Origin of the sequence: Paenibacillus kribbensis, from assembly GCF_001705305.1 — a bacterium.
Lineage (GTDB): Bacteria > Bacillota > Bacilli > Paenibacillales > Paenibacillaceae > Paenibacillus > Paenibacillus kribbensis_B.
Genome location: NZ_MCBP01000009.1, coordinates 1 through 57671, shown reverse-complemented (window position 1 = coordinate 57671; position 57671 = coordinate 1). Strand labels below are relative to the sequence as shown.

General features: G+C 44.3%; 51 protein-coding genes and 2 pseudogenes (1 of these 53 running past the window's edge). 14 read left to right on the top strand and 39 right to left on the bottom strand.

All coding sequences use genetic code 11. From position 1 onward, the window contains the following. Positions 1-152, top strand: partial view of a winged helix-turn-helix transcriptional regulator gene (locus BAZ21_RS16775; RefSeq protein WP_068503102.1) — the end only. 169 nt of this gene lie to the left of the window's left edge; only the last 152 of its 321 coding nucleotides appear in the window; its start codon lies beyond the left edge, outside the window; it ends in the stop codon at positions 150-152. Positions 153-266: 114 nt separating this feature from the next. Here BAZ21_RS16775 and BAZ21_RS16770 read toward each other — a convergent pair whose 3' ends face one another. After that, positions 267-653: a winged helix-turn-helix transcriptional regulator gene (locus BAZ21_RS16770; protein ID WP_068503099.1), complete on the bottom strand. Its 387-nt coding sequence runs from the start codon at positions 651-653 to the stop codon at positions 267-269. A gap of 148 nt (positions 654-801) precedes the next feature. On the opposite strand from BAZ21_RS16770, the gene BAZ21_RS16765 reads away from it, so the two are divergent. Further along, a complete protein-coding gene (locus BAZ21_RS16765) occupies positions 802-1320 on the top strand; it encodes a DJ-1/PfpI family protein (RefSeq protein ID WP_068503094.1) in 519 nt (172 codons plus the stop codon). Between the two features lie 185 nt (positions 1321-1505). After that, positions 1506-2207, top strand: coding sequence for a YoaK family protein (locus tag BAZ21_RS16760; RefSeq protein WP_068503091.1), 702 nt, complete (start codon positions 1506-1508; stop codon positions 2205-2207). Between the two features lie 7 nt (positions 2208-2214). On the opposite strand, the gene BAZ21_RS16755 is transcribed toward BAZ21_RS16760, so the two are convergent. Continuing rightward, entirely contained in the window at positions 2215-3390 is a 1176-nt protein-coding gene (locus tag BAZ21_RS16755) for an alanyl-tRNA editing protein (RefSeq protein ID WP_068503087.1), read from the bottom strand. A 241-nt stretch (positions 3391-3631) separates the two neighbouring features. Between BAZ21_RS16755 and BAZ21_RS16750 the strand changes: the two genes are divergently transcribed. From BAZ21_RS16750 to BAZ21_RS16740, 4 genes are all read left to right on the top strand, one after another. Further along, positions 3632-4165, top strand: coding sequence for a MarR family winged helix-turn-helix transcriptional regulator (locus BAZ21_RS16750; protein WP_068503084.1), 534 nt, complete (start codon positions 3632-3634; stop codon positions 4163-4165). A 136-nt stretch (positions 4166-4301) separates the two neighbouring features. After that, positions 4302-4733 carry a biotin/lipoyl-binding protein gene (locus tag BAZ21_RS29735; protein WP_256021493.1) on the top strand — a complete coding sequence of 144 codons (432 nt, stop codon included), beginning with the start codon at positions 4302-4304 and terminating at the stop codon, positions 4731-4733. Continuing rightward, positions 4678-5604 carry an HlyD family secretion protein gene (locus BAZ21_RS16745; RefSeq protein ID WP_256021491.1) on the top strand — a complete coding sequence of 309 codons (927 nt, stop codon included), beginning with the start codon at positions 4678-4680 and terminating at the stop codon, positions 5602-5604. Before BAZ21_RS29735 ends, BAZ21_RS16745 begins: the two co-directional genes overlap by 56 nt. Beyond that, positions 5588-6841, top strand: a complete 1254-nt coding sequence (locus BAZ21_RS16740; protein ID WP_068503080.1) for an ABC transporter permease — start codon at positions 5588-5590, stop codon at positions 6839-6841. The genes BAZ21_RS16745 and BAZ21_RS16740 overlap by 17 nt, the downstream gene beginning before the upstream one ends. Before the next feature lie 94 nt (positions 6842-6935). Here BAZ21_RS16740 and BAZ21_RS16735 read toward each other — a convergent pair whose 3' ends face one another. Further along, positions 6936-7496, bottom strand: coding sequence for an NAD(P)H oxidoreductase (locus BAZ21_RS16735; RefSeq protein ID WP_068503078.1), 561 nt, complete (start codon positions 7494-7496; stop codon positions 6936-6938). A gap of 161 nt (positions 7497-7657) precedes the next feature. On the opposite strand from BAZ21_RS16735, the gene BAZ21_RS16730 reads away from it, so the two are divergent. Then, positions 7658-8044: a winged helix-turn-helix transcriptional regulator gene (locus BAZ21_RS16730; RefSeq protein WP_068503073.1), complete on the top strand. Its 387-nt coding sequence runs from the start codon at positions 7658-7660 to the stop codon at positions 8042-8044. Between the two features lie 34 nt (positions 8045-8078). Here the strand turns inward: BAZ21_RS16730 and BAZ21_RS16725 are convergent, their stop codons facing one another. Continuing rightward, a complete protein-coding gene (locus BAZ21_RS16725) occupies positions 8079-9665 on the bottom strand; it encodes an alkaline phosphatase family protein (RefSeq protein ID WP_068503070.1) in 1587 nt (528 codons plus the stop codon). 275 nt (positions 9666-9940) lie between these two features. On the opposite strand from BAZ21_RS16725, the gene BAZ21_RS16720 reads away from it, so the two are divergent. Then, the gene (locus BAZ21_RS16720; RefSeq protein WP_068503067.1) at positions 9941-10714 is read left to right on the top strand and encodes an alpha/beta fold hydrolase; all 774 of its coding nucleotides are present in this window, start codon (positions 9941-9943) and stop codon (positions 10712-10714) included. 226 nt (positions 10715-10940) lie between these two features. Continuing rightward, a complete protein-coding gene (locus tag BAZ21_RS16715) occupies positions 10941-12167 on the top strand; it encodes a sugar efflux transporter (RefSeq protein WP_068503064.1) in 1227 nt (408 codons plus the stop codon). Positions 12168-12345: 178 nt separating this feature from the next. Here the strand turns inward: BAZ21_RS16715 and BAZ21_RS16710 are convergent, their stop codons facing one another. After that, complete coding sequence (locus tag BAZ21_RS16710; protein ID WP_068503061.1) at positions 12346-15714, bottom strand: pectinesterase family protein; 3369 nt, start codon at positions 15712-15714, stop codon at positions 12346-12348. A gap of 229 nt (positions 15715-15943) precedes the next feature. On the opposite strand from BAZ21_RS16710, the gene BAZ21_RS16705 reads away from it, so the two are divergent. Further along, complete coding sequence (locus BAZ21_RS16705; protein ID WP_068503058.1) at positions 15944-16783, top strand: helix-turn-helix transcriptional regulator; 840 nt, start codon at positions 15944-15946, stop codon at positions 16781-16783. A 207-nt stretch (positions 16784-16990) separates the two neighbouring features. On the opposite strand, the gene BAZ21_RS16700 is transcribed toward BAZ21_RS16705, so the two are convergent. From BAZ21_RS16700 to BAZ21_RS16630, 16 genes are all read right to left on the bottom strand, one after another. Continuing rightward, positions 16991-18028, bottom strand: coding sequence for a threonine aldolase family protein (locus tag BAZ21_RS16700; protein ID WP_068503055.1), 1038 nt, complete (start codon positions 18026-18028; stop codon positions 16991-16993). Continuing rightward, positions 18015-18473, bottom strand: coding sequence for a MarR family winged helix-turn-helix transcriptional regulator (locus BAZ21_RS16695; protein WP_068503052.1), 459 nt, complete (start codon positions 18471-18473; stop codon positions 18015-18017). Before BAZ21_RS16695 ends, BAZ21_RS16700 begins: the two co-directional genes overlap by 14 nt. Before the next feature lie 200 nt (positions 18474-18673). Next, the gene (gene arsC / locus BAZ21_RS16690; RefSeq protein ID WP_068503049.1) at positions 18674-19093 is read right to left on the bottom strand and encodes an arsenate reductase (thioredoxin); all 420 of its coding nucleotides are present in this window, start codon (positions 19091-19093) and stop codon (positions 18674-18676) included. Positions 19094-19118: 25 nt separating this feature from the next. Further along, positions 19119-20408 (bottom strand): arsenic transporter, encoded by a 1290-nt coding sequence (locus BAZ21_RS16685; protein WP_068503045.1) that lies wholly within the window; start codon positions 20406-20408, stop codon positions 19119-19121. A gap of 85 nt (positions 20409-20493) precedes the next feature. Then, on the bottom strand, positions 20494-20844 hold the full coding sequence (locus BAZ21_RS16680) for an ArsR/SmtB family transcription factor (protein ID WP_068503043.1): 351 nt from the start codon (positions 20842-20844) through the stop codon (positions 20494-20496). Positions 20845-21016: 172 nt separating this feature from the next. Continuing rightward, a complete protein-coding gene (locus BAZ21_RS16675; protein ID WP_068503040.1) occupies positions 21017-21478 on the bottom strand; it encodes a hypothetical protein in 462 nt (153 codons plus the stop codon). Next, positions 21471-23495: a S9 family peptidase gene (locus BAZ21_RS16670; RefSeq protein WP_068503038.1), complete on the bottom strand. Its 2025-nt coding sequence runs from the start codon at positions 23493-23495 to the stop codon at positions 21471-21473. The genes BAZ21_RS16675 and BAZ21_RS16670 overlap by 8 nt, the downstream gene beginning before the upstream one ends. 57 nt (positions 23496-23552) lie before the next feature. Further along, positions 23553-24557: an ABC transporter ATP-binding protein gene (locus BAZ21_RS16665; RefSeq protein ID WP_068503036.1), complete on the bottom strand. Its 1005-nt coding sequence runs from the start codon at positions 24555-24557 to the stop codon at positions 23553-23555. After that, the gene (locus tag BAZ21_RS16660; protein WP_068503033.1) at positions 24554-25531 is read right to left on the bottom strand and encodes an ABC transporter ATP-binding protein; all 978 of its coding nucleotides are present in this window, start codon (positions 25529-25531) and stop codon (positions 24554-24556) included. Before BAZ21_RS16660 ends, BAZ21_RS16665 begins: the two co-directional genes overlap by 4 nt. Before the next feature lie 19 nt (positions 25532-25550). After that, positions 25551-26480, bottom strand: a complete 930-nt coding sequence (locus tag BAZ21_RS16655; RefSeq protein WP_068503030.1) for an ABC transporter permease — start codon at positions 26478-26480, stop codon at positions 25551-25553. A 17-nt stretch (positions 26481-26497) separates the two neighbouring features. Further along, the gene (locus tag BAZ21_RS16650) at positions 26498-27415 is read right to left on the bottom strand and encodes an ABC transporter permease (RefSeq protein ID WP_068503028.1); all 918 of its coding nucleotides are present in this window, start codon (positions 27413-27415) and stop codon (positions 26498-26500) included. 84 nt (positions 27416-27499) lie between these two features. Beyond that, positions 27500-29053, bottom strand: a complete 1554-nt coding sequence (locus BAZ21_RS16645; protein ID WP_068503025.1) for an ABC transporter substrate-binding protein — start codon at positions 29051-29053, stop codon at positions 27500-27502. 65 nt (positions 29054-29118) lie between these two features. Continuing rightward, complete coding sequence (locus BAZ21_RS16640; RefSeq protein ID WP_068503021.1) at positions 29119-30318, bottom strand: M20 metallopeptidase family protein; 1200 nt, start codon at positions 30316-30318, stop codon at positions 29119-29121. A 44-nt stretch (positions 30319-30362) separates the two neighbouring features. Continuing rightward, positions 30363-31088, bottom strand: coding sequence for a FadR/GntR family transcriptional regulator (locus BAZ21_RS16635; RefSeq protein WP_068503017.1), 726 nt, complete (start codon positions 31086-31088; stop codon positions 30363-30365). A gap of 173 nt (positions 31089-31261) precedes the next feature. Further along, a complete protein-coding gene (locus BAZ21_RS29050) occupies positions 31262-31432 on the bottom strand; it encodes a hypothetical protein (RefSeq protein WP_007432293.1) in 171 nt (56 codons plus the stop codon). 19 nt (positions 31433-31451) lie between these two features. After that, positions 31452-31646: a small acid-soluble spore protein H gene (locus BAZ21_RS16630; protein WP_007432294.1), complete on the bottom strand. Its 195-nt coding sequence runs from the start codon at positions 31644-31646 to the stop codon at positions 31452-31454. Positions 31647-31880: 234 nt separating this feature from the next. Here BAZ21_RS16630 and BAZ21_RS16625 point away from each other — a divergent pair, with 234 nt between their 5' ends. Continuing rightward, complete coding sequence (locus BAZ21_RS16625; RefSeq protein WP_068503014.1) at positions 31881-33059, top strand: macrolide family glycosyltransferase; 1179 nt, start codon at positions 31881-31883, stop codon at positions 33057-33059. 153 nt (positions 33060-33212) lie between these two features. On the opposite strand, the gene BAZ21_RS16620 is transcribed toward BAZ21_RS16625, so the two are convergent. The 11 genes from BAZ21_RS16620 to BAZ21_RS29040 form a co-directional block, all read right to left on the bottom strand. After that, positions 33213-34622: a glycoside hydrolase family 1 protein gene (locus tag BAZ21_RS16620; protein ID WP_084011728.1), complete on the bottom strand. Its 1410-nt coding sequence runs from the start codon at positions 34620-34622 to the stop codon at positions 33213-33215. 41 nt (positions 34623-34663) lie between these two features. Further along, on the bottom strand, positions 34664-36577 hold the full coding sequence (locus BAZ21_RS16615; RefSeq protein ID WP_068503011.1) for a beta-glucoside-specific PTS transporter subunit IIABC: 1914 nt from the start codon (positions 36575-36577) through the stop codon (positions 34664-34666). Between the two features lie 209 nt (positions 36578-36786). Further along, the gene (gene licT, locus BAZ21_RS16610; RefSeq protein ID WP_068503008.1) at positions 36787-37638 is read right to left on the bottom strand and encodes a BglG family transcription antiterminator LicT; all 852 of its coding nucleotides are present in this window, start codon (positions 37636-37638) and stop codon (positions 36787-36789) included. 407 nt (positions 37639-38045) lie between these two features. Next, on the bottom strand, positions 38046-38888 hold the full coding sequence (locus BAZ21_RS16605) for a Sir2 family NAD-dependent protein deacetylase (protein ID WP_068503006.1): 843 nt from the start codon (positions 38886-38888) through the stop codon (positions 38046-38048). Positions 38889-39037: 149 nt separating this feature from the next. After that, a complete protein-coding gene (locus BAZ21_RS16600) occupies positions 39038-39979 on the bottom strand; it encodes a protein-ADP-ribose hydrolase (protein ID WP_084011724.1) in 942 nt (313 codons plus the stop codon). Between the two features lie 142 nt (positions 39980-40121). Continuing rightward, complete coding sequence (locus tag BAZ21_RS16595) at positions 40122-41633, bottom strand: ABC transporter permease/substrate-binding protein (RefSeq protein ID WP_068503003.1); 1512 nt, start codon at positions 41631-41633, stop codon at positions 40122-40124. After that, on the bottom strand, positions 41630-42583 hold the full coding sequence (locus tag BAZ21_RS16590; protein WP_068503001.1) for an ABC transporter ATP-binding protein: 954 nt from the start codon (positions 42581-42583) through the stop codon (positions 41630-41632). The genes BAZ21_RS16595 and BAZ21_RS16590 overlap by 4 nt, the downstream gene beginning before the upstream one ends. After that, a complete protein-coding gene (locus BAZ21_RS16585; protein WP_068502998.1) occupies positions 42580-43443 on the bottom strand; it encodes an SDR family oxidoreductase in 864 nt (287 codons plus the stop codon). Before BAZ21_RS16585 ends, BAZ21_RS16590 begins: the two co-directional genes overlap by 4 nt. Positions 43444-43455: 12 nt before the next feature. Beyond that, the gene (locus BAZ21_RS29045; RefSeq protein ID WP_176718161.1) at positions 43456-43737 is read right to left on the bottom strand and encodes a hypothetical protein; all 282 of its coding nucleotides are present in this window, start codon (positions 43735-43737) and stop codon (positions 43456-43458) included. A 7-nt stretch (positions 43738-43744) separates the two neighbouring features. Continuing rightward, positions 43745-44866, bottom strand: coding sequence for a nuclear transport factor 2 family protein (locus BAZ21_RS28010; RefSeq protein WP_256021464.1), 1122 nt, complete (start codon positions 44864-44866; stop codon positions 43745-43747). 130 nt (positions 44867-44996) lie between these two features. Continuing rightward, positions 44997-45137 carry a hypothetical protein gene (locus tag BAZ21_RS29040; RefSeq protein WP_176718160.1) on the bottom strand — a complete coding sequence of 47 codons (141 nt, stop codon included), beginning with the start codon at positions 45135-45137 and terminating at the stop codon, positions 44997-44999. A 396-nt stretch (positions 45138-45533) separates the two neighbouring features. Here BAZ21_RS29040 and BAZ21_RS16575 point away from each other — a divergent pair, with 396 nt between their 5' ends. Next, positions 45534-45974: an Rrf2 family transcriptional regulator gene (locus BAZ21_RS16575; protein ID WP_068502995.1), complete on the top strand. Its 441-nt coding sequence runs from the start codon at positions 45534-45536 to the stop codon at positions 45972-45974. A 12-nt stretch (positions 45975-45986) separates the two neighbouring features. Here the strand turns inward: BAZ21_RS16575 and BAZ21_RS29730 are convergent. From BAZ21_RS29730 to BAZ21_RS16560, 3 genes and pseudogenes are all read right to left on the bottom strand, one after another. Beyond that, a pseudogene (locus tag BAZ21_RS29730) lies at positions 45987-46349 on the bottom strand (transposase); the annotation flags it as partial. 243 nt (positions 46350-46592) lie between these two features. Then, positions 46593-48005, bottom strand: a complete 1413-nt coding sequence (locus BAZ21_RS16565) for a glycoside hydrolase family 1 protein (protein ID WP_068502991.1) — start codon at positions 48003-48005, stop codon at positions 46593-46595. A gap of 27 nt (positions 48006-48032) precedes the next feature. Beyond that, entirely contained in the window at positions 48033-49898 is a 1866-nt protein-coding gene (locus BAZ21_RS16560) for a glucose PTS transporter subunit IIA (protein ID WP_068502988.1), read from the bottom strand. A gap of 471 nt (positions 49899-50369) precedes the next feature. Between BAZ21_RS16560 and BAZ21_RS16555 the strand changes: the two genes are divergently transcribed. Then, positions 50370-51278: a LysR family transcriptional regulator gene (locus tag BAZ21_RS16555; RefSeq protein WP_068502985.1), complete on the top strand. Its 909-nt coding sequence runs from the start codon at positions 50370-50372 to the stop codon at positions 51276-51278. 633 nt (positions 51279-51911) lie between these two features. Here the strand turns inward: BAZ21_RS16555 and BAZ21_RS29035 are convergent. The 4 genes and pseudogenes from BAZ21_RS29035 to BAZ21_RS16535 form a co-directional block, all read right to left on the bottom strand. Continuing rightward, positions 51912-52184, bottom strand: a complete 273-nt coding sequence (locus tag BAZ21_RS29035) for a hypothetical protein (RefSeq protein WP_053326165.1) — start codon at positions 52182-52184, stop codon at positions 51912-51914. Between the two features lie 80 nt (positions 52185-52264). Further along, positions 52265-53137, bottom strand: coding sequence for a hypothetical protein (locus tag BAZ21_RS16545; RefSeq protein WP_141694988.1), 873 nt, complete (start codon positions 53135-53137; stop codon positions 52265-52267). 498 nt (positions 53138-53635) lie between these two features. Continuing rightward, a pseudogene (locus BAZ21_RS16540) lies at positions 53636-54474 on the bottom strand (IS4 family transposase). Between the two features lie 580 nt (positions 54475-55054). Continuing rightward, the coding region (locus BAZ21_RS16535; RefSeq protein ID WP_141694985.1) for a condensation domain-containing protein at positions 55055-57671 on the bottom strand (2617 nt) is incomplete at its 5' end.

The following is a 57671-nucleotide window of genomic DNA, read 5'->3' as shown; positions in this document are numbered from 1 at the left end:
AGCTTGAGGAAGAAGGAATCATACAACGTATGGTTTATCCTGAGAAGCCGGTTCGGATCGAATACTCCCTTACGGATAAAGGACGCGATTTAGCTCCATTGTTTGACCATATCGGTACTTGGGCTACCCGCTGGATTGAAGTTATGCCATGATAAATAACACGATCTGCTAACATGCCAAAGAACGCCTTTGCCCGGGTACAATTCGTACTCATCACGCAAGGCGTTCTATTTCTTTATAAGACGTAGTAAGTGGAAATGTTCCACTTATATATCGCTGCCGCGCCCCATTTCCTCGCGGATGGCTTGCACCCGTTTTTTCCCCCAGTCATACATCATTTCTACAATCGGTAAAATCGTCATCCCCAGTTCGGTCATCGAATACTCCACCTTTGGCGGCACCTCTGGATAAACTTCCCGATGTACAATACCGTCCTCCATCAGCTCGCGCAGCTGGTTGGTCAGCACTTTATGAGACAGCTTCGGAAACAGCCTTTGCAGGTCGCTAAAGCGGTGTGGCCCTTCCACACCCAAATGCCACAAAATAACAACCTTCCACTTTCCGCTTAACACCGACAGCGTCAATTCCTTTTCGCAATTATAGTCTCCGTTGACGATCTTCTCCCGTATTTCTTCTCTTAGTGTATCAGACATATATCGATTAACTCCTTCTAATTCATCATGTTCCTACAGCCCAATAGTAACCTGCAGGTAACCTCCGTACTTGAAAGTGCATTCTTCACAGCCTGACGAAGCCATCCTACAATAATAGTATCATTTTACATTCAAGGAGGAATGAAGTATGAGTAAAAAAGCTCTTTTTATTATACCCCCGGAGCGCTTTAATGAGGATGAATTGTTTAAACCCAAGGAAGCGCTGGAGCAAGCAGGCGTTACGGTGACGCTGGCTAGCACAAAAACAGGTGAAATCATCGGTGACTACAACGGCAAAGCGACTGCTGAGCTTATTTTCTCAGACGCGATCCTTGCGGAATATGATGTAGTATCTGTGATCGGTGGATCAGGAACGAATGACTATCTGTGGAATAACGCAGATCTCCAAGTCCTGCTAAAACAAACTCATGAGCAAAAGATTCTGTTGTCCGGTATCTGCGCGGGTTCCGTAGCTGTGGCCCAAACTGGACTGCTCTCCGGCAGAACGGCTGCGTGCTATCCGGTGGACGTACAGAAAGATCAACTCCAATCGCATCAAGCCGAATATGTGGCTCAGCATGTCGTTGCGCATAGCGACATTATTACAGCCGATGGCCCGGATGGCGCTCAGGCGTTTGGCGAAGCTCTCGTTCAAGCCCTGCAATAAATCACAGCCGAAGCTCCCGGCAGTTGTCCCTAAGCTAGCAATACAAAAAAGCCGCTTCACGCTCTCGCCTTAGTGAAGCGGTTTCTTTGTGCCGATTTCGTGCCGATGTGTCCAAATGAATTGTCGTATCTGGATTGGCGTGCTAAGTTAGAGAAATCGACGTTTTAGCATAGGAGGCTTCTGCCGTGATTATGAAGGGCAAAATCCATTTACATCAGGTAACGTCCGAATCGCTACGACTGGGCGCCTTACTTTCATTAGTAGGGGGCTTTTTGGACACATATACCTTTGTCGGAAGAGACGGCGTATTTGCCAATGCACAGACAGGCAATATCGTACTGCTGGCTGTCAAAATCATTCAGGGACACTGGGTTCAGGCGTTAGTCTATATCCCGCCCCTGATCGCCTTTTCGCTGGGTGTTTTTGTTGCTGAAGGGATTAAACGAAAATCGACCCATCGCCTGACTCCAGACTGGACTCGCGCTATTCTTTTACTGGAAATTGCAATTTTCTTCATCGTAGGACTCATCCCGCAGGGGGTTCCCAATACCGTGGTGGTGGTGATCGTCTCGTTCGTCGCTTCTGTCCAAATGACATCCTTCCGCAAGCTCATTGATGTGCCATATACCTCAACCGTCAGCACCGGAAACCTTAGATCAGCTTGTGAGGCTTTGTATATTGCCATTACGACCAAGGACACGAACGCTGCCATTCGAGCGATGCGTTACGGTGTTATCCTGGCAGCCTTTTTGGTCGGTGCCTTGCTGGGGGGATTTCTGACTTTGGCTATTGGGGATATTGCCATTTGGGGCGCTGTTGTTGCACTCATTTTTTCTTTTATTTTATTTACGGAAAAAGAAAAGTGGAAGCTGCCCCTGCGTCACTAGGCATGTATTACCCCTGAACAAACTGCCGCTGGGCCGTTTCAAAAAAACTCAAAAGATCCTCGCGGGATGGGAATGCGGCCTGGGCTGATTGGTTGCTGCCGCCCCCCTTCCCTTGGAATGCGCCCAGATTCTCCTTAAAAAATGCCCCGCAGGCGACCGCCTGTGTGCCGTTATGTGCCAGAATGATTTTGTTGTCTGCTGTCGTCGCTAATAAAACAAGCAAATCATGTTCAGCTGTCAGCTTGACAGCCATTTGCTGTACTTCCTGAAACAATTTTTGTTCAAACATATGGGCAAGAACGTGCCCCTGAACAGCAGACAGCAACTCTTTTGTCTGATACGAAGCATTTTCCTCCTGCAGGAGTTCCATTTGCGCCTTGAGCTGCTTGTGCTCCTGCTCCCACTTTTCAAATCGGGTCAAAATGTCTTTTCGCCCGGTATTAAACTTCGCAGATAACACGTCCAGAATCCGAACACCCTCGTTAAAGTCCTGAAGTGCACGAGCACCGCATTTGAAATGAATTCTCGCCATGCCCTTCTGCTTTTCCCATTTCAGACATTTGATAATCCCAATTTCCCCGGTCTGAGCCACATGTGTGCCACCGCAGGCATTATATTCAATGCCTTCAATCTCAACAATACGAATATTCTCCGTCACCTTGGGCGTTTTCACAAGCGGGATATCCTTTAATTGCTCATGGGTTACAAAATAGCTTTTTATGCTGCGATTGCTGTAGATTTGGTGATTTACTTCCTGCTCGATTGCCGATAGCTGCGCAGGGGTTATATCCGAACAGTTTACATCAATCGTGGCGTACTCTTGTCCCAAATGAAAGCTTTCTGTACGCGCACCCAACAGTTCCAGACAAACCGCTGACAACAAATGCTGTCCACTATGCTGCTGCATATGGTCAAATCTGCGCTCCCAATCCAAACGGCAGGCCACCTTCACATCCTCCGGTAAACGTTCTACCTGGTGCCAAATGTCCCCATCCTCAAGAACAACATCTAATACACGAATGCCCTGAATCGTTCCTGTGTCACACGGCTGACCTCCGCCATTCGGATAAAAGGCCGTTTCCTCGAGCATAACAAAAAATGTTCCGTCTCTTTCCATGCTCTGTGTAATATAAGTGTCCCACTCCGTAAGATTCGGAGCGGTGTAATATAATTTTGTCGTCATTTAAAAGTTCCTCACTTTTGGGTATCTTTGTCTCGTGCGATATCCACTTATTATCAAGCACTTCACTGTAAATATCAATGTAGTGAATAGCTAGAATTATTGCACGAACAACCTCCATATGGCAAAATACCTGCATGTCGATTAGCAAAATTTAGCTTGAAATTCTTTTTCGAATCGATTAAGGTTAGTCGGCTAACTAATTTATCGACTGGTACACACTGTAAGAAGAAAGGAGAACCTTATGGATTTTGATTTACGGGACTTGCCCATTCGTGAAACGCTGCAAGAATTTTCTATGCGTATACCAGAGATTGATGTAAGAGCTGCAGAAGCAATGCTATTTTTTATGCGCGTATCCTCCAGTCTTTTTAAAGTCAGCTCTGAAGGCTTTGAGAAATTCGGTGTATCTCACGGGAAATTTTCGATATTAATTCTGCTGTATCGCAACATCCAAATAGGGTTGCTGGCCACAGAGCTTGCGGAGAAAGTAGGGGTTAGCAAGCCTACCGTTACCCGTCTGCTTGACCGTATGGAACGCGATGGACTTATTATGAGATCCGTTCACCCTTCCGACCGCCGTATGAGCATTGTTAAACTGACTGAACAAGGGACAGAAATGATGGAGAGACTGCTGCCTGTACATTTTACATGCACCTCCACACTGATGAGCCACCTATCCAACGATGAAAAAGAGCTGCTCCTGACATTACTGAAAAAAATAGAAAGCGGCATCCCTCAAGCAAAAGAGATATATAAAGCAGCAAAACCAGAGTAAGTTTTATTTTTCATATTATAGTTAGCCGGCTAACATCTAGATTACTATTTATAAGAATAAATAAAATGTACATTATCAGGATATTTATTCGAGTCTAGGTTTAATCCATTTTATGAACTTAAGGAGCGTATTACCCATGAATCGTACACAAGTCACCAGCCTTATCATCCCTGTCATTTCTATTGCCTGTCTGATCGGCGGGGGTTTCCTGCTTCAAAACAACGGACAAGATCAAGTCAATGCTTCGCGATCCGTTAAAGGCACAACGCTCAATGCTGATAGCATTCATGTATCTTTTGAACAAGTAGGCGGCAAAGTCCTGAACATCCCGGTAACAGAAGAAACGAAGGTGAAAAAGGGAACTGTCCTTATGACTTTGGATTCCAAAGATGTGGATTTGCAAATTGAGCAACTGCGGACACAAATCGCCCAGTTCAATACACAGATCAGCCAACAACAATCAATCCAATTAGGGTATACACGGGCAACAACTCAGGAAAAACAAGCACAGCTTGATATCGCACAAGCACAAGTCACTGAGAGCAAAAGTCAGGGCACAAGCGGCTGAGCGTCAGGCCACCGCTGCGGAACAGCAGGTCAATAACGGGGCTCGGGATGAAGATGTTCAGCAGCAACGAATTGCCGTAGCTTCTGCTACCAAAAACTTTCAGACGGCTCAGACCAACTACAAACGTAATAAAGCCCTTTATGATGCAGGAAGTGTATCCAAAGCAGCGTTGGATGATGCCGAAACCTCATTGACTTTAGCGACAAATCAGTTGAACCAGCAAAAAGAGTCTCTTCAAAAGCTGCTCCATGGCGCCACCGCTGAAGAACGAATGCAGGCCAGCGAACAGACGACACAAGCAGCGGTTGCGGTAAAACAAGCTGAGGAGGAAATTCGTGGTGCCCAATTGTCCGTCGATCGTTCCAGGACCCAACTGGAAACCATTCAGCAGAGCCGTCAACAGTTGGCGGATCAGAAGCTGGCTATCGACCTTTTAAAACAACAAAAAGACACACAGGAAGTTCAGCTTAAAACGCTGCTGCTCAAAAAAGAACGCTTGGTATTAAAGGCACCACAGGATGGCAAGGTTACTTCAATTAGTACAAAAGTCGGCGAAAATGTCGCGCAAGGGGCGCCTTTAATTACCCTGGAAACCAACGATTTATATTACGATCTCTATGTGAATGAGGAACAAGCGGGTAAATTCAAGGCCAACCAAGAGATCAAAACAAGAATATCTGCTCTCAACAAGGATTTGAAAGGTACAGTACGTTATGTGACCGCTGCGCCGCAATTCGCTAATGTAAAGATGTCCCGTGAAAAAGGTGAGGCAGATACCGCCACATTCCAGGTACGTGTATATGTAACAAGAGAAGCAGCTTTGCTACCAGGCATGACAGTTGAGGTGAATACGAATGAAATCTCTTCGTGATGAATGGTCGTATCTGGTTCACTCCAAGTATCCGATCATAGCTATCATTTTCCCGTTGATTGCCGTACTGGCGTATTCACTGTTGCTCCCAAGCAGCCAAATTAACGATGCTAACGTGGTAGTGGTCGATCAAGATAACACAGCTTACAGCCGTGAGCTCATTCAAAAAATAGATGCTTCTCCGTATATGAATGTAGCCAAGATTGTTACGTATACGGACAACCCTGCACAGTATTTTTATCACGAGCAATATTTGGCTGTTATTTCCTTGCCGCACGGTTTAGAGGACAATCGCAATCGTTCCCTTTCCAGCCGCGTAGGTCTCATTCTCGATAACACCAATGCTCAATCTATTAGTTTCATTCGTACAGCTATGCAGGAAATTAGCGTTTCCGAGAATATGGAACTGTCTGTTCCAGCTGTGTTGAAAACAGGGATGAACTCGGAACAGGCTCAGGGAGCCCTCAATGGTATCGCATTAGAGGTACGTTCCCTGTTTAACCCAACCAATGATTTTCAGAGTTCATCGATACTTGCATTTACTTGTATGTTCTCTTTTATGATACTTAATATCACTAGCTTACCTATCGTCGCCAGACTAAGGGTTTCCAAGAGACTTGCTGCCGAACTGCAAAATCCGTTCAACATCCTGCTGCGTATTCTTCCTTATACGCTGTTTTCGACGGCTGGCTTAATCTTCTCTCTCGGGATACTTAAAATGTTTGGAGGAGGCCGTTTCGAGGCCAATCCGATCCTTTTCATGATTCCGGTTGTTCTCTATGTATTCGGTACCGTATGTCTCAATGTCCTGGTTACATGGGGAGCCGCACATCCGGGAATAGCCGCTGGCAGAATGGCGATGGTGTTCATGCCTGCTTTTGTTCTATCAGGGGGCGCTCTTTCAAGATCACTGTATCAACCTTTAGCGATACAAATCAGTGATTTCTTTCCTTTCGTATGGATGTTCAAATTCCTCCGCAGCATGGGACTGCGCGGTGCACCTTTTCAGGAAATGCTTCCCGAACTTGGCTCACTGTTACTATATGTCGGTGTACTCTCGTTGCTGGTAATCGCCAGAGCGCTATGGGAAAAGCAGAAGCTGGCCAAACTTCCTGCGGGAGCTACTCCAGAAATAGGGGCAGCAACACATCACGGTGGTTCGGCAAGTACACCTGGCGGCGGGTTATCTGTACAAGGAGCACCCTCAGTACCTTTGCATGAACCTGTAAAAGATTAGTCTCTCGTCTTTAAAACAAAAGGTATTAAGGGCCGCCAACTGGTCCTTAATACCTTTTCTATAATATGAATTTTCAGTTGTTATCAGTATTAATTCACTTATATGCTACACCTAATTGATAAGCGTGCTCCAGCAGACCTTCAATGTACTCTTTCGATTCGGACAAAGTATCATAGAAGAACTCTACCTTGGACTCTCTTACTCGTGCATAACCACCAATCACTTTATTCAAATAATTAGTAACTATATCGTGGTATTCATACTTGATCAGATGTTCTTTCGTCCCTCCTGCCAAACACATCCACAAAACCTGCTTCGTCGAAAACTCCTGAAGTAAACCTATGTTCCACACTTTATCCAAATATCCTTTTAGCATGGACGGGACACTGTACCACCATAATGGAAACACAAAGACCAGAGCATCCGCAGCCACTATTCTATCCATTTCTTTCCGTGTTTCAGGAGCATATTGTTTATGAGGCGAATTCCAATCCAGCTCATCTGCTGCGCTGTACACCGGATTAAATCCGTCCCGATGCAAGTCCAAAATATCTACCTCGTGCTTATTCTCTTTCAATCCCTCTACAAAACGCTTCATAACCGCAAGGGTAAGTGAATCCTCTCTGGGATGCGTGACGACCAATAGAACTTTCATGTTTTCGTAACCTTCTTTCTCCTCGTGATTGGTGTACCCTGTCTACAGATGCTATTATGGTTGATATATATGAAAGTGTGAAGTACGCACTTCAATGTACCGTAGGTACTTTAAGGTTCCTTAGTGTAATTTATACTACAGATCAGAGAGAGGAAAAGCCTATGAAAAACGACGCCAAAACCTATATGCTCGGGATCGAGGCAACCTTGGAGGTGATCGGTGGAAAGTGGAAAGCCATTATCCTGTACCATTTAACCAGCGGCAAAAAACGTACATACGAACTTCGTCAGCTCATTCCAAAAATCACCCAAAAAGTGCTTACCCAACAGCTTAGAGAGCTTGAAAAGGACGGAATCATCCACCGCATCATTTATAACCAGGTTCCACCCAAAGTGGAGTATGAGCTTAGTGAATATGGCTGGGATTTTAAAGATTTGCTTGATCGATTCTGCTTATGGGGAGAAGAACATTTAGACAGGGTCTATGGAGATAAAACAGCAGTGCTGGAAGAGTATTCTATAAGAGAGCCTTCTGTAGAAAAAGGGTAAATCAGACTGTCGGTAACGAACCTCTATTTTAGACTTATCTGTTCACCAATTGCAGAATCCAATCTTTTATATCAACGATTCGCAGTGTTTTAGGCCGTGTATTCGTTCCAGAAATAATCAATGGGACAAGTGAATCTTTTTCATGCAGCGAACCATGAGCCCCTCCTCCGATGTGGGTAGGGGAACTTTCGCAGGCGAGCTCATATCCGGGCTTGACCGTCACAAGAACGTATTTTCCTTCATGAGAATTCATGGCCCCGTATAGCCTCGCCAATACGTCTGGATATTTTCCATACTTGATCCGGTTGTTATTCACCGTAATATCCACAAGGCCCTCTTCGCCCGACAATGTCCACGATTGTCCATATTCATCAATGAATTTTCCACCGGGATGATAAGAAAACAGCTTACCCTTTTTCCCCTTTGTAACATGAATATCGTTTTTACCATCTTTCATAGCGATAATGTCGAGCTTGTTTTCATTTTGTAATAGCTTCACCACATTGGATAACTCCACGTTATCGTTAATCGCATAGATATACGCCATTCGTTCATTAGCGGAAATCACGATTTGATCCTCGTTTCTTACTGGTTGATTTAATTTTGCAATGCGGTAATGATTCAAAAGCGACTTTAAATCAATCGTGGCTACCTGTCGATCATCATAAACAGCGCTTTGCGCACTGTCACCCATGACAATCCATATCGCATTGTTTACAGCCTGTTCCCACGAACCATATGCGTCTAACACAGTTTGCAGTGCTTGATCCGCTTTTTCGATTCCCTCCAGTTGAGTCGGGCCCTTTCTATGCGCCAAATTATCATTCTCTGGAAAGTATGTGATGGTTACATCTGGAAGTTTCTTCTGGCTTATTAGAAAAGCGGTATCTTTTGCGGAAAATTCGTCGTTCATCCCAAATTTTTTCCACAAAGGAGTATTCCAGCGATTTTTCGGATTCAGTTGTGCCAGAGCTGCATAAGATAACCATTTAGGCCCTGTTACTATCATTTTTTCTGGTACCCTGTTGCTATTCGCTATGAAGTCAGGCACTTTTAAGGCATGTTTCGTTTTCCCTCTAAAGACAATAGCATTGATGGACGCGGATTCTTTTCCTTTGTCAGCCAATTCCTCATGTATGGTTTTCGTTTTTTTGTTCAAATGAACTTGGTTTAATTGGTAAATTGCGTCTAAGAATACTTGCAGTTGGTCTATCTTCAAGGCTTCTTTGGCACCATTGCCGTAGAAAATCATGCGTTTCTTTTGGTCGCTGTACCAAACGAGTCCGGGCACATGATGTTGGTCTGCATACGTCCCCGTTAATAATGTACTGTCGATTGTCACAGACATCGTGGGAAATGAACTCACTACCTGCGGGAAATATTGCCCTTTATGAAGTAGATATTGCATTGCGGGTGCACGGTCTTCTTGAATCGCTTCTTGCAGAGGCTTATTCATTAAAGAATCGATCAGGATGACTATAACAGGCTTAGCCTTACTATTCACCGGGATATGGGACTTGACGCTTTGTTGATTGAGCTGTTGGCTGGAGTCCGTCTTGCAACCAAAAATCAGCAAAGTTAAACCTAGTACTAGAAAAATGGAAATTCTCTTTTTTTTCATAGGATAATTCCCTTCTTTAAAAACGCCATTTCCTCATTAGACAAAATAAACATACCCAAATCAGAGTAATTTTATGAAAAAAACAGATTTTACTTGCATCAGGATTTTGCAAAATCCTCGTATGAATGTTTTTCAATCTTACAGGTTAAATTATTTCTGTTTAGAGAACATAATTATGATTGCAGAGTCATAAAACGATTCCAAAAATGTTTTTTATATCACGAGTTATTTTTTTGGAGTAAAACCCAAATCACCAAAGGGAGAGGAATATAACAATGACTACCACAAGCATAAACGGATACTCGATGCATTATATTGATGCTGGAAAAGGAATCGCTATCCTCTTCATTCATCCTCCGGTACTCACATGCTTAAATTTTACATACCAAATCCAAGGGCTATCCCCTCATTTTCGAACGATTGCTTTTGACATCAGAGGACACGGTCAGAGTCAGGCTTCCGAACAAACGGTTACTTACCCTCTAATCGTCCAGGATATGAAACAACTGATGGACCAGATGAGCATAGATAAAGTTTTTTTGTGTGGATATTCTACCGGAGGCTCGATCGTGCTTGAATTTCTCCTGACTTATCCGGACCGGGCGTGGGGAGGGATCGTGATCAGTGGAATGTCGGAAGTAAACGAATGGCGGCTAAGAAACAAAATTGCTTTGGGCATTGCACTCTCCAAACTCGGAGCAGTCGGTACGATTGCGCTTTCTAATGCTTGGTCGCAAACGAAACAGTTCTCTTTGTTCCGTGAATTATTCAACGATGCGAAACAGGGAAATTCCAGAAATGTCGAACAATATTACCGATACAGCTTGAAGTACAACTGCACCTCGCGGCTTGGGGAAATCCATCTCCCTGTCCTGCTCGTTTATGGGAAAGATGATAAACTCTTTCATCCTTATGCCAACATATTACACCAACAATTGCCGAATAGTGAGCTTGTTTTCATTAAAAAAGCCGATCACCGCCTTCCTACAAAGGCCGCCGGGCCATTGAACGATCTGATCAAGCAATTTGTAGACCGCTTCAGCCTTTAAGGCAAATCCTACAGGTAAATTCCGCATACGTATACGCATCTCTCCCCACTCCTAATGCCGTATCTTTGCCTGTATATGACCTCGCAAATGACCTGTTCATCAAAGGAAACAGTAATATATAATATTTTACACAATGTATTTATACAAATTATACTAAAATCATATATAGTTTAGATTATAGATATGTATTGTTCGGCTTCTAAATCCGAAGGGGTGTAAAAATGAAATGCTAAAGCGTATTAAACATCTGTTCGTTATCCCTAACTACCCGCTATTTATGGTTTGTATGCTACTGCAAGGCATGGCTATATCGATCAGCGCACCTTTTTTGGCTGTGTATTTTACAACTACACTTGGCGTATCGGTTGGAACCTTTGGTGTTTTTACGGCTGTGACCTTGATTTGTGGTATATGGATAAGCTCTCTGATTGGCAAACGCTCTGATACTGGATTGGATCGCAAACAAATTTTGGTTATTTGTACGTTATTTAATGCGATCGCATTCGCAGGATATCTTGTCATTCAAAATTTTTATGTACTTTTTGTATATATGACTGTCTTCACAGCCATGGGAGCACCTGGAATGCCGCAGTTATTTGCCAGTGCACGTGAAGCGGTAGATCGCAGTCAAGCGGCTGATCATGCCTTTGCCAACTCAACACTTCGTTCCATGTTTTCTCTTGGCTTTATCACGGGGCCGCTCCTCGGGTCTTTTCTGATTGCACATACTGGTTTTAAAGGTATTTTTGCAGGAACGACTTTTATTTTTATAATTATCGCTATTCTCCTATTCTGTTTTATTAAGCAATCCCCTGCTCGGCTCAAAAGTAAGGATCAACTTTCACTTCATCACATTTCATTACATAAAAATATTGAAATTCTGATCCCCTTTTCAGTTCTTACTCTGCTCTATATGTCTCACTGGATGAATAATTTGAATATTTCCTTGTTTATCATTCACAATTTACAAGGGGATACGAGTGACGTTGCTCTAGTATCCAGTATTTGCGCGATATTAGAAATACCTTTGATGCTCATGCTGGGCGTACTTGCTGCTAAATACTCCAACCGTTTGCTTGTATTTTTAGGGGCTTTAACAGGGGTTCTCTATTACTTCCTCGTCCTGATGTCTACGGAGATGTGGCAGCTATTCGTGGGGCAGCTTCTTCTAGCCTTCTTTGTGGCAGTGATTTCGGCCATTGGCATCAGCTACATGCAGGATTTATTGCCATCTCTTCCTGGGTACGCCTCTACACTGTATTCCAATGCAACAACCATCGGAAGACTGGCAGGGAGCTTGATGGGCGGATTGACCGCGCAATGGATGGGTTATCGAAACTCTTATTGGGTATGCTTGGCCCTGATTATCTGCTGCCTTGGTCTGCTGGCGATTTCAAAAAAATTAGAGTTTGAAAAATCGACTGCTCTACAAGAAAGTAATCACAGTCTATAGCGTGCCACAATCAAAAAACAACAGCCAGCGGTCAGCCTGACGTAATGATTCACCAATCATATTTGTTTTCAATTTTGAGATTGTCACATAAATAAGCGAGGTACACACTTGAAGTGCATACCCCGCTTATCTATTGACCAGCCTATATTGGAAGAAACGGATTTATTTATTCATTTATTTATTTATTCACCTGTGGATTCCAATGATCTGTCCCGCCCAGAACGGCTTTGACTGTGTACTGACTGGCTTCGTCAGCAGTAAGCTGCTTGGCCCAAGGGACACGTCCGGCAATCGCTGCACCTGGCCCATTATTGTCAAACTCTACGAATCTTGCAGTCTGCTCATTGGATACCTTGCCCCAATTGTTCCAGCCGCCCGGCTTGATATGGTTATCCATGTAGGATTTGATATAGGCAACATGAGCGTAAGGACGCCATGGCCGTCCAAGCTCCACCTTGCTTTTCAACCCATTTTCGGCTGTCAAGCGACATTGAATAAATACCAAACCCGGCTTGTTCTCTTCTGTTGAAGCTGCTGTTACATATCCGGCACGCAAGCTGTGTATGACCGAGTTCTCAAATACGGCAGGTGAATTGCCAAAAATAAAATCGACGCTGCCGCTGATATAGCTGTCCTTAAAATATTGTCTGCCACGATTCACAAGCAAGGTATCCTGTAGTCCGGTAATTTTGACATTGCGGTACTGACCACGATCACCTTCAGCATATAACGCTACAGCCTGCACCTGTCCGGTCCCCTCTGTATTCGCAACCGTTACATTCTCCAGTATAAAATCAGGACTTTGCACACGCATCGTATAGCTGTTGCTTGTTCCTAATTCTTTTCCGTCCACCACGGTTTTGGCCGTATCGTTAAAGGCAATAATCGTTTTTTCTCGATCTTCTCCGATAATGCTCAGATTTTTTTTGGAGGAATTCACTTTTATTTTTTCACGATAGGTACCGTTTTTGAGGCGAATAACTGTCCTGGCGCTGCTGTTGTCAGGGACTGCGTCAATAGCTGCCTGGAGAGACGTAAAGCTGGCAGGACCATAGGCAGGGCCATAGGTAGCTACAACAACGCTATTCACCTCCCGGGCAACAGCATCTTGCTCTGTTTTAGCGGGAGCTGCTGCTGTTGCTGCCAGTTTGCGGATCGTAACATTGCTGAATTCCGACGTATTGTAATTCCATACATCGTTTTGTTGTTTGGATGCATCGGTGGCCAAGCCGAACAATAGCGGCTGATTATCCGGCAAATTCATAACGGTTTCACCAACTTTCTCCCAGTTCGTCACACCATCTGCGGATACCCAGCCGGTAACCTTTTGTCCTTGTCGTACAAGACGAACCGAATATGGTGTTGTAATAAACGTCTCCATTGACGCACGTTTCGTCTTACCATCCGTTTGATCACGACTGATGAGAATACCCTGTTTACCATATTTAACAAATGCTAAAGCCATATAAGCCATTTTTGATCCAGGCTTCAGCGATTCACGAATCATGACACCCGCTTCGGCATGATCATCGGTAGGTGTAATCTGCTCCACACGGGCAATAATGTCACCGTCTCCCTCCAATTTCTGATAAGCATAATGGAAAAAGTCAGCCTTGCCGTCAATGTCTCCCGCCGACTTCAGTCGTATGCTGCTGCCGTTCTCGTCATCCTTTAATACTTGAGTATGCCCTTGGATATAACCATTGAGGCCCTCAGAGCCAATGTCTTCGCTCAGCCAGCTTCCCGATGGTGCAGTCGTGTTCACATGAATGGCAACAGGATTGGAAAATGCAGCAGTCCCCTTGCGGTCGGTCACCCGTGCGACAATATAATGAGTGCCGTCCGTCACACGGTTCCAATCGAGACGATAAGGCGCTGTATTAACCTTGCCAGTAAGCACCCCGTCAATGATAAATTCAACGTGTGCAATGCCATCCTTTTCCTTGGCCGTTGCTGCTAATCTGGCATTACGTCCTGCCTCTAAAATATCATTATGCTTCAATAAACGGCCGTTTTCGTCAAACACCTGAACGACGGCCCCCGGATTATCTACCTCGTTTCCATTCGACAGCTTCTCGATCAGATCATGTAAGTAGACCTCCAGATTAGTATAGCCCTTGGCAAAATAAGCATACGCCCCCGAGCCTGCAAGCCCCTGACCGTTGCGGTCGTCCGCATTATAAGGGTCCAGCCCGTTGGCACGTTCCCATTCATCGGGCATTCCATCGTGATCGCTGTCGGCAAGCTCCGTCGTGATTACGTTATGATCATCGTAAATCCACCCTGCCTCACGTGAGGAATTGATAAACGCGCCCGTTCCATTCTTCACGTCATGCATAATACGGGCGTCCACTGCATCTCTTCTTGGCAGCGTGGCTCCCGAGCCTGCAAGCACCTCAGCATATGCCGTCTGCGCATCTGTCGCTTGGTAGGGACCATACGCATCGGAGGAAATTCCGTTATCGTACTCCCCTCTTACTTCAATCGGCTCCGCCAGGCGGGTGGAAGGGTCTATAATCGACCCAATCGATGTTCCAAGCTGCCAGTTATCCTGGGTAACCAAGTCGTTGCCGTACATGTAGTTACCGCCAATGAACATGCGTGTTTTATATTTTTTACTCCCCACGTCCACAAAGATTTGACTGCGAACGTCCTGATATGTGTTAGGACCATATTTATAATAGTTATTCAGCACATTATACGATCCTTCACCGCCGCCATATGAAGAGAAAAATCCCCAGTTATAAATGACATTATTGGTCATTTCCACCGCGTCGATTTGTTTTTTATCCGTTGGAAAACGCGGATTGCGGCTTGCATTGTGAGCTAACAAATTATGATGATAGGTGGCGTTCCTTCCACCCCATATGCCGCCATAGCCATGGCGCCCCTTCTGGTGTGTGGTCATAAGCATACTCTCGGAGGCGATGGACCACTGTACGGTCGTATTTACGTTGTCATACAGGCTCAGTACTTCGTCCACCGACCAGCTAAAGGAACAGTGATCAATCATAATATTTTTATGGTACCTGGCCCCCAACGCATCATCCTCACTGAGGTAACGGTCGGTCAATCGGAAGCGCAGATAACGCAGAATGACATTATCTGCATCAATTCCTGTCGTGTAATCGCTTACGGTTATTCCGTCGCCAGGAGCTGTCTGACCGGCAACCGTCAGGTTGTTTCCCTGAATTTTAAGTGACTCCTTGAGATGAATCGTTCCGCCCACCCGGAAAACTACTGTCCGGTTATCGGAACTGACCGCTGCACGAAGCGAGCCGGGGATAGCCTGCTCTCCCTTGCCGTAGTCCTCCAGTGTAGTAACTTCGTATACTTCTCCCCCACGTCCACCGGTAACATACTTACCGCCACCCTCCGCTCCAGGGAACGCTGGAATGTCCGTTGCTATCTTTGCCAATTCTGTTGCGGTCACCGCCTGACTCCCGGGAACGGCCTCCGCTTGAATCAGTGGCGGGCATAAGGTCAACAGCAATGAACCCACAACCACATGGCATAGCACCTTTTTCCATGTACACTGCTTGCTCAAATTCATTTCCTCCCCTCAAAATTTTCTTGCACACCAGCCGGCAGTATTTTTCACCCCCTTTCCTTGTCAATCAGCCGAATCCCCGATCTTCTTGCTATAACAAACGGTGCTCACAGTGCTACAAATAGCTTGGCTCATCAATCTTTTCTGCTTTTACGGTTGGCAGGTGTCATATATACTGTAGATATATGAATGCGCTTACTTATCTAATTTGCAAAGGAAGAAGCACATGAATAAAATGAACAACGACAAATATGTCATTGGAGAACAGCAATTCTCCATTCATCACATCTACCGTACCGGATTCACCGTTATGCCACGACCTCATGTCCACGAAAGCTACGAGCTGTACTATTTGCTGCGGGGCGAACGCATTTATTTTATGAACGGTAAGGTATACATCGCCCGCAAGGGTGATCTGATATTTATCGCCCCTCATGAATTGCACTCTACCGCCAGTTCGCAATTGGAGGAAACGGAGCGCATTTTGATTCATTTCTCACCGACATTTCTCCCACAACAGGATCGGGACATTCTTGGCCTACCACCGTATCAGCAATCTGCACTGCTGCGCCTACCGGTTAGAGAGCAGATCGAAGTTGAACGTTTGTTCCTGCAAATGAATACCGAATGCAGAAATCAGCAGCCCCTGCACGATCGTTGTGTACAGCATTTACTGCTGGAATTGCTCATTCTGGTGCATAGATCAGAAGCGGTCGAACGTAGTGAGCCTGTTTCCTCTCATCCGATGCATCAGAAAATGACGGAAATTTCCTCTTTTATTCAGAACCATTACCATGAACCGTTAACCCTTGAGCAGATAGCTGCCTGCTATTTTATTAGTCCAGCTTACCTGAGCCGCATCTTCCCAAAATTGACGGGCTTTCATTTCAGCGAATACATCCGCGTGGTGAGGGTCAGGGCGGCCCAAACGAGACTGCGAACCACTAAAGACAAAATCCAGCATATTGCAGAGGATGTCGGATTCGGCCATGCTTCCCACTTTAATAAAATCTTCAAAAAGATCACCGGACTCTCCCCTCTTCAGTACCGCAAGCAGGTTCGCTAGATACTCAGTGTAAAGGATCATGAGGAAATTTTATACATCTTATCTTGTCTTTTCTATCCATTTTTATATCCGCTTGCTCTTTCATGGAACTGAAGACAAGCCGCATTGGATCAAGTGCAACGGCAGCACAAAAAGCTCATACTTCGCTGCAGCTATGCAATGAAGTACGAGCTTGCGGATTTACTCCCCTATCATCTTATGTTTCCTTTACTGCAATGCTTGGATATCCTGAATCAGCATTTCAACATTTTCTTTCTTCGTAGCCCAACTGGTACAAAATCGAACAGCACTATGTGTAGCATCGGCTTTTTCCCAAAAGGAAAAAGTATATTTTTCGCTCAATGCTTTTAAAGTACGATCTGGCAAAATCGGGAACTGCTGATTGGTTGTAGAATGATATAGGAAGCTAATTCCTTGTTTTGTTAACGCAGTTTGAAGCAGCATGGCCATATCTATGGCGTGCTTGGAAATGTCAAAGTATAAACCATCTTCAAATAAAGTTTCAAACTGAATGCCCAACATGCGTCCCTTCGCCAGCAGCCCTCCTTTTTGCTTGATCATGTATCGAAAATCCTTTTTCAAAGCATCATTTACAATGACCACAGCTTCACCCATCAAGGCTCCAATTTTGGTCCCGCCGATATAAAATACATCGCATAGCTTCGCTATATCTGCTAAAGATAAATCGCTGTCGTCTGCAACCAGGCCATACCCTAAGCGAGCGCCGTCTATAAACAAGGGTAAGCCGCAGTCCCGGCAGACTTGGCTTAACGCTTCCAGCTCGGATTTAGTATAGATCGTTCCATTTTCGGTAGGCTGAGAGATATAAACCATACCGGGCTGGACGCTATGCTCAGGAGCGGCATCATTCCAGTGAGCGTCATACAGCTCCTTTACCTGTTCAGCCCGAATTTTCCCATCATCACTTGGCAAAGTAAGTACTTTATGCCCAGTAGCTTCAATCGCTCCGGTCTCATGTACAGCAATATGTCCAGAAACTGCAGCAACGGCACCTTGATGCGGACGCAAAATAGAAGAGATCACCGTTGTATTCGTCTGTGTACCTCCAACTAAAAAGTGTACATCTGCGTTTTCGGAGTTACATGCCTTTTTAATATAAGCTCTGGCTTTTTCACAGTGCTCATCCACACCATAGCCGCCAGTTTGTTCGTCATTCGTCTCCAATAGTCGCTTTAATATACGCTCGTGGGCACCTTCGGTATAATCGCACTCAAATCGAATCATGTTGTATTCTCTCCAATTTCTCCAGTTTGTTCTGAATGAACACCATAGAAGTATGTAATTCTTTAATTTCTTCCTCTGATAGACCTTGAACTAATTTTATGATTTGCTCGTCGGACCTTTCATCCAGTTGGCGATAGAACGTTTTTCCTTTAGGCGTTAAACGAATCAGATTTGTTCTATTATCCACCGAAGAATTTTCCTTAACAAGAAAGCCCTCTTTGCAAAGTTTAGCTATGATTCTACTCATATAGCTGCGGTCAATTTTAAGAGAATCGACTAATGTATTGGCTATGCAGGGCTCGATCATACCGATCTCTATAATGACACGTGCCTCGGTAAAGGAATGTCCGCTATCCAGCACATGTCGATCCAACAAACCGAGTATGTTGGTATAAAATCGATTGAAACGTCTCATATCTGCGATGAATTCAGCATCTATATTCATTTTACCCCCCCTATTTAGTGGACTTTTACAACAATTATAGTAATAATTTTTGTGGACTGTGTCAACGAAATAACGTGATTTAATGTTCAATTAGCCATAAAATAAAATAAAAACAGTCCCGATCAAAAATTCTTATCAGGACTGTGCTTTTTTCTATTTTTAAAAAAACAAGCCGGGATCGCCCCCGGCTGAACGTTCTATTATTCTCCGGTTTCCGCAAAATGCTTAATCCGTTCTCCCACCTGATCACGAACTCGCTGGAAAACGGCCCATTTCTCTTCTTCTGTTCCTTGTGCTTTGGCCGGATCATCAAATCCCCAATGCTCACGACGAACTTGTGGAGGTGTGACGGGACATTTATCAGCCGCATCCCCGCACAAGGTCACAACCAAATCGGCACTGTTCAGCAAGACCGGATCAATGATATCCGAAGTTTGACCTGAAATATCGATCCCTGCTTCATTCATCGCCTGCACCGCTTTAGGATTAAGGCCGTGGGCTTCAATGCCTGCACTGTACACGTTCCAACCGTCTCCCAAGTATTTCTTGGCCCAGCCCTCTGCCATTTGACTCCGGCAGGAATTACCGGTGCACAAAAAGTAAATTGTCTTTTTCCCCATGATAAACGTCTCCTTCAATGTTTAATTATGAAATGACCAGCCACAGATACAGGCCTAACAGTGTAATAAAAAGTGCAGGAATCGTTAAAATAATGCCTGTTTTAAAATAAGCTCCCCAAGAAATTTTCACGCCTTTAGAGCCAAGCACATGCAGCCATAATAATGTCGCCAATGAACCAATCGGGGTTATTTTCGGCCCCAAATCCGATCCAATCACATTGGCATAAATCAGCGCCTCTTTGATCATGCCGGTGGTATGGGTGGCATCAATGGCAAGTGCATTAATCATGACCGTAGGCATGTTATTCATCACCGACGAGAGGACTGCCGCGATAAAGCCCATACCCACGGTGGCCACAAACATGCCTTGAGCAGCAGTCGCTTGAATCACATGAGCCAGCAGATCCGTCAAACCTGCATTACGCAGGCCATACACCACAACATACATCCCGATGGAGAAAAATACGATGGCCCATGGAGCGCCTTTAAGGACATCTTTTATCGGTACCGCAGGGCTTCTTCTCGCCATCAGCAAGAAAAATATAGAAATCACGCCAGCTACCACCGAAACAGGAATATTAAAAAATTCGGACACAAAGTATCCAACCAGCAGAACCGCGAGAACAAACCAGGACATGCGGAACATTTTTGGGTCTTTAATCGCTTCTGCAGGCGTTATTAACTGTGAAGCATCAAATGTTCTCGGAATCCTTTTGCGGAAAAAGACATACAGTACCACGATACTAGCCGCTAAGGAAAATAAATTAGGCACAATCATGCGACTCGCATATTCCATAAACGTGATTCCAAAGAAATCGGCTGATACAATGTTCACGAGGTTGCTGACTACAAGCGGAAGCGACGTCGTGTCGGCAATAAATCCGCTTGCTATGATGAAAGGGAAAATCATTTTCTCATCCAATTTCAGTGCCCGAACCATCGCGAGTACAATCGGTGTCAGGATTAAGGCCGCGCCATCATTGGCAAAAAAAGCAGCCACAACGGCACCCAGTATGGTCACATAAACAAACATCCGGGTTCCGCTTCCCCGCGCAGCCCGTGCCATGTGAAGTGCTGCCCATTCGAAGAAACCGATTTTATCGAGCACCAGCGAAATCAGAATAATGGCCACAAAAGTCAAAGTCGCATTCCAGACAATCCGAGTAACTTCCCAAACATCATGCAAATCGACGACACCCACTAGCAGAGCAAGTATTGCTCCTCCGCAAGCCGACCAGCCAATAGACAGATTTTTAGGCTGCCAGATCACCAACACTAAAGTGGCCAAGAATATAATGCATGCCAACAAAACCAATGTTCAAAACCTCCATTACCTTATAAGCATATACTTATATTAAAAAACAACATTTACCCCTGCAGGGAGATAAACAGAACAACCTCTAGGAGGAGTAGGCTGGGGAATCCGGTCCACAGGATGCTGTGGGTTCCTCTTTATTCAGCCATTTTAAAATATGCTTGGAATCCGGCATACACTCAAGCACAGCTTGAATATGCGGCTTGTCATCTACGTTTAAGGAATAGTGTACCCATTGTCCTCGTCTGTCTTCTTTTACAATCCCTTGCGACTTTAATTTTCTTAAATGCTGGCTGATGCCTGGCTGCGACATATCGAAGATGTCCACGAATTCGCAAACACACCATTCTCTTTCTTTTAACAGGGTGAGCATGGCCAGCCGCGTTTTATCCCCCAATAGCTTTAAGTGATCGGCTACATAATCAAGTTGTTGCATTGTGTAACCCCCTTAACGATATAACTATATGCTTATATACTAATTCAGTTCATTTTTAAAAGCAACAAAGAAGATTTCTTACAATTCGCAAATTAATAACGTTCGTTGAGCATAGTAAAATTGATCTAAACCATGAAAAAGCAAGACCCGCCAAAGGGTCTTGCTATCTTTTTCAATCGTCTTCATTTCGATATAAAAGCTTAATACTTACGGTCCTCCGCACGTTGCCTGCTTCATTATCCTCCTTAATCACCTGCCACTGTCTGCCGATAAGCCCCTGCAAGGTATCGATTTCATCAGGATCGAGATGCAGATTCTTTAATGTGATTCCATCCTGCTCATAATCGCGATCTATAGCTCGATCAAAACGAAAATAAAGCAGCCTTTTCAATCCATTGATGTGTAAAAACTTAAATTCATAACCACGGTGGAGCGCTTCTTCCCACTCGTCCCCTATATCTTCTGCCGTTTGACAACGTTCTTCAAAGTCCATTGTTCTTTCTTTAACCTTATCGACTAAAGGAGAAAAATCCCGCTTCTTTATACACTCAATGATGACGTCTGTCGGCTCACCACTTGAACGTAAGTTCTCGATCAGCAAGGCAACGGGTATCGACAATTGTACTTTACTCATCGGAGTCAGCCCCTTTGCTCAAGTAGGACTTAAACCAGGCAATCACTTGTTCAAAGTTATCTACACGAAGGGACGGTTTGCCGCTTTTCAGCAAAGAATGATTGGACCCGGGATAGCGAATGAGGCGTGTTGTTTTACCAAGCCGCTTCAAGGCTGTATATAACTCATCCCCTTGTCCAACAGGGCAGCGCAAGTCTTCCTCGCCGTGTAAAATCAGCAGCGGAGTTTCGATGTTATTTACATGCGCCAGTGGGGATTTGGACCAGAGCAGCTCAGGATCTTCCCACGGATTGGCCCCAACAATTCCCTCTGTATAGGAAATCCCGATATCGCTCAAGCCATAGAAGGATAGCCAATTAGAGATGCAGCGCTGCGTAACGGCGGCGCGGAATCGGTTGGTATGAGAGATGATCCAGTTGGTCATCAAGCCTCCATAGCTGCCTCCAGCTACGCCGAGCCGGGTTGCATCTATAAAATCAAACTGATTCAGCGCAAAGTCCAGGGCATCCAGCACATCGCGATAATCTCCTCCTCCAAAATCCCCCCGACAGGCTTGGGCACAATCCTGTCCATAACCGAAGCTGCCACGTGGATTGGTCATCAGCACGGCATACCCTTGTGCAAGGAGCGTCTGCATCTCATGGCTATACGTGCTGGTATACATCGCATGGGGGCCACCGTGAATCTGTAAAATCATTGGAACCTGTTCTTTAGGGCCGAGTCCAGCCGGTTTGAACATCCACCCCTGTACCTTGAAGCCATCCGAAGCCTCAAACCAAAATGTCTCCGGCACACTCACCTGCAAGGATGCCAGGTAATCATCGTTATGGAACGTGAGCCGTTTTTCTTCGCCTGTGTCCAGATTCATTTGATACAGCTCTCCAGGCCCATTCACATCAAGTGCTGCAAAAACCAGGTAGCGGCCATCAGCAGACAACGTGTACTGATAGACATCTCTATCGCTTCCCGCAGTCACTGCCTGGACACTGCCGTCCGCAGCGAACCGGTATACATGGACAGCTCCCTGTAACGTCCCGAGCACATACATTTCTTGCTTTAACCTCGCAGGAGCATATACCGGAGATGGAGACGGACCAAAGGATTTCATATCACTTAGGGCAAAGTTACCGATTTGCATACCCAACTCAGGAAACAATAGCTGCGGGGCTCCCCCCGCTACAGGCACAGTATACAGGCGATTCTGGCTACCGCTGCCATAGATGCGATCACTGGCGATCAGCGTCAATGATTTGCCATCCGGTGCATACGAAAATTGGCTGATCGCCAAGCTGGAATCCGTAACCTTCTCCAGATTACTGCCGTCGCAATCAACCGTATAAACATCCGCGTATGAAAGAAGATCTGCATCCAGCTTGTCGTCTTCTACACGCTTGGATAAAAATGAAATCCGTTTGCTATCCATGGACCATACCGGATAAGCAGCATTCCAAGGTCCCGAGGTTATTGGAGTTACCCGGCCGTCTTCAAGCTCCAATACAAATAAATGACTAAACAGACCGTTCCACCAGCCCGATCCTTCTGCTTTGGGAGTGGTACGATCCACGATACGTCCCCGCTCACCGGATTGCTTGCTATATTCCTCAAGCTCCATGGCTTCCCGCTCGGCGTTGATACTAACCATACTTGTGAATACAATATACTTCCCGTCCGGCGACCAGACGAATGCACCCACTCCACGCTTCACTTCCGTCAGCCGCTGCCCCTCTCCACCTTCAGCCGGAATCGTCCATAGCTGCTTGCTTCCATTAGCCACACGTAAAAAAGCAAGCTGCGATCCGTCAGGTGACCAGGCAGGAGCCGAATCCTTGTTGCCATGGGTCAACGGCTTGTCTTCGTTTCCATGAAGCGATACGACACGGATGTGCATCTGGTAGTCATTCTTTGAACGATCTATGCTTTTGTTGACGTAGGCAATCGTTCCATCAGGGCTTATTGCCGGATCACTGATCCACTGATATCCGTACAAATCCTCCGGTACAATTGAGCGTTTATTCAAGAGTAGCCCTCCCTTTTCCGTTAAATCACACTGTCGAACACACTGCCAAAGTTGTATCTATTCGTGAGCCATCTGCTGATGCAGAGGAAAATGACAGGCTGCAATATGCCCTGGCGTATGCTCTTCGAGCAGCGGGCTCTGCCCGCGGCATTTCTCTTGTGCGTATGGGCAACGAGTGTGAAAAGTACAGCCCGAAGGCGGATTGGCAGGATTCGGGATTTCACCTGTCAATGTGATTCGCTCCTTGCGCAGCCTTGGATCAGGGACGGGTACTGCATCAAGCAGTGCTTTGGTGTACGGATGCTGTGGCCGCGCAAACAACTCATCACGATCTGCAAGCTCCACAATTTTGCCCAAGTACATCACCGCGATGCGATCGCTGATATGCTTGACAGAGGGCAGACCGTGAGCGATAAAAATGTAAGTGAGCTCGAACTGCTGCTGGAGCTCTTTTAACAAATTCAAAATCTGAGCCTGAATCGACACATCCAGCGCTGACACAGGCTCATCGCAAACGATGAGCTTCGGCTTCATGGCAAGTGCCCTGGCTATGCCGATCCGTTGCCGCTGTCCGCCACTGAATTCATGGGGATGCCGATCTGCCAGGTGAGCGCCTAGTCCTACCGTCTGCAGCAGCCGGAAAACTTCGGCTTTCAGTTCCTTGCCCTTAGCAAGCCCATGTACTTGCAACGGTTCAGCGACGATATCAAAGATCTTCATTCTTGGGTTCAAAGAAGAGTATGGATCTTGAAATACAAATTGCAAATCTCGTCTAACTTTGCGGACCTCTTCGTCCGTTAAATCAGACAGGCTTTGCCCTTGAAAACGGATTTCGCCTGCCGTAGGCTCCAGCAGTTGTGTAATCATTTGTCCCGTCGTTGATTTACCGCAACCCGATTCCCCTACAATACCCAAGGTTTCGCCAGGCATAACCTTAAAGCTCAAATCATCAACCGCCCGCACATAATTGTTTTTTTTGGAGAACCAGCCCTTTTTCATTGGATAATATTTTTTGAGTCCATTCACCTCAAGAAGCGGTGTTCCCTGTACTGCCTCACTCATACCGACACCTCCTCCATCCGCAAACATCTGACATAGTGTCCTTGGTCCTTGGCCTGTATTTTAGGATGAACCTGGGTGCACTGTTCCTGGGCATAAGGGCAGCGAGGATGAAATGGACATCCACTCGGCATCTGCATCATATTAGGAACGGTGCCGGGAATGGAATCCAGCCATTCTCTCTGCTCTGTAAGCTTGGGGAGTGATCCTAGCAGCCCGATCGTATAGGGGTGACCCGGCTTTTCGAACAAATCAAACACGTTTGCTTCCTCGACTACTTCACCGGCGTACATCACAACCACCCGATCGGCCATTTCCGCGACCACACCTAAATCATGGGTGATCAGAATGATACCTGTGTTCTCTTCCTTGCTTAGCTTGTGGATCAAATTCAATATTTGAGCCTGAATCGTAACGTCCAGTGCCGTCGTCGGTTCATCGGCAATCAGCAGTTTCGGACGGCAGGCCAAGGCCATTGCGATCATCACCCGCTGACGCATACCACCGGACAACTGATGCGGGAAATAACCTACAACCTTCGAGGCACCAGGTATGCCTACCCTCTCCAGCATCTCAATACTTTTCACCCGCGCCTCAGCTTTACTCAACTTTTGATGCTGCCGAATCACCTCACTGATCTGGTTGCCAATCGTAAATACCGGATTCAGCGAGTTCATCGGCTCCTGAAAAATCATGGATATCTCGTTTCCTCGATATTTACGCATTTCTCCCTTGGACAATTGGAGTAAATCCCGACCTTCCAGCAAAATCTCCCCGCCCACAACTTTTCCCGGCGCAGCAACTAAGCCCATAATAGACAAGGAGGTTACACTTTTACCGGAACCGGACTCTCCAACAATCGCTAATGTTTCGCCCGGGCTCACAGTGAAGCTGACACCGTTGACCGAGGGAACGATTCCATCCTCTGTTTTAAAGTAGGTTTTCAAATGGTTCACTTCAAGCAGTTTTGTGGACATCTTTTCCGCCCCCCTTCTGTTATTCTTTCGCCTTCATGTGGGGATCTAACACGTCGCGAAGCCAGTCACCGAGGAAAATGACGCCCAGGACCGTGATGGTAATCGCCAGACCGGGAAACGTTGCCACCCACCAGCTTGTAGCTACATATTGTCTGCCATCGCTCAGCATACCGCCCCAGGACACGGCCGGTGGCGTGATCCCCAATCCGAGAAAACTAAGCGAAGCTTCCATAATAATCGTTGTCGCCACATTCATGCCGGAAATCACAATGAACGAAGACAAGACATTGGGTAAAATGTGCTTCAACAGAATCCTGCTATTTTTGGAGCCAATCGCCTTGGCTGCCTTGACGAAGTCCCGTTCCTTGATACTCAATACCTCGCCCCGGACCACCCTTGTATAAGCAACCCAATTCGTAACGCCAATAACAAAAATAAGTGTAGTCATGCCAGGCCCTACCACGGCCAAGACGACCAGCATCAGCAGAATGGCCGGAATGGCCAAAAATGCATCGGCAACTCTCATAATAACGGCATCCACCCATTTGCCATAAAACCCGGCAAGAAGTCCGAGGATCGCGCCAATAGTACCTGAGACCAGGACTGCACCGACACCGACGATAAGCGAAACTCTGGCCCCGTACACGATACGGCTCCACATATCCCGCCCCAGATTATCTGTACCAAGCCAATGCTCTGACGCTCCACCATCCAGCCACATGGGTGGTTTCAGTCGGTTAAGCGGGTCAATATCCGCAGGATTGTGAGTGGCCAGAAGAGGTGCAAATAGAGCTGTTAGGCTAACGAGCAGTATCAGTACCGCACCGACCGTTCCGGTTTTACTTCGTAACAGTTGCTTCCACACGCGCCCAATAGCTGACAGTCGAAGGAATTGCTTGGGGTCGTCTGGCTCCGAGTCAAGGGCTTGTATATGATTGATGCCTGCCACATCTTCTCCTCCTCTCTCTAGTTGTATTTAATTCTGGGATCAAGCAGTCGGTAAACGACATCCGTTAAAATATTGCTGATGACGACAATCAAGGCGATCACAAATACAGCGGCCTGAACAATGGCCATATCGTGTGTATTCACTGCAACAACAAGCAACTGCCCCAAGCCCGGCCATGCAAATACCGTCTCGGTAATCAGCGTTCCGCCGATCAAGCTTGTAAATTGCAAGCTCATGATCGTGACAACCGGAATTAATCCATTGCGAAAAGCGTGTTTTCCGATAACTACGATCTCAAAAATCCCTTTACTTCGTGCTGTCCGTATATAGTCCTGATTCAAAATGTCCAGCATACTGGAGCGAATGAGTCGGGTCATTTGTGCAGAAAGACCGACACCCAGTGTAAAGGCCGGAAGTATTAAATGCTCCATCCCGCCCCGGCCAGACACGGGAAGCATCCCCAACATGACGGAGAATAACAAAATGAGCATAATCCCCATCCAAAAGTTAGGCATGGCCTTCCCGACGACAGACAAACTGGAGATGATTAAATCCATAAAGGTATTCCGCTTAACTGCTGAGAGTACACCCAATGGCACTGCGATGATGACCGCAAAAATCATGGCGGCTACTGCCAATTCAAAACTGGCTGGCAGCCGTTCCAGCACTAAGGGCAAAGCCGATTCACCATAGCGAAACGAGGTGCCAAAATCGCCCTGTAAGGCACTGCCAATAAATTTAATGTATTGCGCATATAATGGCTGATCCAGCCCAAGCGCTTGTGTCAATACTGCACGATCCTCGGCTGTAGCGGTCTCTGGTAGCATGAGAGCTACAGGGTCCCCGGTTACCCTCACCAGGATGAATACAATCAGAGAGACAATCAGCAGTACAGGAATCATCTGCAGCAGCGATTTGGCGATATAAGTTTTCAATCCGTCACCTCCGTAACCAGCAGGCTTTTTTTAAAAGGACGGGCAGGAACCTGCATTGAGGTCCCCGCCCGTTCACTTCTCGTTTTATTTTGCAGGTGTAATATCCTCTGCATAGAACATTTCATCGCTTCTCGGCTGGAAATTCACGCCGTTGCCAGTGCCATAAATCCCTTCCATTTGGAACAGATAGACGGCCGGACGATCTTCAGCCAAAATCTGTTGCACTTGCTGATACTCTTTTTCACGCGAGGCTGTATCCAGATTTGTCAGAGCATGCTGCAGCAGCTTCTCTACCTTCGGATTGTTATAATCCGTTTCGCCTTTAGCCTCTTCCAGCAGGTAACGATTATAGTTATTGGAAGCATCGAACAGGGAATTACCAATGCCGATCATAAACATTTCCTTGAAGGATTTGGAACTGTAACGCTCACTGAAAGCACTTGGCTCCAGCACGTCCAGCTTTATTTTGAAGCCCTCTTTATTTAACATGGCGGCTACAACCTCAGCATACTCCTTGTATATTGAGGATACCGACAAGGTTAATTCCGGGCCTGCGCTGGCATAACCGGCTTGCTTGAGCAGTTCCTTGGATTTAGCCGGATCATATAAGGTCTTCTCATACAGGGAAGGATCGGCACCAAAGTTGCCCGGCGTAACGGAAGTGCGAGTTACGATCCCGGCACCGCCTGCGATGCTGTCCACGATCCCCTTTTTATCGATTGCGAGGTCGATGGCCTCTCTCACCTTAGGGTTAGCTGTAGCACTTCCCTGACTTTGGCGCAAAATCAATTGCAGCACTCGCTGAATCGGTGCCTTGACGATTTTTTTGCCGTCTTCACCTTGAATACGTGCTACATCGGTAGACGGAATGCCCGAAGCAATGTCAATGGAACCCGCGAGCAGTTCAGATACACGCGTAGAGGCTTCCGGGATGGAGCGAAAAACAACCTGATCCCATTTCGGCTGACCTTCATAATACTTATCGTTTTTAACGAGTACCACCCGGTCATCCTTAATCCATTGACTAAATTTATAAGGGCCTGTACCGATTGGATTTTTAAGGAATGCCTCTATCCCATTTTTCTCAATGTACTTGGAGGGTAATATCCCTGCACCCATTTTGGATAAACGATTCAGCAGCAACGGGTCCGGTCCATCCGTTATGATGTCTGCTGTATGTTCATCCACCACTTTCACTTCTTTAATATTTTTAAAGTAGGAATTTTGTTTGAGCGTGTTATCCTTTGCCACTCTTTCTATCGTGTACTTCACATCTTCCGCCGTGAATGGATCACCATTATGGAAGGTAACCCCTTCGCGCAAGTGAAACCGCCAGGTCGTATCGTTTACTTTTTCCCAGGAAGTAGCGAGTCCAGGTACTTTCTTCTGCTGACTATCATTTTTCAGCAAGTAGTCAAATACGTTAACCAGAACGGCTTCACTCGCCGTATTGTTATTGTTATGTGGATCAAAGCTCTCAATATCCGTAGCATTCGCGATCGTCAGCACTTTACTGTCAGTCGATGTCGATGCTGCACTGTCCTTGCTGCCGCCTGTGGATGGAGCACCGCAGCCTGCCAGAATAATCGCTGCAATCAGTAATGTGATCCCGCCTGTAAACCACTTGTGTCTGTTCATTTTGTCCACTCCAGTCCATTAACGTTGTATTTTGCCACACAGCTGCTTCTCTAGCGTCTCAAACTTTATTTCTTCTTCAAAAAATTCAGCGCTATGGCCGACATCATGGCTACCCCATAAGGCAGTACCGATTCATCCAAATCAAACTTGGGATGGTGCAATGGGTAGCTGGTTTCCTCATCTCCTCTCCCGGACCCCAGCCGGAAGAACACGCCGGGAACCTGCTCACAATAAAAAGCAAAATCCTCCCCGCCTGTTGACGGTTTGATGTAACTCCACTCCTTGGAGCTAAACAATAGCTCACTCGTTTCCGTCATCAGGTCGACCATATCCGGGTCGTTCTGCACAACCGGGTAGCCAAGCTGATAATTCAATTCATATCCGGCCCCAAACGACTCACACACCCCACGGACCACCTGCTCGATCAGTTCAGGCATTCGACTGCGGAGCTCCGCAGATAGAGTTCGAACGGTGCCGATCATTTCTACTTCCGGTGCAATGGCAGCCCCCATGTAGCCGCCACTAATTTTGCCAATGGTAATGACAATGGGCTCAAGCGGGTCAACCAGACGGCTGGGTATATTTTGCAGGGCAGAAATAACCTGCGCAGATACAGCAATCGCATCTATCCCCTCATGCGGACGGGCGGCATGACCCCCTTTGCCTAAAATTTTAATTGTTAAGCCATCTGCTGATGCAAAAGCTACCCCTTTGCTGACCCCAAATGTTCCTGTCCTCAGACCCGGGAACATATGTAACCCTGCCATGGCATCTACTTTGGGATTGTCCAGCACACCGTCATCAATCATAGCCTTGGCCCCGGCCAAACCTTCTTCTGCCGGTTGAAAGACAAATTTGATATTGCCTCGTTCCGGTCTCTCCAAAGTAGCCAGTAACTGTGCGGTTCCCATCAGTATCGCAGTATGGGCATCATGTCCGCATAAATGTGCCTTTCCCGGAATCTGCGAACGATAGGGAGCTGTTTTTTCATCCTGAATCGGTAAAGCATCCATATCTGCCCTGAGACCGATGGTAGGCCCCGGGCTTTTTCCACGTAACAGACCCACAACCCCGGTTTTACCTACCTGTGTTGTTACCTCCAACCCCAGGCTTTGTAAGTGCTCAGCTACAATACCGGACGTGCGAATCTCTTCATATCCCGTTTCAGGATGGCGATGAAAATCCCTTCGCCATGTGATCAATTGCTCTTGAAGCGGTCTTGATAAAGCCAAAAGCTCATGTATGCTTGTGCATTCACCCTTCATGCTTTCACCGTCCCCGCAAATTTTTTTGTTCTGTAAGACACCATCTAGCCTTTTGCAACCAATCTTGCATAAATGGCATCTGCGGAATGCCCGATATGGTGTCTCATTACTTCCCGCGACTTTTCAGCATCCCGTGCCCGAAGTGCACTCAGGATTTCTGTATGGACGTCGTAGTTCACCGTCCGAATCTGGTTATCATAGGGCATGAGATCTAGCGCCGGGTTAATTTGGGTCCTAATCTGCCTGACAGCGGCTTCACAAAGTGGGTTGCCCGATGCCTTGGCAATGGCTAAATGAAACTTGACGTCCAGGGCACGAAACCATTCTCGGGTACAATCCGCTTCAATACTCTGATCCAGATAATGCTGAAGCAAGTCCAGTTCATCCGCAGTGATCCGTGCAGCCGCTAAAAAAGCAGCCTCAGGCTCCACAATCATCCGATATTCAAAGACCTTCAGCATATGCTCCCAATCTTGTGCGATTTCTGCCCGGGTACGTTTATGAGAATTTGCTGTCACCGGAAGAACAAAGGTCCCTCCCTTGGCACCTACTCTCTTTTCAATGAGCCCCTTGGACTCCAATTGAGATAGTGCCTCACGAACTGTAATTCTGCTGGCATTAAATATCTCTGCGAGTTCCCGCTCTGTTGGCAGCTGCTCCTCGCTAAGCAACTCTTTTAGAATAATAGCCTCTTCCAACTGCTCTCTAATAAAATCACTCACTTTTTTAGCTGATACTTTCTCAAAGCGCAGAGGAGATGGGATTAACATACGAACACTCCGATCCATAAATCTTTAAGGTCTAAACCTTATACCTTTAAAAGAAACAAAAAAATATAAATCTGTTGTTATCATAATACCTAGTAAACCTATATGCAATACTTTTTTTCTGATATTATATAAAAAGCACGCAGCAGGATATCCTGTGCGTGCTTGGTCATTCTCTATTTTTCCTCCAATTCATCCGGTACATCGTATTTATTGATATGTGAGGTCATCGCTGCAACTGCTTCGCTGGCATCCGTCGTGGCCGGTACTTCTCTGACCACATCATCAGTCTGGTCACGAAAATTCAAACGGTCAGCCTCGACCACTTTCTGTTGATTGGGTTTCATTCTTCATATCGCTCCTTTCTTATTCCAGGGTCTGATCCCGTTCTGTTAATGTGTACAAAGGTACTTCCCGCTCCTCCTCCGGATGGTTCAGCGCATAGATGCGTGCCGTCTCACGCTGTTCGTTCACATGCTGAATGTAAATGGGTTGCCCCTCACACAGCACATTCGCCATTATGGGAGAGGACGCTATTTCTTGTGCTCTTTGAACATTCATTTTAGAAAAACCCCCCTTGCTGAGTAGAGTTCGTCCTTACTATGCACGAAGTAAATATTTGTTATACAAATTTCTTACCAACATGGCCTTGAAATTCTCTCAAATTAACTTGTAGTACTTAATATACGCTTACAGAAAGGATATCATTTGAAAATATAAATATTATTGTTATTATGGATAGAGAGATTCAGTGAGAACTGCGATCTTCGATGAAGCGAAAAGGAGTGATGATGAATGCTACACATATTAATGGTTAACTTTCCGGCAGAAGGGCATGTGAATCCTACGCTCGGGATTACGCAAGCCTTTGCAGCACGTGGGGATCAGGTACATTACATTACAACTGAGAAATACAAGGACAGACTCGAAGCAGTTGGAGCAACGGTTCACCTGCATCCCGACCTGATCAGAACGGCTTCCATTGATACCAGTACTCCGGCTGGGTTGAACGCATTTATGAATATTCATATCCAGACTTCGATGGACATATTAGCAATCACCAAGCAGCTGTCCAAAAGCATTGATTTTGACTTTGTGTTCTATGATAGATTCGGAGCTGGTGAGTTAGTTAGAGATTATTTGAATATTCCCGGTATTGCATCATCGCCATCCTTTTTAATTTCAAAGAATCGAATGGCTAGCAATCTCTTTCGCTCTGACGCAAAAGTACCGTTTCAGCTTGATGAACAGGCTGCGACTTCACTGAATCTCATGAAAGAAAGATTCGGTGTTGCTCCCGAGAGTATGGTTCAATTTATGAACAATACAGGGGCACTGAATATTGTATACACCAGCCGATATTTCCAACCCGACGCTGACCGTCTTGGTGAGGAAAACCTTTTTATTGGTCCCAGCTTCCCTGAGCGCAAAGGGGAACATTCTTTTCCTTTGGATGTATTACAAAATAACAAGGTTCTATATATTTCGATGGGAACGGTTCTGGACCATACTGAGGACTTTTTTAACACCTGTATTGAAGCTTTTGCCGATTTTGAAGGCATCGTCGTGATTGCAGCCGGCGAGAAAGCTGACTTTACGAAAATCAATCCGGCCCCTGAGCACTTTATCATTTCGCCCTATGTTCCTCAATTGGAGGTATTGCGTCATGCAGATGTGTTTATTACTCATGGTGGAATGAACAGCGTGAATGAAGGGATTCATTTCAATGTTCCCTTGGTCGTATTGCCTCAGGACAAGGATCAGCCGCTGGTCGCGCAGCGGTTAACGGAGCTTCAAGCTGGCTATCGAATAACCAAAGACCAAATCAATGTAGAATCGTTAAGAGAAGCCGTACGTGAAGTGTTGTCGAACGCAGCATATAAAGAGGGTGTACAAAAAATAAATGATAGCTTCCAGCAATCTGGAGGTACAGAGGAAGCCCTCGCAAAAATTGATGCTTATCTTCAAGTTTAGGGTGGAATAAAACAATTGGCTTTCATTTCTACTTCCCGTGGATAGCTCACACTTGTTGCCAAAGCAAAAACACCTTCAAGGCTTATCCTCATTTCTTACGACATGGGGCATTCTCTTGAAGGTGTTTTAATTTGTCTCACGCTATGGTGAGATCTATAATTCAGCGCCATTAGTGGCAATCACATTTGCATACCAATGGTAACTCTTCTTTTTTATACGGGCGAGGTCCATCAGATCTGAATTTGAACGGTTAATATAAACCAATCCATACCTTTTGCCCATACCGTCATGACCACTGATCAGATCCATAAATGACCACAAACAATAGCCAATCACCGGATATCCCATATCGATGCATTCTTTCAACTGCTTCAGATGATCCGACAGATAACGTATTCGATATTCATCGTCGATTTGCTTATCCTCGGTCAATTCGTCCAGTGCTCCAAGTCCATTTTCGGTAATTAGAACGGGGAGATTATACCGATTAAAGATTTCCATAATGACCATTTTCAAGCCAGGTGCGCAAATTTCCCATCCCCATTCCGATACAGGAATATGCGGGTTGCTTACTATTTTATAAATACCGGCTTCTTCTTGTTTAATTACTCCTTTACCTCTATGCTTGATTTCAGTTTCACTGCTATGTTCGATTGTTTTAGCCATATAATAATTCACACCAATAAAATCAGGCGGATGGGTACGCATTTCCTCCAGATCAGCTTCCTCTATTTGCGGAAAGATGCCTCGATCAAGCAGGTATTTCTTGTATATAGGCGAGAAAATCCCTTTGCAATGCATATCCAGCAAGTAGTAACTTGCAATTTCATTATAGTCGATGGCTGCCTGCACATCCTCAGGCTTCATTGAAGCCGGAATCCCGATCATTGGGTTCATCGCTGGTCCTATTTTTCCGTTCTCCACCATCTCATGACAGAGCTTGATCGCTTTAGCTGTGGCAACACACATATGATACGAAGCTTGCGTAGCAATTTTATCGATTTCCTTATCGGTCATCTCCCTCTTAATGCCTAATCGTTCCGGGAGATGAATAACATGATCCTGCTCGTTAATCGTTAACCAATACTTTACTCTATCTCCAAAATGCTTGAACAGCACCGACGCATAATGAACATAGTCCTCAATACTTTGTCTCGACAACCAGCCTTGATATTGGTCTACCAATCCTTGAGGATAATCAAAATGATAAATGGTTACCACGGGCTCAATTTTGTATTTTAAAAGCAAATTGATTACTTTGTCATAAAACTCTATTCCCGCCATATTGATTTCACCATTGCCTTCAGGCAGGATTCTTGACCAGGACATCGAGAAACGATAGGCTCTCAGCCCCGCCTCATGCATAAGTTTAATGTCCTCTTCAAATCGATGATAATGGTCAACAGCTACTTTATAATCCGCCAGCTTTTCGTTTCTAAGTAACATATCAATAACTGAACGGCCTCGTCCGTGCTCGTCGTAGGCTCCCTCGGCTTGGAATGCCGAAGACGAGCCTCCAAAAAGAAAATCTTTAGGAAAAAGTGGTTCCGGGATCATTTTCATAGTAATCTCTCCGATCTTGATAGTCTGCATACTGAATTTAATTACTTCATAATAGCCAGTAATGGTTTCTGTGTTGATGCTTGAGAGTCAGGCTGTTCTAGCACAATAACATCGGTATAATCCATGCTGTTCGTAACAATGATTGGGGTAACTGTAGGATAACCAGCCTTACGAATCTCTTCCAGGTTAAACTCCATTAGCAGATCTCCTGCCTTTATTTTCTGGCCCTCATCCACAAATACATCAAAATGCTGTCCCTGCAGTTTAACGGTATCTATGCCAATATGAATCAAGATTTCAACACCTTGCAGCGACTTCATTGCAATGACATGTTTTGTTCGGAATACAGTCTCTATTGTTCCGTCGAAAGGAGCATATATCTTGCCTTCGGAAGGCTCAATTCCCACTCCTTTTCCCATGGCTCCCTGTGAGAAGGCTTGGTCAGGTACATCTTTTAAGGGAACAATAGTACCATTAATCGGACTTGTCATGGATAGATTGGATTCTGGAATTTCAATCGCTGTACGCTCCGGTTCCCATTTTTTATCTGGAGTGACCGTAGCACTGGATGCCTCCTTTGTATCCCCTCCTGGCACATCCTCAAAGCCAAAGATATAGGTAAGAACAATAGTCGAAACAACGGTGATCAGTGTCCCAATAATCAGATAAATAAACTCAGGCCCTATAAATACCGGGAGTGCAGTAATGCCAGGAAGCACAAATCCGTATGACTTCACATGAAAAATGGTTAAAAAAGCTCCACCCATACCGGAACCAATCAAAGCTGCAATAAATGGCTTTTTCAGCTTCAGGTTCACCCCGTACATTGCTGGTTCCGTAATCCCCAGTAATGCAGAGAATGACGTGGATGCAGCAATGGCTTTAAAAGATTTGTTTTTTGTTTTCAGAAATACAGCAAATGCTGCGGCCATCTGTCCCATATTGCTCACAAAGAAAATCGGGAGCAGATAGTCAAAACCAATCGTAGCCAAGTTCGAAATAGCGATTGGCATTAAGCCATAATGCATCCCAACCATGACAAGCAATGGTCGGGTTCCGCCTAACAGCATCCCTGCCAGAAAGCCCACATGCTCAAATAACCAACTCACACCATTCGCCAGGCTAACCCCCAAATAGGAGCCCATAGGTCCGATTACGATCAGTTCAATCGGAATCATAATAAGCAACGCTAATGTTGGAGTGAAAATTGACTTAACCACAGTAGGCATAAACCGGTCGATCAACCGATATACATACGACAAAATCCAGACAGACAGGATAATCGGAATAACAGTTGAACTGTAATTCACCAAACCAACAGGCATGCCCATAAAGGATATAGGTTCAACTACTTTCCCAGCTGCTATGGATTTGGCTGCGTCCATAATCGTAGGATACATAAGCCCGCCTGCAAGTCCCAATGCCATAAACTCACTTGTTTTAAATTTGCGCGCAGCTGATACAGCCAGAAAGAATGGCAAAAAGTAAAATACACTGTCGGCAACCAGGGCCAGGATACGCATAGAATCGCTTCCCGATTCTGCCCATTTCAAAGCTGTGATCAATCCTAATAGTCCCTTCAGTATCCCTGCCCCTGCAATGGCCGGAATAACCGGAGTAAAAATACCAGCAATCGTCTCCATCAAACGACTTACTATGTTTTGCTTCTTTTTGCTACTATTGGATTCCGTACCGGGATGATTTGGAGAAATATCGGCGAGCTTGATCAGCTCGTTATAGACTTTACCGACATTATTTCCAATCACAATTTGAAATTGTCCGCTTTGTTCCTGTACTGTAATAACTCCATCCAGTTTTTCAATGCTCTCTTTTTCAGCCCGGTTGTCATCTTTCAAATTGAACCGAAGACGAGTGTAACAATGCACAACATGATCGACGTTATTAGCGCCGCCAACCAATTGTAGAATTTTGGATGCCAATTGTTCATTATTCATATAAATCCCTCCTGCACATTAGGTTAAGATGATATATGTCAAATCCTACTGGAGATTGCCCGTCAGCTGTCCGTAAGCACATCACCGAGAGAATTGGTTAAAAAAAAAAGACCTAAATGACTCTTATCATGCACGGCATTTGCCAAAATAGCATGTAAGAAGTCATTTAGGTCATGCCTGATCGAATCAGTAACAATCCTAAACTTCTGTTATTCTTCTTCGAATACGAGTCGAGAGGTCAGACGGTGTATGTGAACGGTTAAGTACAGCAGTTCGTCCAAGCTACAACTCCAACCATAACTAGTATCCAAATATTGTTTTATCTTTAACGAGCATTTGTAAGCCCGCGGATACTTGTCTTTAACTATATCATGCAAAAATACATCCTCTGAGTGTGCAATTTCACCTTTGCTCTGCCTTTGAATGAAATAGCGCAAATGAGTCACAAATCGTGTGAAATTTAACGAGCTATCATCTAATTCCACCTGATAGTGATACTTCACAATGTCAAGTATTTTGCTAATAATACCCGCCAATTCCATGCCCTCGTGCTCGGGTCCATCGTCAAGCTGACCATTCACAAAATGAAGGGCAAGAAATGCCACTTCACCTTCAGGAAACTCAACCCCAGCACCTTTTTGCACCAGGTCTATAGCTCGCTTAGCAGCATCAAATTCCAATGGGTACACTTGCTTAATTTCCCACAGAAGTGGGTTTTTTATTTCTATGCCCTCCCTTGCTCTTTTCAAAGCAAAACTGATGTGATCCGACAAAGCGATCAGCGTACTCTCATTTAATGCCCTTTTCAACATGGGCTGTACAAAGTTGATCATCTCATCGGCAAGAGCAATGTCTTCTGAAGGAATTTCATTAAAGAGAGAAATAAGCTTATCTGTATTCTCAGGAATATCCAGTACAAAAGTTTTTTCGATCCGTTTGCCGTCTATTACATCCCCAGGATACTTCTGAAATCCGATCGCCTTTCCCATGACAATCATCTCTTTAAAGTTTTGATTCTCAACCAAAGCAACATTGTTATTAAACACCTTCTTGATGCGCATGGAAACTCCTCTTTCTAAAGAAGTTAACAAAAAAAGACCTAACTCCCCCTTTTTTGAAAAAACAAAATCAAACAAAAGGAGATTTAGGTCATGCCTGATCGAATCAGTAACAATCCTATAGCTGAACGATAACATAATAATTAAAGCGTTGTCAATTGTGAATTTGTTTTTATCTATACATTTCCTCTTGAAGGGTAAATAAACGTGTATATCATTGTTTACATAATATACTACTTCACAAACATCTGTGCTTCATTACTCACACTTAAAGATAAAAGACACTATGCGCTACATGATAAAACTCCACCATACCATCAGATAAAAGAAAACAACTATGCACAAAATTTATTGAAATTGAATCATTTCGAGGGAGTTCAATGAAACACCCTATTTTTGCATTTAAGAGTTTAACTAATTATCGCTGATACAACTTCATGCATATTCTCTGAAAAAGCAATGGTTTTATCTTTGTTTTCTACAAAGCCCTCTGGATTATCTTTATTAAATCGGACTAAGGTTGCATTTATATTATGATAAGTTAACCGTTCAAATGGATATCGCATAATTGCTGGGGTATTAAACCCAACTCCTAATTCTAAATAAACGATTCTCTTCCCATCAGATTCTTGAAGAAATTTGTTGTAGGCTTCATTTAATCGGTACCATTTCTCATCCTGGACAAAGTATTGATTGATTCTGAGGTGTGGATCCATATTTTCACCACAGACCGGACATTTGGGAACTAGCTCAGTAGGTATTTTGCAATCAACTGTCTTATTAATCATTTCCTTAACTAGCCCCTCATTACCATACACCCTATCATGGTACCCTTTAGCACATTGAAGATATCCATAATTGCCTTGTACCTCAAAAATTTTATCTGGCGGAAAACCTGCTTTCTCAAACTGGCTGTCAACATTGGTCGTGATAACGAAATGCTTTTTACCCTGTACCAACTGTTTTAAGCTCAAATAAAGCTCAGTCGTACCTACTTCATACCGGTTAAGGCTAATATGTTTTGCCCAGTAAGCCCATCTTTCTTCTTGTGTTCTAAACGGATAAAAACCGGAGGTGTACATATCGGTTAAGCCGTACCTTTCAATAAAAGGTGCGAAATTCCTCCTAAACCTTTCACCACCGTACTCAATGCCAGCAGCAGCTGATAAACCTGCACCGCCACCTAGAAGAATATATTCTGCACCTTCTATAACTTTCTTTGCTTGGGCTATTCGGTGTGTAAAGTCATTCATTAAATGTGGTCATTCCTTTCTAAACAGAATTGGATATTGTAAAGCTTTCCAGCAAATATTTGTACGGGTTGTCTAGGAATAACTGTATTTCCCAAACGGACGTATTCTTGGTTTTCCCTCTTCAATCCTTGTCAAAAAAAATACTAAAGTTAACCTTTATATCGGTCTATAACATTGCGGTATACCTCTTCATCTTCTTGGCTATAAACATTAAAAATAATTCGGTCAAATCGTTCAGGATGCTTCTGTAGCCACTCGCTTACCGTTCTTATTGCGTTCTGTGCCGCCTCCAACTTGGGGTAGCTAAAAACCCCAGTGGATATGGCGCAAAAAGCAATACTGCGGATGTTCTTTACTTGCGAAGCAAGGTTGAGACAGGACGTATAGCAGGAGGAAAGTTCCTCTTCCTGTGATCGCTGCGACGGGGTCTCATGAGGAACAATGGGGCCAACCGTATGGAGAACAAATCGCGATGGAAGGTGGTATGCTTTTGTTACTTTAGCATCACCAGTAAGCTCTGGATGACCCTGAAGTTTCATAATTATTTGGCAGTCCTCGCGAAGCTCGGGCCCAGCCGCGGTATGAATTGCATTATCAATGCATGAATGCAAGGGTTGGAAGCATCCCAGCATTTGATGATTAGCAGCGTTCACAATAGCATCGACATCCAAGCTAGTGATATCCCCTCGCCAAAGGACGAGAGGGTCTGCAGGCAAATTCTTTAAGAAGATACCTTCACTCTGAAGGGTTGGAAGTTTATTGGCATCCACAATTCCTTTTCTTTCTTTCTCATACTCAAGCAAGATATCAAAAGCTTGCATGGCCGATGGATCCATCGGTGCAGGTTGTCTTACGTTCTGAACTGCGTGAATCAGCTTTCTTTTTTCAGTTTGTTCTCGAGGAATTTGGTCGGAATCGATAATACCTTCTAACTGAAAATATCTTAACAATTTATCAATTGCCCTTATATATTGATCTTCTGTCAGTAAAGAAGGATTGATGATACGTGTCGGTTCGTCCAGCAAAATGGCTTGACGATAGTCATCCAATTTCAAACCAGGATAGCCATCTTTTACTCGATTCCCCTTCATGTGACCCACTCCTTTAATTTTTCCCAGGATATAAAGAAAAAGCCATGTTATGGCCTTTCCTTTATACTAATTAGATTATGTTTCTTCGATTTGTTTTTGGTGTTTAAGAAAGTGGAAATTCATAAATTTACAATGCTGGACATTATAACAATCCATTTTTTAGCAAAAATTCTTTGGCTACTTCTTCTGCACTTTTTCCTTTAACAGCAACACTGTAATTTAAACTTCGCATTTCATTGTCCGTAATTCTTCCGCCCAATTTATTTAGAGCCATAATAAGTTGCGGGTACTTTTCTACCGTTTCTTGACGTAGTAAAGGCGCTCCCTGATATGGTGGAAAGAAGTGCTTATCGTCCTCAAGTACGGTCAGTTGATATTGCTTGAGTTCACTGTCGGTGGAATAGGCATCAACCAGATTGATCTCCCCATTTTTCACCGCGTTATATCTTAATTTAGGTTCCATGGTTGTCACCGAAGGGAATTTAAAGCCATAAACCTTCATCAAACCTGGATATCCATCTTCACGGTCCGTGAATTCTCTAGTGAATCCCGCTTTAATCAGATGCTGAACATGGGCAAGATCAGAGATTGTTTTTATTTGGTACTTTTCCGCGAATGACCTAGGTACGGCCAAAGCATATGTGTTGTTATACTGCATTGGCTCGAGCAAAGCCATTTTAAGTTTGGTCATTCCTTTCCTAGCCTGCTCATATACTTCCTTGCTGTCAGTGCTCACAGGTGCTTCTTTTAGGAATTCCGCAATTGCTGTGCCTGTAAACTCAGGATAAATATCAATGCTGCCTGATTGGAGGGCATTATAAACAAAAGAGGTGCCGCCAAGATTAGGCTGTAGACTCACGGTCAGATCTGTATTTTTTTCAATCAACAACTTGTACATATTAATTAGTATTTCTGGCTCGGTTCCCATCTTACCAGCAATCACAAGCTGATTTTCCTTATTCCCTCCGATGAGTGGTAACGTCACCATGAGTACGACCACAATTGCCATGGCGGTGACTGTTCCAAGGGCCTTCTTGAAGGATACTTTCTCTAATAGACGAAGCAGCACGTCAAAGAGAACCGCCAAAAGCGCTGCAGGTATAGCTCCAATTACAATAAGTGAGGTATCATTTCGGTCAATCCCCAAAAGAATGAGGTCCCCCAGCCCGCCTGCGCCAATGAGAGCAGCCATCGTCGCCGTACCGATAATTAGGACTGTTGCCGTCCGAATGCCTGCCATGATCACCGGCATAGCTAGAGGCAATTCTACTCTCAAAAGACTTTTACGTTGGTTCATCCCCATTGCGCTTGCTGCCTCGAGCAAAGAAGGTTCAATTTCTTTAATTCCTGTATACGTGTTTCGAAGGATCGGAAGCAAGGCGTAAACAACCAGCGCTATAATTGCGGGGACGGTTCCGATGCCAACAAGTGGGATCAGCAAACCTAGTAAAGCCAGAGAAGGAACGGTTTGCAGTACCGCTGCAATACCAATAATGGGTTCGGCCGCTTTCGGCTTACGCGTCAAATAGATCCCCAGGGGAATAGCAATCAGCAGCGCAAAAAAAAGAGCAAGGAACGATATTTGGATGTGTTCAAGAAAGGCTCTAAATAGTTCGCCTTTTCTGTCCTGAAACACATTTATTAACTCACTCATACATGCAGCCTCTTTTCTTTGAAGTCGTTCGCCAGATGCTCCAAGACCGATTCCTTACGTATTAATCCCACTACTTTTCCATTTTGCTCTACAGGCACTACACTAACCCGAGTAAGCCGTTCAAGAATATCATAAGGAGGTGTGTTTGCAGGTACCGCATCTTTAGCGGACCAGCTGCTGACATTCTCCGTCAGTGGGCTCACCCATTCCATGATATCTACCTGTTTATGATGTCCTCCAACAAAGTCACTGACAAATGAATTCACGGGCTCATTTATGAGTTCAAATGGCGTACCCACCTGAACAACATTCCCCTGATTCATCAGACATACCCGATCTCCTAATTTCATAGCTTCCTGCATGTCATGGGTGACAAATACGATCGTTTTTTTGATTTTCCGCTGAATCTCCAAAAGATCATCCTGCAATTTCTCACGGCTAAACGGATCAAGAGCACTAAATGGTTCATCCATTATTAAAATTTCAGGGTCTGCCGCCAGAGCTCGGATAACTCCAACACGTTGCTGTTGCCCCCCGGATAATTCCGATGGTTTGCGTTGACGATACGCTGCTGGTTCTAGGCCCACCATGGCAAGTAACTCGTCGACTCGAGAAGTGATTTTTTCTTTACTCCATCCGATAAGCTCTGGAACGACCGCTATGTTTTCAGCAATTGTCATATGTGGGAACAAAGCAATCTGTTGAAGAACATAACCAATATTCCAGCGAAGCTCATGAATGTTGTAGTCACTTATTCTTTTACCGTTAATCCAAACGGTCCCCTTTGTAAGGTCAATCAGCCGGTTTATCATTTTCAACGTTGTCGTTTTACCGCATCCGCTCGGTCCAATAAGAACAAAAAATTCACCTTCCCTGATATCTAAATCCAAAGAGTCTACAGCACGCGTTCCATCGGGAAATTGCTTGCTCACCTGGTCAAAACGTATCATTGTTTGTTCCTTTCGTAAGTTCGATTAAGGTAACTCTCCAGATTCTCAGGATATTTACCTGTAACCAAGAAATAATCGTTAGTTACCTCATCCATCAGTTTGCGTTCTGCAGCAACATATAATGAAACCAGCACTTTGCCAAATCCCTTCGGTTCATCATACGTATTAGCAAATTCATCAACTGTCATCGGATGATACTGGATTGAAGAATGACTCACTCGACTCAGAATTTCAGCCAGTTCGGTCATGGAGTATGCCTGTTCACCTGTTAAGGTGTATCTGCCACCATGAAGATCCGGGTTTATAGCAATCTGTATGACCGCCTTTGCAATGTCTTCTCTAGAGATAAATGTTATTTTGCCGTCACCGACCGGGTACAACAAACGCCCTCCTTGGATCAATTCGGGTAAATAAGGAGCCAATGGATCGGCATACATTGCATTGCGAATAAGTGTATACTTGAGGTTGCTGGAAGCAAGACGTCGTGAAGCGTATCCGAAAAACGGGCTCATTTTAAAAGGATTATTCTCCTGATCAGCCACAAATCCTACAAAGATGAAATGTTTTACGCCAGCAATCTCCGCAGCTTGTACCGACTTCTCAAACTCTGCGATCCGTACGGTGCTGGGGAATGAAATACTTGGAATATAAACAAGTACATCCGTTTCTTTATAAGCATCAATCATCTCTTCAAGATGATTGTATTCACCCTTCCGGATCGTAACCCCTTTCCTTGCAAATAACTCTGCCTTTTGGGGATTTCGTACGGACAACACGAGTTCCTCAGGGGATAACTGACGAAGCGCCTCCTGCGTTATTTTTTGTCCTAAATGTCCAGTTGCTCCAGTAATATTAATCATTTTAATGTCCCCTTATGAATTAGGTATTGTAAAGGTTTCTGATTGGCGCCCATCCAGATAGGAAACGGAAGCTTTACCTTCCTCAATATAGAAAATTTCAAAAACTGGATGGTTTCCTTGATGGTATATAGACCGCACTAATTCATTGGTATCGATAATGCGTTGTTTAATTCCCTGATCTTGATCATACCGGATTCTTCCTCTAATTCGAAGAATGGCTAGATCTGGGGTGGAAAGAGAAAACTCTATATATATCGTTCGCCATGATTGATTTCCCTTGTTTCCTCGATTCATTCTTAAATTAAAATTTGCTGTTACTGTTTGCCCATTCACTTTGTGGTGGTATGGTTTCAAGTACATCCCAATGTTCTGCGATTTTTCCATTCTCCACACGGAACAAGTCGTAGTATGAAGTTGGTTTACCTCCAAATTCACCTTCACTGACAACCAGCACCATGTTTCCCTGACCGATCACCTTATGAATCTTGTCATAGATCATTGTAATTCCTTGAGCCGACATATCGCTCAGTGCTTTCCCCAATCCCGACACGCCGTCTGCAATGGAAGGATTGTGTTGAATATAACTATCTCCATTAAAATAGCTATTCAGTTTTTCCGGATGTTCTCCCACCAGAATATCTTTTACAAATTGTTCGACGAACGTTTTATTTGCTGCGGTTTTATCCAAGTCTGAAATGGCTGTAGTTCCATCCAGCATGGTGTGACCGCTTGGATTAGGATCAGCTTTCAATTGTAGGTTGTCCCAATGTTCAACAATTTTGCCGTCTTCAAAACGGAAAATATCAAAGCCAGCTTTTGGACCGCCGAAGTTATAGTCGGTATGGATGGCAACATAATCCCCGTCCACGATAACACGTTTAATATTGACCGTGGTTCCTGCCGCTTTTAATTGGTCCAGTGCTCCTAGCATGACATCACGGCCATTGGGGAAGGACAAGTTATGTTGATTGTATTTATCTGGATTGATATACGCTTTAATTGCGGAAGGATCTCCGGATTCCAGGCTTTTTATTACTGCGATAGCTTTATCGGCATTGGATGCAACGGTTTCTGGATTTACAGCAACTAGTTTCTCAAGTGTATCTTGCACAAAAGACGCCGGGATATAAAAACGATTATCCTCACCGATCATCGGTGCTTTTTCTAATTTGACATTCTTACCATTAACCATAGCTTTTCCGTTATTTAGCTTAAGAACAACTGTAATTCCTCCAACCAAAAGTGTCAGGCTTTTATTTTTGTTATCCCACTTGGCGGTTCCAGTTTTAAGTTCATTCATGACAGTGGGTACAGACTTGAATGTGTTATCAGGGATATTTATTGCTGCAGCCGATATGACGTTCAAAGAACCGACTGTTAGGGCAGCTCCCAAAAGAGTTGTTGCTACAATTTTTTTATTCATTACAAACCTCTTCCATTGCATTTTAACTGAAATCATTTTAGTTACAGTAACTGAAACTATTATAGTTTTAGTTTGAACCAGCGTCAAGCCATTTACATTTATTCAAGAAAAAATGGACAACCCGTGAGAACTAACCCTTGAACCCCCCTTTCCTTCTGCCATGAGTTCCGCTCCACATTCCACCATTCGTGATTTTCTCAATAGTCTGTACGAGATCCGTCTCTTTGCCATTAATGATATGAGTAGCACCGATTTCCTTGGCCAGCTGCAATCGACTGTTATGTACGCTTGGCAGCCATGATTTCGCTTATTCCAACCGCGCCGCAACCATAACAGCAACGATGGAGCCAAATTCAGGATCGAGTTTATTAAGTATAGTTTCTACCAAAAGAAGACTGACCAAAGAAGGTCGAAATATTGTGTCCTTCTATCGACAATCGATGAGTATGATCTTTCATTACTCCTCCAAAATCCAGTTCGTTAAAATGCCGGCAGGTTGATGAGAGTAAAGGTAGTGGCATCGGCTATTGACAGTAAAAGTAGTTATCCTTAAAATTATACTGAAACTGAATTAATTTCAGTTATTATCATTGCTAACTACACTTCTAAGAGTAGCGAAGTTTGGTATACTATGTATGAGTATTGAACTAAAGTGGAGGTTTTACCCATGTCAGTGAGCTGGTTTCCTATAGCAGTGCATGCCTTAGCTTTGCTATCGACATCTGAAGAAGGTTATTCAAGTGCATATATCGCTGCAAGCGTGAATACTCATTCCGTTTTCCTACGGAGAGTCCTCGCGAAGCTCGTCAAAAATGGACTTCTTGAGACTAAAGAAGGCGGCGGTGGGGGATATCGTTTGGTAAGGCCAGCAAATCAGTTAACACTTGCTGAGGTCTATAAGTCCTTGGAAGGTAATTCTTTTATTTCTTTAAGCCCAGCTGAACCAAATGAGGATTGTCCTGTAGGTTCTGGCATTCGATCAGCTTTTCAAGAAATTATCGATGATATTGACAATATAGTCTTTCAAAGATTAGAGACTATCAGTATTGCTGAAGTTGCTTCCCGTGCGATTACTCACGGGAAGCAACGCAAAGCTAATAAGACATAAAAAGGCGTTTAACTAAGTTAAACACCTCAGATTGTCGAGAAACCCCGTCTTTTGAGACGCCGGTTTCTTTTTCTTTTCGTAATAATTGGCTTGCATCTGGGAAAAACGGGGGGTACCCCTGTTTCTCCAGGCGATCCAAGTGAACGCCATCTTCTTCATGTTCTGCACGGCTGCCGTCATCAGGGCTTGTTCCCTGACGCTCGGAAGTCCGCGCAAACGGCAATAGCGAAGCCCATGAAGCTCTTTGGCATCCGTGAAGCTTCGCTCAATCGTCTCTTTTTGTTTGCGGTACAGGTGCTTCCCGGATAGGCTCAGCCGGTTGCTCCGTACCCATTCTTTGCTGTCTTCCCAGACATGGCGAGTCACCACTTTGCGAAGCAAATGATCTTGGGGCACCAGTTCTTCCAAGGAAACCAATTCAAAGGATTGCTGTTTGTCTCGATGAGATCGCAGCATACCAACACCGTCCGTTCTATACAATAGTTACCTATATTGTACAACATTAACGCGGTGTCGCATTAAATAAAATCAACATAAAAGAAGCTGTCGAGACTTTCTCGACAGCCTGAGGCGTTTACCTAAGTTAAACGCCTTTTTATTTATAGAAAATTCAGTCGGTTATTTAAGACATTCTCCATTAGTTTTAATAACATTTTGATACCAATAAAAGGATTTCTTCTTCGTTCTTTTTAATGTTCCATTCCCTTTGTTGTCCAAGTCTACATGGATAAATCCATACCGTTTTTCTATATCCAAGTGTCCCGCAGAGATAATATCAATTGGCCCCCAATACGTATATCCCATAATAGACACTCCGTCCTTTATTGCCTCTTTCAAAGCAAGTAAATGTTGTCTTAAGTATTCTATGCGATAGTCATCTTGAATTTGTCCATCCACCACGTTATCTTTCGCTCCCAAGCCATTTTCAACAGGAATTAACGGAATTTGATATCGATCCCACAATTCATTCAAGGTATATCTAAAACCTATAGGGTCTATTTGCCATCCGAATTCACTTGTCTCGAGATAAGGATTTGGTGTGCCTATGTCGCCACCAGTATCCCCGAAATAGGGTTGCCCTGCCTCATGTGTTGTTGTTCTATAGTAACTGAATGCCAAGAAATCATTCGTATATGTTTTAATGAGCTCCAAATCTTCATCGAGCATCTCAATATGGCAATCATGTTCTTCCCAAAGGCGGTAAATATATGTTGGATAGTATCCTCTAATCATAACATCTGGAAAAAACAATGCTCTCCTTCTGATATCTTGCGTTTCGAATACCGCGACTGGATCACAGTTGTTAGGATAAATGTTACTTAAGGACATCATGCAACCAATTTTAGCGTCGGGTATAATCTGTCGGCATAGTTTGATAGCCCGAGCATTAGCTACAAACATATGGTGACTGGCCTGGTAGATCGCTTGCATACGATTTTCATTTTCTTTGTATAAAATGCCCCCAACATAGAATGGATTCCTTCTCATATTATTAATTTCATTAAACGTTAACCAGTACTTCACTTTGTCTTTGTAGCGATTAAAAATCACTTCACAGTAACGTTCAAAAAAGCTAATTAATTTCCGATTTCTCCAACTATCATATTTCTCAACCAGATGATAAGGCGTTTCATAATGGGAGATGGTCACCAGAGGTTGAATGCCGTATTTCAACAACTCATCAAATAACTCATCGTAGAACTGTAATCCTTTTTCATTAGGTTGATCATCATCGCCATTAGGAAAAATTCTTGACCAGTTAATAGATGTTCTGAAAATTTTAAACCCCAGTTCCCCAAAAAGTTTCACATCTTCCTTAAAACGATGATAAAAATCGATTCCCTTTTCTAAGGGATGATATTTTCCTTCTTCTGGCTTTCCGAAGGAACCTGCATCAGTCAAACCTTTCAAAAAACAACTTGCTAAATCGAGACCTTTTCCATCTACCCATCCACCTTCAGCCTGATTAGCTGAAATAGCTCCGCCCCACAAAAAGTTTTCCGGAAACTTATCTTGGTAAGTATGTTTCATGTTGATATTTCTCTCCCTTTATTTATATTATTTAATTTCAGCAACAGGACTTAGCCCATTACCCACTTCTCCATATTCCAATAATTGAGTGTCCTTATCTTTTGGATCTGTAAAAATGAGCAATACAGAGAGATCAAGATTTGTCGTACGTAAATATTCCAAATCAAGTACAACCAGTTCTTCTCCAACATCTAACCGTTGGCCTTCTTTAACCTTGACATCAAATCCTTTTCCTTTCAGTGAAACGGTATTTATTCCTATATGAATAAGAATTTCAACACCGTCATCTCTTGTTATTCCATAGGCATGACCTCCTTTAAAGACTGTCGTTAATACTCCACTGCAAGGTGAAACAATAACATTTCCTTGTGCAGTAAAGGCAACTCCCTCTCCCATTGCTTTAGTTGAGAAAACTTCATCTTTGACTTCCGACAATGGAAAGGAAGTACCATCCACAATTGAGACGATTGTAGAATCTGATTGATTAGTTGCTGGTATTGGCGGCGAGCTTACTTCTTGTTTCAAATTCCCTTCATCGACTCCCATAATAAATGCCACTATGCCCGAAACAACGATTGCCAAAAGACAGGCAAAAAACATAATAATAAGGGTATCCTTAAAGATAGGTAGCGCTAGAATGGTTGTTTTCCCCATAAAATAAGCTCGTGCTCCAAATAAGCCCGCAAAAATACCTCCCACAGCACCGCCAGCCATAACTCCAATGAGTGGTTTTTTATATCTTAAAGCAATACCATAGACTGCTGGCTCTGTAATACCTGCAAAAATACTCCCAAAACCAATAGATAATGCCTCTGAGCGTAGTGCTTTATTTTTGGTTCGTAGTCCAACACCTAGGGACGCTCCGCCTTCTGCCATGGCATGCAAGATTAGCGCTGGTTTGAAAAACGGATCATAACCGGGATTCGCAAAACTCTGAACCATAAAAGGCACAACAACGGTATGCGTTCCTGTCATCACCAAGAATGGCAGTATGGCTGCCAGTAAACCCACAACAACTAACCCAAATGTTCCTTGTGTCCAGAGCAATCCATTTACTATTACCGTCCCGACAAGGTTGCCGAAAGGGCCGAAAATGATAAATGTCAATGCAGAAGCAGTCGTTACGGTTAACATGCCTACCAAAACAGATTTTAAGATTCCAGGAATAATTTTATTGAAGAATTTCTCTAGATAATAGACGGCAATAGTTGAAAGTAAAGCAGGAATCATCGTACTTGAATACTTAATAAGAAGCACAGGTAATCCAAATAAAGTTGTTGACCCTCCATTCTCCACCAATGCCGTAAAGCTTGGATATACCAACGCACAAGCAACAATAAACGCATAGAGCGGATTTGATTTTAGTTTTCTTGATGCTCCATACGCTACAAAAATAGGCATAAAATAAAATGGAACGTCAGCTACAAAACCAAGTAACGTATAGGTTTCGGTTTTTTCAAATGAGGGGGCAATCATTACAATGATCATGAGCACAAGCTTCAGCATTCCGCCTGCGATCAAACCAGTGACCATTGGACTCACTGAACCTGCAATAAAATTGATAAGATCTAAAGCCAGATTTTTAATGTTTTTAGGCTTCTTTTCTTTTTCAGGAAGGGTTCCGCTTTCGCCCCCCTCCTCGCCAGAAAATTGATAATTTTTCATGATCATGTCATATGCCGGCAGTAAATTCTTCCCCATTACAACTTGGAGCTGGTCAGCCCCAAAAACAGCTGAAAGAACACCATCTATCGCTTTTAGTGCCTCTAAATCTGCCTTGCTTTCATCTTTGACGATAAAACGAAGGCGAGTCATGCAGTGTGACAGAGAGACAATGTTTCCTTCTCCGCCACTTTTTTTAACTATTTCATCCGTAATCTTCTTGTAGTCCATGCTGATTCTCCTTTCGCAAACTAAAAAACTAAATAAATTACCTTTGTTACTTGTCCAAAAATGAATATGCTTGCAGCTTTTCAAAAAAAAAGAATGCGCTTGCATTTTGTCTGGAAAACTAGTTTAAGGAGTCGCTCATAAAGTGAGCTCGACAAAAACGATCACATCAAGGGCATGTAGTTACAGTCCTGCCAATAGAATGCAAACTGTTGCAGTATTACTAATCGTATCTTGCCCCAACACGTCAGTGAAAGGTTCCCTCATTTTAGAATCGAAATAGATCATACAAATATGTGAGTATTTACTTTAGTTAGCCACAATCCATTTTACCGAATTAGCTTTCGTCTCAGAAGCAACCCTCTTTTCGTAAATTTTGTTTGCTCTTTAAGTATAAAAGAATCATTTATTTTATAAATCGAATATATTTGATATATAATATCTAAAAAACCAATATTAAAGGAGGTAGAGACTATGGATCATGAAAGCCTTTCTACATTTTTATCCATTACTAAACACGGGAATATCGCAAAAGCTGCAAACGAATTATTTATCAGTCAGGGTACTGCCAGTACCCGAATTCAACATTTGGAAAAGGACTTGGGAGTACAGCTTTTCTATCGTCAAAGAGGGGTAAGAAAATTATCTTTGACTCCAGAAGGAGAAGCACTTTTACCAATAGCCCAGCAATGTGCAGCATTATGGCAAGATGCTTATCATTTAAAAAATATTCAGTTTTTTAAGGAATTGCGTATTGCTGCAATTGATATGCTCAATACTTTCCTATTCTCAGATATTTATAAAAAGTTTATGAATACTCATAAAAAAATCATTTTAACTATACAAACTGAACACTCTACAGAGATTCATCAGCTTATTGAGAATCAATTGATGGACATCGGTTTTGTCTTTAGCTTACATATGTTCCCAAATATTATATCAAAACCTTTGTACCGAGAAGATATGGTTTTTCTACATCATAAGGAGGCACACTTTGCTTTTTCAAAAAATATAAAAGACCTGAAGGAGGAAGATGAGATTTATTTACGTTGGTCTACCGAATTTAATCTTTGGCATAATCATTATTTTAATTTTACAAATAGGAGGAAAATTACTTTAGGGACGGTTTCTATGCTGCCAAACTTCCTTGGAGATGAAAAAAGCTGGACTATCGTCTCCAGAAGTATTGCAGATATTATGATTACAAAAATACCTGAGCTTTGTGCATCTGATATTGATAATCCACCACCTCAAAGAACTGCCTATATACTTTTTCATAAGTATCCAAAAGCGGGGATAAAAGAAGAACTACAAATTTTCTTGAATGAAGTAATTAATTATATTAGAAAGCGCACATCCATAACTTTGTTATATAAAGAATAAATATGTACTTAACAAATTTGAATAAAACTTTGTTACCTAGTGTATGTATTGTATGTTTTAGACCAAAGAAGTAAAAGAAGGAATTTCCCGGTTTGGAATCCTTCTTTTTTCCTTTTTAATATCTTAGACAACAGCAAGCTCTTTAGATTTCTTTAACTTTTCAATTCTTTTTTGGCAAAAGCAGACTATTGCTGCCCCGCTAATCACGTACAAACCGTTCATAGAGATAATAGTACATCATAGTCTTACCAATCAGCAGAACAATGTCTTTTTCTATAATTACCGCAATAGCCTCCCTTTAATTTAATGCCACCGAGTGAGTCTAACACTTTATATTTCATTACTTTATTTTCTTGAGACATAAATAGCTAATCCAGCAGACAAAAAAACCGGTCATCCTAAATTAGGACAACCGATTTATAAAACTAAGGAAGTAACTATACTGTAAAGGTACCAACTTTAATGTAACTGAACAATTATATGTCAGGTGATAAAAAAGTGTGGAACCAATTTTGTTGATTTTATTGTGCGTGCCGCGGCATTTGATAAACGCGAAAAAAAGAAAGTGTGGAACCACTAGAAATTACCATGAAAAGAAAGTTGGAGACTTGTACTATTACGATAATATAATTTTCATAACCATTTCCTCAATATACTGAATGTCGCATATAACGTGCTTAAATGATCAATTTTCTTTTTCAAAGAATTATCTCTAATAATCTGTCCATCTTTAGTCCATTGTCCATATATTTGAACTAACCGCCCTGTAGTTCGTGAGAGTTCAAGAAGTGCTGTCTTCAGATGCTCTTTTTGAACTAAAGTTAGGTTATTATCCATTTTTATTTTATTAAATTCTTCTATCAAATCTCTTACTAATTCATTATTCACTTCTTTCAATGAAGCCATTATATCTCTAGCTAGTTTATTAATTCTCTTTTTTTGTTCGAATGATAGCTTGATTTTACTTAATTCTTTAAATAGTGAACTTATGGAAGGTAGATTACTATTCCAGCCTCCTGATTCAATACTGAAAAAAACGTTTCGGCATAATACCAAAAGTCTTCTCCAAGAGCTTCACGTTTCCTTTTTATCTCTTGATACCCTGGAACTAAACATACTTCGGTTTGGACATCTTTGTACTCTAATTCAGCAGATTTATAGATTGATTTTCCGCAAATAGTTAAAAGGTAGCTCAATTTATCTAAGTTTGGTTTCGCTAAATTCTTTTTCCCATTAAGTTGACCCTTGTGAACATAGTCCTTAAGTGAATCAATTATATCCACCATTAAACCGATAAACTCTTCCTTCTGATCTTCCTTAAATTTTTTTACTCTCTCAATTAAATTGTCATAATAAACTGACAATTGGCTCTCGTTCGAGATATTTGAGACAAGTGTATTTATAAGTAACGAAAGATGTGATACGCAACAATTAGCAATAATTTTCCTGATTATATACCTTTTATAAGGATAACTATTTGAAGGTGTAATTAAATATTCAAACTCACTCATTTTTAAGTTCTGAAGCCAATTTTCAAAATTCTCTTTTGTTGCCCAGGCTAAAAAATTTATAACAGTTTGAACTCTTCTGTCATCTAGTGAATTCAAACTATCTATTATTGGTTTAATATTAGTAGGTAATGGAACAAAGTAATCACCCCCTTCATCATATTCTTCGTAATCGAGTTCAGTTCCGTTAACGTCTTCTTTTCTAATTGTTGATTCTTCCTCTTCAATGTTATAAACCAGTTTACCAATTGCAGGTACAGGTATTATATCCTCTTCGTCTGCAATCGTTCTAACTTTATAAATTCCATTATCGTGCTTTATTACTTTTATTTGTTGTTCTAAGGCTTCCAAGGTATCTAGTGTCACGGGAGCCGCACAGTCTTCGTGCCATCATACGATATTAAAAAACCTAATGAGGTGAGCCTATTGTTCGTTCAATTAACCGTGAGTGAGATAATGATCTGAAAACAAAAAAACTGGCACAAAAAATATCTCGATGGATAAGCCTTGAAAAAACAGCATCATTTTATGATAAATCTAAATGGGATTTATGCAGGAAATGCAGGATATAAAGAGAGTCTTAAAAATCTCAATTCAGCTTATTCGACCCCTTTTACAAAATAAAAAACTACCAAGCAGATTTGGGTGGTAGTTTTATCCAGTAGTTATTCCAATGCCTTAGATATTCTCACTAGCGTTGCATAAAACATTGACAGACAATTCAGATAATTAGCATCTACCATGAGAACCAAAAGGTCGAGCAGCCACTAAAGGTAGCCCTGTCCATTTGAAAATTTATGTATATTTACTTGGCTTTTGCGTCAGACAACGCCCTTCGGGCCGGCTCAGTTACGTGGGTTCTAACCGCTTTCGTCCTGCCGACTTGCGGCTCGGTTTTCGCTTCATACGCCCGATCCACTGTGCATAGGGCTTCCAAATCAGAGCCTTCAGCCACCGCTGGATTTGCAGGAGGGAGTGCTCTACGTTCGCGTCCAGTTTGGTCAGCATAAGCAGGCAAAAAGCGATGAGTGTCAGCCAAACCTGGTTGTGCACTGCCTGTTTGCTTGTTCCATAGAAATGCTTAATCTTCAGGTGCTGCTTCATCCATTTGAAGAAGGTCTCAATGGCCCAGCGGCTGCGGTACATCTCACTGATTTCATCGCAAGACAGACCGAAACGGTTGGTGAGCAGAATGAGAAAATTGCCCTGTGAATCGGTTGTTTCCATCATGCGAAGCTTGTGCTTCATCCGCTTTTGCGTGGAACCTACCAGCCCCCATTCATCCATGGTGACCTTGCTGTCCTCTGGAATTTCAAGCGATTGGAGCGGTTCGATCACCGCGTTCTCCTTCAAGCGAGTCACGAAGTATATCCCGTCCGAGCAATAACGATCGTATGCTTTGTAGTCCACGTAACCGCGGTCAACACATAGGTGATTCCGGCATCTTCGATAAGGTCATCCATCTGTGTCCGGTCATTTTTCTTGGCTGTCGTAATGGTTGCCTTCTCTGGCAGGACCTCATGAGCATCTGCAAAAGCAAGGCGGAGGTGAAGCTTTATACCAGCCTTGGTCTTGCGAAAGTCGGCCCACTTGTACCTCCGCAAGCAAAGAGCAACGGTGGTAGAGTCGATAATCCGGAGTGCTTTGCGGTCTGCTATCGAACAGCCATGCCTAGACAAAATCTGCATAGCCAGCCGCTCGAAAACCTGCTGGAGCAGGTCCTGATCCACCTGATTATGCTTGCGGCATAATTGTGCCGGTGAGATCGATTCCAAGCCTAGCATTCCTGTTGAAATTCCTTACTCAGAACGTCGTCGGCTATCTCTCTCAGCCCTTCCTGCGGCCTATTTCGGCCATTGTATTTCGGAACTTTTCCCCTATGAGGTAGTAGTAAACGAGTAGCCGCGGCGCACGTTTTAGATATCTGTATTTCTTCCTGTAGTCTTCGTGTGCCTTTTGTTATTCTTCTGGTGTCATAGTCAAAAGATTAAACTCGTCTGCAACGATCGGCAATTACTTCTTTTCGTTTTTCGGGTATTCGGATTTTATGGTGGAATTATCTCTGTTTAAATGGTTTGATTCTTAGTATACCAAAGGTAAACTACGATTTCTGTTGTGTTTTGTCGATTTTCCGATAAATTGAAATAGTTACTCAGCGGCACTTGACGTCAGATTCCTGTGGTGGATTTTCCCCTTTCATTTGGAAAAAAACACCCGGCTGGATGCGTACCGAGAGAAATACGGCATACACCCAAGCCGGGTAAGGGATTAGAAAATAATATCAATGGCCTCCAGCACATCTTGCTCCTGTTCGGATTGCCCGTTCAGGGAAATATCCTTCAACAGCACCGAAGGCTGTTCGCAAATTTGGGTGATGATCACGAGCAGGTCCTGAGCGAAATTGTCGATCAGATTGAGCGTAAACAACTTGGTGGCATATTCAAACTGCCCGTTCATTCCCTCATCCAGCAACGAAATGACCAAGGTAAGATCAAATTGGGAAACCGTATGAGTTTCCGGATAAGATTCGATCTTGATATCCCCGAAGCTTTGAACGTTATCTTCCTTGGTTTCCAGAGCAAACATGACATCGAATACAGGATTGCGGCTTTGATCTCGCGGCGCCTGCAGCTTTTTCACAAGCTCCTCGAACGGATAATCCTGGTGGTCGTAGGCCCCCAGCATCGTTTCTTTGACTTCGTTCAAGTAAGCGAGGAACGTCTTCTCCCCGGACGGATAATGGCGAATCGCCAAAGTGTTGACAAACATTCCGATGAGCGGCTCCAGGTCGGCATGTGTGCGGCCCGAAACCGGCGTGCCTACAATGAAGTCTTCTTGTCCCGAGTACTTGCTGAGCAGGATTGAATAGGCCGCCAATAACACCATATAAAGGGTGGCACCGTTCTCATCGGCGATGCGCTGCAAGCTGTCGGTCATCTGCTTGTCGATGCTGAAAGGCAGCACATCTCCCTCAAAGCTGCGAGCGGCAGGTCTGACAAAGTCCGTAGGCAGTTCAAGCGTCGGCAGTTCGCCTTCCAGCACGTCCAGCCAGTAGGCTTCCTGACGTTTCAGCCGCTCTTTTACAGGTTCGGACTGCTGCCAAGCGGCGAATTCCTTGTATTGAATCCGAAGCGGTTCCAGAGTCTCGCCGTTATACAGGCGCAGCAGCTCTTCGACGAAGATGCCCATCGACATGCCATCCGTGACGATATGATGAATGTCCAGCATGAGCAGATGCCGTTCCGCTTCCCATTCGACTAAACCCACACGCAGCAGCGGCGGCCGCTCCAAATCAAAGACGCGCACAAAGCCGTCTACGATGCTCTTCGTTTCACTTTCTGTCGCTTTCGTATACTCGACGGCAAACTTCAAGTCCGGATAAATCCGTTGTACCGGTTCGCCGTCGACCATTTCGAAGCCGGTTCGCAAAATTTCGTGACGAGCTATCAATCCTTTGAGCGCCGCCTCGAATTGATTCCGTTCCAAGCGCCCGACGAGAACCGTCATGCCGGACATGTTGTAGCTAAGCTCGGCGCCTTCCATCTGCTGCTGGATGTACAGCCGTTTTTGCACGGAGGAAAGCGGATAGTAATCCCTCTTATCCAGAACCGGAATGGAGAGGTGTTCCTGCCGCTCCAATTGGCTGATCACTTCGGCCATCGCTTCGATGGTCGAGTGCCGGAACACATCGCGCAGCGGCAGGTCCACGCTCAGCTCCTTGTGCACCTTGCTGACCAGCGTCGTCGCCCGCAGGGAGTGCCCGCCGAGGTCGAAGAAGTTGTCCGTCACGCCAATCGTGACCGGCCCGAGCACGTCCTGCCAGATGGCGACCAGTTTCGCCTCCAGTTCGGTGCGCGGCGCCACGTATTCGCGGCCTGCGCTTGCTCCCCCTTCCGGCGCCGGCAGCGCCTTCCGGTCGATTTTCCCGTTCGGCGTCAGAGGCAGGCGCTCCAGCTCGACGAAGTACGACGGGATCATGTAACCCGGCAGCTCGCTGGAGATCGCCCGTTTCAGGTCTGCCGCCGTCAGTTCGCCATCCGTTGTGTAGTACGCGCACAGCGCTTTCTGCCCGTTCGCGTCACTTCGAACCAGCACCACCGCTTCGCGCACGCCTTCCACCCGCAGCAGCTGCGACTCGATCTCGCCCGTCTCGATCCGGTAGCCCCGGATTTTCGCCTGGTTGTCGATCCGGCCGATGAAGTCCACGTTCCCGTCCTCCATCCACCGCGCCAAGTCTCCCGTGCGGTACAGCCGCTCGCCCGCGGCGAACGGGCTGTCTACGAACTTCTCTTCCGTCAGCTCCGGACGGTTCAAGTACCCGCGCGCTACCCCGACTCCACCGATAACCAGCTCGCCCAGCACCCCGACCGGCACCGGGTTCAGATGCGCGTCCACGATGTAGAATTTCGCATTCAGCCACGCTTTACCGATCGGCACATGGCCTGTCTGCGGCAGCTTTGTCAGCGGCTCGTCGTAGAAACTTGAGTCGATCGCCGCTTCCGTCACGCCGTATGCGTTGATGATCCGGAACAACGAGCCGAAGCGTTCCTGCAAGGTCCGGTAATCCGCCACGCTGCAGCTGTCCGAGCTCGTGATCAACAGCTCCAACCGGCTCATATCCAGTTGCTGCTCGTGCACGTACTCCAGGAACGGCACGATCAGCGCCGGCGTCGATTCGAAGAGGGTGACCCGCTCCCGCTCCATCCAGTGGTGCAGACGAGACGGATCGATCCGGTCGTCCTTCGGCACAATCACCATCGTGCCTCCGTTGTACAGCGTCCGCGCGATATCTCCCACGAACACGTCAAACGAGAAGCTTGCGAGCTGCAGCAGCCGCACCGGGAACTGATCCAACCGGTATTCCCGCCGGTAGCCCGCCGCCGTG

Bases quoted from the DNA above. Each gene is read 5' to 3' on its own strand.
- BAZ21_RS16770 (WP_068503099.1), bottom strand. From the start codon at position 653: ATGTCTGATACACTAAGAGAAGAAATACGGGAGAAGATCGTCAACGGA.
- BAZ21_RS16765 (WP_068503094.1), top strand. From the start codon at position 802: ATGAGTAAAAAAGCTCTTTTTATTATACCCCCGGAGCGCTTTAATGAG.
- BAZ21_RS16755 (WP_068503087.1), bottom strand. From the start codon at position 3,390: ATGACGACAAAATTATATTACACCGCTCCGAATCTTACGGAGTGGGAC.
- BAZ21_RS16750 (WP_068503084.1), top strand. From the start codon at position 3,632: ATGGATTTTGATTTACGGGACTTGCCCATTCGTGAAACGCTGCAAGAA.
- BAZ21_RS29735 (WP_256021493.1), top strand. From the start codon at position 4,302: ATGAATCGTACACAAGTCACCAGCCTTATCATCCCTGTCATTTCTATT.
- BAZ21_RS16740 (WP_068503080.1), top strand. From the start codon at position 5,588: ATGAAATCTCTTCGTGATGAATGGTCGTATCTGGTTCACTCCAAGTAT.
- BAZ21_RS16735 (WP_068503078.1), bottom strand. From the start codon at position 7,496: ATGAAAGTTCTATTGGTCGTCACGCATCCCAGAGAGGATTCACTTACC.
- BAZ21_RS16730 (WP_068503073.1), top strand. From the start codon at position 7,658: ATGAAAAACGACGCCAAAACCTATATGCTCGGGATCGAGGCAACCTTG.
- BAZ21_RS16725 (WP_068503070.1), bottom strand. From the start codon at position 9,665: ATGAAAAAAAAGAGAATTTCCATTTTTCTAGTACTAGGTTTAACTTTG.
- BAZ21_RS16720 (WP_068503067.1), top strand. From the start codon at position 9,941: ATGACTACCACAAGCATAAACGGATACTCGATGCATTATATTGATGCT.
- BAZ21_RS16715 (WP_068503064.1), top strand. From the start codon at position 10,941: ATGCTAAAGCGTATTAAACATCTGTTCGTTATCCCTAACTACCCGCTA.
- BAZ21_RS16705 (WP_068503058.1), top strand. From the start codon at position 15,944: ATGAATAAAATGAACAACGACAAATATGTCATTGGAGAACAGCAATTC.
- BAZ21_RS16700 (WP_068503055.1), bottom strand. From the start codon at position 18,028: ATGATTCGATTTGAGTGCGATTATACCGAAGGTGCCCACGAGCGTATA.
- BAZ21_RS16695 (WP_068503052.1), bottom strand. From the start codon at position 18,473: ATGAATATAGATGCTGAATTCATCGCAGATATGAGACGTTTCAATCGA.
- arsC (WP_068503049.1), bottom strand. From the start codon at position 19,093: ATGGGGAAAAAGACAATTTACTTTTTGTGCACCGGTAATTCCTGCCGG.
- BAZ21_RS16680 (WP_068503043.1), bottom strand. From the start codon at position 20,844: ATGCAACAACTTGATTATGTAGCCGATCACTTAAAGCTATTGGGGGAT.
- BAZ21_RS16675 (WP_068503040.1), bottom strand. From the start codon at position 21,478: ATGAGTAAAGTACAATTGTCGATACCCGTTGCCTTGCTGATCGAGAAC.
- BAZ21_RS16665 (WP_068503036.1), bottom strand. From the start codon at position 24,557: ATGAGTGAGGCAGTACAGGGAACACCGCTTCTTGAGGTGAATGGACTC.
- BAZ21_RS16660 (WP_068503033.1), bottom strand. From the start codon at position 25,531: ATGTCCACAAAACTGCTTGAAGTGAACCATTTGAAAACCTACTTTAAA.
- BAZ21_RS16645 (WP_068503025.1), bottom strand. From the start codon at position 29,053: ATGAACAGACACAAGTGGTTTACAGGCGGGATCACATTACTGATTGCA.
- BAZ21_RS16640 (WP_068503021.1), bottom strand. From the start codon at position 30,318: ATGAAGGGTGAATGCACAAGCATACATGAGCTTTTGGCTTTATCAAGA.
- BAZ21_RS16635 (WP_068503017.1), bottom strand. From the start codon at position 31,088: ATGTTAATCCCATCTCCTCTGCGCTTTGAGAAAGTATCAGCTAAAAAA.
- BAZ21_RS29050 (WP_007432293.1), bottom strand. From the start codon at position 31,432: ATGAAACCCAATCAACAGAAAGTGGTCGAGGCTGACCGTTTGAATTTT.
- BAZ21_RS16630 (WP_007432294.1), bottom strand. From the start codon at position 31,646: ATGAATGTTCAAAGAGCACAAGAAATAGCGTCCTCTCCCATAATGGCG.
- BAZ21_RS16625 (WP_068503014.1), top strand. From the start codon at position 31,881: ATGCTACACATATTAATGGTTAACTTTCCGGCAGAAGGGCATGTGAAT.
- BAZ21_RS16620 (WP_084011728.1), bottom strand. From the start codon at position 34,622: ATGAAAATGATCCCGGAACCACTTTTTCCTAAAGATTTTCTTTTTGGA.
- BAZ21_RS16615 (WP_068503011.1), bottom strand. From the start codon at position 36,577: ATGAATAATGAACAATTGGCATCCAAAATTCTACAATTGGTTGGCGGC.
- licT (WP_068503008.1), bottom strand. From the start codon at position 37,638: ATGCGCATCAAGAAGGTGTTTAATAACAATGTTGCTTTGGTTGAGAAT.
- BAZ21_RS16605 (WP_068503006.1), bottom strand. From the start codon at position 38,888: ATGAATGACTTTACACACCGAATAGCCCAAGCAAAGAAAGTTATAGAA.
- BAZ21_RS16600 (WP_084011724.1), bottom strand. From the start codon at position 39,979: ATGAAGGGGAATCGAGTAAAAGATGGCTATCCTGGTTTGAAATTGGAT.
- BAZ21_RS16595 (WP_068503003.1), bottom strand. From the start codon at position 41,633: ATGAGTGAGTTAATAAATGTGTTTCAGGACAGAAAAGGCGAACTATTT.
- BAZ21_RS16590 (WP_068503001.1), bottom strand. From the start codon at position 42,583: ATGATACGTTTTGACCAGGTGAGCAAGCAATTTCCCGATGGAACGCGT.
- BAZ21_RS16585 (WP_068502998.1), bottom strand. From the start codon at position 43,443: ATGATTAATATTACTGGAGCAACTGGACATTTAGGACAAAAAATAACG.
- BAZ21_RS29045 (WP_176718161.1), bottom strand. From the start codon at position 43,737: ATGAATCGAGGAAACAAGGGAAATCAATCATGGCGAACGATATATATA.
- BAZ21_RS28010 (WP_256021464.1), bottom strand. From the start codon at position 44,866: ATGAATAAAAAAATTGTAGCAACAACTCTTTTGGGAGCTGCCCTAACA.
- BAZ21_RS16575 (WP_068502995.1), top strand. From the start codon at position 45,534: ATGTCAGTGAGCTGGTTTCCTATAGCAGTGCATGCCTTAGCTTTGCTA.
- BAZ21_RS16565 (WP_068502991.1), bottom strand. From the start codon at position 48,005: ATGAAACATACTTACCAAGATAAGTTTCCGGAAAACTTTTTGTGGGGC.
- BAZ21_RS16560 (WP_068502988.1), bottom strand. From the start codon at position 49,898: ATGGACTACAAGAAGATTACGGATGAAATAGTTAAAAAAAGTGGCGGA.
- BAZ21_RS16555 (WP_068502985.1), top strand. From the start codon at position 50,370: ATGGATCATGAAAGCCTTTCTACATTTTTATCCATTACTAAACACGGG.
- BAZ21_RS29035 (WP_053326165.1), bottom strand. From the start codon at position 52,184: ATGGCTTCATTGAAAGAAGTGAATAATGAATTAGTAAGAGATTTGATA.